Origin of the sequence: Streptococcus sp. NPS 308, assembly GCF_002355895.1 — a bacterium.
Taxonomy (GTDB): Bacteria; Bacillota; Bacilli; order Lactobacillales; family Streptococcaceae; genus Streptococcus.
Window position 1 is genome coordinate 115,344 of sequence record NZ_AP017652.1, and the last position, 56,790, is coordinate 172,133.

The 56,790-nt window shown below is 40.8% G+C and carries 63 protein-coding genes (1 of these 63 cut by a window edge); 48 read left to right on the forward strand and 15 right to left on the reverse strand.

Annotated elements, in window-relative coordinates; genetic code table 11:
- From SNAG_RS00660 to rpsD, 7 genes are all read left to right on the forward strand, one after another.
- On the forward strand, window positions 1-469 hold the 3' portion of the coding sequence (locus SNAG_RS00660; protein ID WP_096405807.1) for a nucleoside phosphorylase. It extends 296 nt beyond the left edge of the window; only the last 469 of its 765 coding nucleotides appear in the window; the start codon falls outside the window, past its left edge; its stop codon occupies window positions 467-469.
- A 33-nt stretch (window positions 470-502) separates the two neighbouring features.
- Window positions 503-1,882 (forward strand): TrkH family potassium uptake protein, encoded by a 1,380-nt coding sequence (locus SNAG_RS00665; protein ID WP_096405808.1) that lies wholly within the window; start codon window positions 503-505, stop codon window positions 1,880-1,882.
- Between the two features lie 13 nt (window positions 1,883-1,895).
- A complete protein-coding gene (locus tag SNAG_RS00670; protein ID WP_001283884.1) occupies window positions 1,896-2,561 on the forward strand; it encodes a potassium channel family protein in 666 nt (221 codons plus the stop codon).
- A gap of 156 nt (window positions 2,562-2,717) precedes the next feature.
- Complete coding sequence (locus SNAG_RS00675; protein WP_096405810.1) at window positions 2,718-4,838, forward strand: SSURE domain-containing protein; 2,121 nt, start codon at window positions 2,718-2,720, stop codon at window positions 4,836-4,838.
- A gap of 80 nt (window positions 4,839-4,918) precedes the next feature.
- Entirely contained in the window at window positions 4,919-5,617 is a 699-nt protein-coding gene (locus SNAG_RS00680) for a response regulator transcription factor (protein ID WP_096405812.1), read from the forward strand.
- Window positions 5,614-6,648, forward strand: a complete 1,035-nt coding sequence (locus SNAG_RS00685; RefSeq protein WP_096405813.1) for a sensor histidine kinase — start codon at window positions 5,614-5,616, stop codon at window positions 6,646-6,648. The genes SNAG_RS00680 and SNAG_RS00685 overlap by 4 nt, the downstream gene beginning before the upstream one ends.
- Window positions 6,649-6,850: 202 nt before the next feature.
- Window positions 6,851-7,462 (forward strand): 30S ribosomal protein S4, encoded by a 612-nt coding sequence (gene rpsD / locus SNAG_RS00690; protein WP_000092756.1) that lies wholly within the window; start codon window positions 6,851-6,853, stop codon window positions 7,460-7,462.
- A gap of 88 nt (window positions 7,463-7,550) precedes the next feature.
- Here rpsD and SNAG_RS00695 read toward each other — a convergent pair whose 3' ends face one another.
- The 3 genes from SNAG_RS00695 to SNAG_RS00705 all read right to left on the reverse strand — a co-directional run bounded on the left by SNAG_RS00695 (window position 7,551) and on the right by SNAG_RS00705 (window position 10,787).
- A complete protein-coding gene (locus SNAG_RS00695; protein WP_096405815.1) occupies window positions 7,551-8,717 on the reverse strand; it encodes a tyrosine-type recombinase/integrase in 1,167 nt (388 codons plus the stop codon).
- A 279-nt stretch (window positions 8,718-8,996) separates the two neighbouring features.
- A complete protein-coding gene (locus tag SNAG_RS00700) occupies window positions 8,997-9,896 on the reverse strand; it encodes an Abi family protein (RefSeq protein WP_096405816.1) in 900 nt (299 codons plus the stop codon).
- 300 nt (window positions 9,897-10,196) lie between these two features.
- A complete protein-coding gene (locus SNAG_RS00705; protein ID WP_096405818.1) occupies window positions 10,197-10,787 on the reverse strand; it encodes a helix-turn-helix domain-containing protein in 591 nt (196 codons plus the stop codon).
- A 160-nt stretch (window positions 10,788-10,947) separates the two neighbouring features.
- On the opposite strand from SNAG_RS00705, the gene SNAG_RS00710 reads away from it, so the two are divergent.
- Window positions 10,948-11,145 (forward strand): helix-turn-helix domain-containing protein, encoded by a 198-nt coding sequence (locus tag SNAG_RS00710; protein WP_096405819.1) that lies wholly within the window; start codon window positions 10,948-10,950, stop codon window positions 11,143-11,145.
- Window positions 11,146-11,263: 118 nt separating this feature from the next.
- On the opposite strand, the gene SNAG_RS00715 is transcribed toward SNAG_RS00710, so the two are convergent.
- Window positions 11,264-11,923 carry a hypothetical protein gene (locus SNAG_RS00715; protein WP_096405821.1) on the reverse strand — a complete coding sequence of 220 codons (660 nt, stop codon included), beginning with the start codon at window positions 11,921-11,923 and terminating at the stop codon, window positions 11,264-11,266.
- A gap of 56 nt (window positions 11,924-11,979) precedes the next feature.
- Between SNAG_RS00715 and SNAG_RS00720 the strand changes: the two genes are divergently transcribed.
- From SNAG_RS00720 to SNAG_RS00780, 15 genes are all read left to right on the forward strand, one after another.
- A complete protein-coding gene (locus tag SNAG_RS00720; RefSeq protein WP_096405822.1) occupies window positions 11,980-12,606 on the forward strand; it encodes a Rha family transcriptional regulator in 627 nt (208 codons plus the stop codon).
- A 279-nt stretch (window positions 12,607-12,885) separates the two neighbouring features.
- Window positions 12,886-13,086: a hypothetical protein gene (locus SNAG_RS00725; protein ID WP_096405824.1), complete on the forward strand. Its 201-nt coding sequence runs from the start codon at window positions 12,886-12,888 to the stop codon at window positions 13,084-13,086.
- Between the two features lies 1 nt (window position 13,087).
- Window positions 13,088-13,303 (forward strand): hypothetical protein, encoded by a 216-nt coding sequence (locus tag SNAG_RS00730; RefSeq protein WP_096405825.1) that lies wholly within the window; start codon window positions 13,088-13,090, stop codon window positions 13,301-13,303.
- Window positions 13,300-13,641 carry a DNA-binding protein gene (locus SNAG_RS00735; RefSeq protein WP_096405827.1) on the forward strand — a complete coding sequence of 114 codons (342 nt, stop codon included), beginning with the start codon at window positions 13,300-13,302 and terminating at the stop codon, window positions 13,639-13,641. Before SNAG_RS00730 ends, SNAG_RS00735 begins: the two co-directional genes overlap by 4 nt.
- The gene (locus SNAG_RS00740; protein ID WP_096405828.1) at window positions 13,634-13,906 is read left to right on the forward strand and encodes a transcriptional regulator; all 273 of its coding nucleotides are present in this window, start codon (window positions 13,634-13,636) and stop codon (window positions 13,904-13,906) included. The genes SNAG_RS00735 and SNAG_RS00740 overlap by 8 nt, the downstream gene beginning before the upstream one ends.
- Entirely contained in the window at window positions 13,903-14,049 is a 147-nt protein-coding gene (locus SNAG_RS09795; protein WP_172842368.1) for a hypothetical protein, read from the forward strand. The genes SNAG_RS00740 and SNAG_RS09795 overlap by 4 nt, the downstream gene beginning before the upstream one ends.
- A gap of 5 nt (window positions 14,050-14,054) precedes the next feature.
- Window positions 14,055-15,647, forward strand: coding sequence for a phage/plasmid primase, P4 family (locus SNAG_RS00745; protein ID WP_096405830.1), 1,593 nt, complete (start codon window positions 14,055-14,057; stop codon window positions 15,645-15,647).
- Window positions 15,648-15,967: 320 nt separating this feature from the next.
- Complete coding sequence (locus SNAG_RS00750; RefSeq protein WP_096405831.1) at window positions 15,968-16,144, forward strand: hypothetical protein; 177 nt, start codon at window positions 15,968-15,970, stop codon at window positions 16,142-16,144.
- A 13-nt stretch (window positions 16,145-16,157) separates the two neighbouring features.
- Window positions 16,158-16,682, forward strand: a complete 525-nt coding sequence (locus tag SNAG_RS00755) for a hypothetical protein (RefSeq protein WP_096405833.1) — start codon at window positions 16,158-16,160, stop codon at window positions 16,680-16,682.
- Between the two features lie 89 nt (window positions 16,683-16,771).
- On the forward strand, window positions 16,772-17,281 hold the full coding sequence (locus SNAG_RS00760; protein WP_172842412.1) for a hypothetical protein: 510 nt from the start codon (window positions 16,772-16,774) through the stop codon (window positions 17,279-17,281).
- Between the two features lie 696 nt (window positions 17,282-17,977).
- A complete protein-coding gene (locus SNAG_RS00765; RefSeq protein ID WP_096405836.1) occupies window positions 17,978-18,397 on the forward strand; it encodes a DUF1492 domain-containing protein in 420 nt (139 codons plus the stop codon).
- A gap of 170 nt (window positions 18,398-18,567) precedes the next feature.
- Entirely contained in the window at window positions 18,568-18,723 is a 156-nt protein-coding gene (locus tag SNAG_RS09800; RefSeq protein ID WP_172842369.1) for a hypothetical protein, read from the forward strand.
- Between the two features lie 2 nt (window positions 18,724-18,725).
- Window positions 18,726-18,881, forward strand: a complete 156-nt coding sequence (locus SNAG_RS09735) for a hypothetical protein (RefSeq protein ID WP_004245873.1) — start codon at window positions 18,726-18,728, stop codon at window positions 18,879-18,881.
- Between the two features lie 757 nt (window positions 18,882-19,638).
- Window positions 19,639-20,445: a hypothetical protein gene (locus SNAG_RS00775; RefSeq protein ID WP_096405839.1), complete on the forward strand. Its 807-nt coding sequence runs from the start codon at window positions 19,639-19,641 to the stop codon at window positions 20,443-20,445.
- 21 nt (window positions 20,446-20,466) lie between these two features.
- Window positions 20,467-21,714, forward strand: coding sequence for a toxic anion resistance protein (locus SNAG_RS00780; protein WP_096405841.1), 1,248 nt, complete (start codon window positions 20,467-20,469; stop codon window positions 21,712-21,714).
- Window positions 21,715-21,750: 36 nt separating this feature from the next.
- On the opposite strand, the gene SNAG_RS00785 is transcribed toward SNAG_RS00780, so the two are convergent.
- The 3 genes from SNAG_RS00785 to rpmF form a co-directional block, all read right to left on the reverse strand.
- Window positions 21,751-22,272 carry an HXXEE domain-containing protein gene (locus SNAG_RS00785; protein ID WP_096405842.1) on the reverse strand — a complete coding sequence of 174 codons (522 nt, stop codon included), beginning with the start codon at window positions 22,270-22,272 and terminating at the stop codon, window positions 21,751-21,753.
- Between the two features lie 78 nt (window positions 22,273-22,350).
- On the reverse strand, window positions 22,351-22,500 hold the full coding sequence (gene rpmG, locus SNAG_RS00790) for a 50S ribosomal protein L33 (RefSeq protein WP_001265622.1): 150 nt from the start codon (window positions 22,498-22,500) through the stop codon (window positions 22,351-22,353).
- A 15-nt stretch (window positions 22,501-22,515) separates the two neighbouring features.
- The gene (gene rpmF, locus SNAG_RS00795; protein WP_000290417.1) at window positions 22,516-22,698 is read right to left on the reverse strand and encodes a 50S ribosomal protein L32; all 183 of its coding nucleotides are present in this window, start codon (window positions 22,696-22,698) and stop codon (window positions 22,516-22,518) included.
- Between the two features lie 221 nt (window positions 22,699-22,919).
- On the opposite strand from rpmF, the gene ilvD reads away from it, so the two are divergent.
- On the forward strand, window positions 22,920-24,623 hold the full coding sequence (gene ilvD / locus SNAG_RS00800) for a dihydroxy-acid dehydratase (protein ID WP_096405844.1): 1,704 nt from the start codon (window positions 22,920-22,922) through the stop codon (window positions 24,621-24,623).
- A 166-nt stretch (window positions 24,624-24,789) separates the two neighbouring features.
- On the opposite strand, the gene SNAG_RS00805 is transcribed toward ilvD, so the two are convergent.
- Entirely contained in the window at window positions 24,790-25,131 is a 342-nt protein-coding gene (locus tag SNAG_RS00805; protein WP_001204052.1) for a metal-sulfur cluster assembly factor, read from the reverse strand.
- Between the two features lie 124 nt (window positions 25,132-25,255).
- On the opposite strand from SNAG_RS00805, the gene SNAG_RS00810 reads away from it, so the two are divergent.
- The 11 genes from SNAG_RS00810 to SNAG_RS00865 all read left to right on the forward strand — a co-directional run bounded on the left by SNAG_RS00810 (window position 25,256) and on the right by SNAG_RS00865 (window position 34,293).
- Window positions 25,256-26,107 carry a helix-turn-helix domain-containing protein gene (locus tag SNAG_RS00810; RefSeq protein ID WP_096405845.1) on the forward strand — a complete coding sequence of 284 codons (852 nt, stop codon included), beginning with the start codon at window positions 25,256-25,258 and terminating at the stop codon, window positions 26,105-26,107.
- Between the two features lie 187 nt (window positions 26,108-26,294).
- The gene (locus SNAG_RS00815; protein WP_096405847.1) at window positions 26,295-27,542 is read left to right on the forward strand and encodes a transporter; all 1,248 of its coding nucleotides are present in this window, start codon (window positions 26,295-26,297) and stop codon (window positions 27,540-27,542) included.
- Between the two features lie 77 nt (window positions 27,543-27,619).
- Complete coding sequence (gene hisS / locus SNAG_RS00820; protein WP_096405848.1) at window positions 27,620-28,900, forward strand: histidine--tRNA ligase; 1,281 nt, start codon at window positions 27,620-27,622, stop codon at window positions 28,898-28,900.
- Between the two features lie 146 nt (window positions 28,901-29,046).
- Window positions 29,047-29,250, forward strand: a complete 204-nt coding sequence (locus SNAG_RS00830) for a helix-turn-helix transcriptional regulator (protein WP_000916944.1) — start codon at window positions 29,047-29,049, stop codon at window positions 29,248-29,250.
- On the forward strand, window positions 29,250-29,447 hold the full coding sequence (locus tag SNAG_RS00835) for a hypothetical protein (protein WP_096405850.1): 198 nt from the start codon (window positions 29,250-29,252) through the stop codon (window positions 29,445-29,447). The genes SNAG_RS00830 and SNAG_RS00835 overlap by 1 nt, the downstream gene beginning before the upstream one ends.
- Window positions 29,448-29,449: 2 nt before the next feature.
- Window positions 29,450-29,800, forward strand: coding sequence for a PspC domain-containing protein (locus SNAG_RS00840; protein ID WP_096405851.1), 351 nt, complete (start codon window positions 29,450-29,452; stop codon window positions 29,798-29,800).
- Window positions 29,801-29,818: 18 nt separating this feature from the next.
- Complete coding sequence (locus SNAG_RS00845; protein ID WP_096405853.1) at window positions 29,819-30,553, forward strand: DUF3169 family protein; 735 nt, start codon at window positions 29,819-29,821, stop codon at window positions 30,551-30,553.
- A gap of 9 nt (window positions 30,554-30,562) precedes the next feature.
- Window positions 30,563-31,204: a CPBP family intramembrane glutamic endopeptidase gene (locus SNAG_RS00850; RefSeq protein WP_096405854.1), complete on the forward strand. Its 642-nt coding sequence runs from the start codon at window positions 30,563-30,565 to the stop codon at window positions 31,202-31,204.
- A 17-nt stretch (window positions 31,205-31,221) separates the two neighbouring features.
- The gene (locus SNAG_RS00855; RefSeq protein WP_096405856.1) at window positions 31,222-31,452 is read left to right on the forward strand and encodes a hypothetical protein; all 231 of its coding nucleotides are present in this window, start codon (window positions 31,222-31,224) and stop codon (window positions 31,450-31,452) included.
- A gap of 158 nt (window positions 31,453-31,610) precedes the next feature.
- Window positions 31,611-33,374: an aspartate--tRNA ligase gene (aspS, locus tag SNAG_RS00860; protein ID WP_096405858.1), complete on the forward strand. Its 1,764-nt coding sequence runs from the start codon at window positions 31,611-31,613 to the stop codon at window positions 33,372-33,374.
- Window positions 33,352-34,293, forward strand: coding sequence for a YitT family protein (locus tag SNAG_RS00865; protein ID WP_096405859.1), 942 nt, complete (start codon window positions 33,352-33,354; stop codon window positions 34,291-34,293). The genes aspS and SNAG_RS00865 overlap by 23 nt, the downstream gene beginning before the upstream one ends.
- Before the next feature lie 30 nt (window positions 34,294-34,323).
- Here SNAG_RS00865 and SNAG_RS00870 read toward each other — a convergent pair whose 3' ends face one another.
- The 5 genes from SNAG_RS00870 to SNAG_RS00890 form a co-directional block, all read right to left on the reverse strand.
- Window positions 34,324-35,310 carry a LacI family DNA-binding transcriptional regulator gene (locus tag SNAG_RS00870; protein ID WP_096405861.1) on the reverse strand — a complete coding sequence of 329 codons (987 nt, stop codon included), beginning with the start codon at window positions 35,308-35,310 and terminating at the stop codon, window positions 34,324-34,326.
- A 9-nt stretch (window positions 35,311-35,319) separates the two neighbouring features.
- A complete protein-coding gene (locus SNAG_RS00875; RefSeq protein ID WP_096405862.1) occupies window positions 35,320-36,120 on the reverse strand; it encodes a DUF1189 domain-containing protein in 801 nt (266 codons plus the stop codon).
- 180 nt (window positions 36,121-36,300) lie between these two features.
- Window positions 36,301-37,143, reverse strand: a complete 843-nt coding sequence (locus SNAG_RS00880; RefSeq protein ID WP_096405864.1) for a sugar ABC transporter permease — start codon at window positions 37,141-37,143, stop codon at window positions 36,301-36,303.
- 1 nt (window position 37,144) lies between these two features.
- A complete protein-coding gene (locus tag SNAG_RS00885) occupies window positions 37,145-38,437 on the reverse strand; it encodes a carbohydrate ABC transporter permease (RefSeq protein WP_172842370.1) in 1,293 nt (430 codons plus the stop codon).
- A gap of 127 nt (window positions 38,438-38,564) precedes the next feature.
- Complete coding sequence (locus SNAG_RS00890) at window positions 38,565-39,836, reverse strand: extracellular solute-binding protein (RefSeq protein WP_096405867.1); 1,272 nt, start codon at window positions 39,834-39,836, stop codon at window positions 38,565-38,567.
- Window positions 39,837-40,314: 478 nt separating this feature from the next.
- On the opposite strand from SNAG_RS00890, the gene malQ reads away from it, so the two are divergent.
- The 7 genes from malQ (at window position 40,315) to SNAG_RS09865 (ending at window position 47,624) form a co-directional block, all read left to right on the forward strand.
- Window positions 40,315-41,832: a 4-alpha-glucanotransferase gene (malQ, locus tag SNAG_RS00895; protein ID WP_096405869.1), complete on the forward strand. Its 1,518-nt coding sequence runs from the start codon at window positions 40,315-40,317 to the stop codon at window positions 41,830-41,832.
- Window positions 41,833-41,854: 22 nt separating this feature from the next.
- A complete protein-coding gene (gene glgP, locus SNAG_RS00900) occupies window positions 41,855-44,113 on the forward strand; it encodes a glycogen/starch/alpha-glucan family phosphorylase (RefSeq protein ID WP_096405870.1) in 2,259 nt (752 codons plus the stop codon).
- Window positions 44,114-44,354: 241 nt separating this feature from the next.
- The gene (locus tag SNAG_RS00905; RefSeq protein WP_096405872.1) at window positions 44,355-45,251 is read left to right on the forward strand and encodes a helix-turn-helix domain-containing protein; all 897 of its coding nucleotides are present in this window, start codon (window positions 44,355-44,357) and stop codon (window positions 45,249-45,251) included.
- Between the two features lie 157 nt (window positions 45,252-45,408).
- On the forward strand, window positions 45,409-45,630 hold the full coding sequence (locus tag SNAG_RS00910) for a hypothetical protein (protein WP_070657026.1): 222 nt from the start codon (window positions 45,409-45,411) through the stop codon (window positions 45,628-45,630).
- A 41-nt stretch (window positions 45,631-45,671) separates the two neighbouring features.
- Window positions 45,672-46,496 carry an ABC transporter ATP-binding protein gene (locus SNAG_RS00915; protein ID WP_096405873.1) on the forward strand — a complete coding sequence of 275 codons (825 nt, stop codon included), beginning with the start codon at window positions 45,672-45,674 and terminating at the stop codon, window positions 46,494-46,496.
- Complete coding sequence (locus tag SNAG_RS00920) at window positions 46,489-47,238, forward strand: ABC transporter permease (protein WP_096405875.1); 750 nt, start codon at window positions 46,489-46,491, stop codon at window positions 47,236-47,238. The genes SNAG_RS00915 and SNAG_RS00920 overlap by 8 nt, the downstream gene beginning before the upstream one ends.
- Before the next feature lie 179 nt (window positions 47,239-47,417).
- Window positions 47,418-47,624: a hypothetical protein gene (locus SNAG_RS09865; RefSeq protein WP_096405877.1), complete on the forward strand. Its 207-nt coding sequence runs from the start codon at window positions 47,418-47,420 to the stop codon at window positions 47,622-47,624.
- 108 nt (window positions 47,625-47,732) lie between these two features.
- Here the strand turns inward: SNAG_RS09865 and SNAG_RS00930 are convergent, their stop codons facing one another.
- A complete protein-coding gene (locus SNAG_RS00930; protein WP_096405878.1) occupies window positions 47,733-48,581 on the reverse strand; it encodes a putative RNA methyltransferase in 849 nt (282 codons plus the stop codon).
- Window positions 48,582-48,635: 54 nt separating this feature from the next.
- On the reverse strand, window positions 48,636-49,892 hold the full coding sequence (gene tyrS / locus SNAG_RS00935) for a tyrosine--tRNA ligase (protein WP_000546902.1): 1,257 nt from the start codon (window positions 49,890-49,892) through the stop codon (window positions 48,636-48,638).
- A gap of 140 nt (window positions 49,893-50,032) precedes the next feature.
- Here tyrS and pbp1b point away from each other — a divergent pair, with 140 nt between their 5' ends.
- From pbp1b to SNAG_RS00965, 6 genes are all read left to right on the forward strand, one after another.
- On the forward strand, window positions 50,033-52,528 hold the full coding sequence (gene pbp1b, locus SNAG_RS00940; protein ID WP_096405880.1) for a penicillin-binding protein PBP1B: 2,496 nt from the start codon (window positions 50,033-50,035) through the stop codon (window positions 52,526-52,528).
- 76 nt (window positions 52,529-52,604) lie between these two features.
- Entirely contained in the window at window positions 52,605-53,516 is a 912-nt protein-coding gene (locus SNAG_RS00945) for a DMT family transporter (RefSeq protein WP_096405881.1), read from the forward strand.
- An 85-nt stretch (window positions 53,517-53,601) separates the two neighbouring features.
- The gene (dapD, locus tag SNAG_RS00950; RefSeq protein WP_096405883.1) at window positions 53,602-54,300 is read left to right on the forward strand and encodes a 2,3,4,5-tetrahydropyridine-2,6-dicarboxylate N-acetyltransferase; all 699 of its coding nucleotides are present in this window, start codon (window positions 53,602-53,604) and stop codon (window positions 54,298-54,300) included.
- 69 nt (window positions 54,301-54,369) lie between these two features.
- Entirely contained in the window at window positions 54,370-55,500 is a 1,131-nt protein-coding gene (locus SNAG_RS00955) for an N-acetyldiaminopimelate deacetylase (protein ID WP_096405884.1), read from the forward strand.
- 11 nt (window positions 55,501-55,511) lie between these two features.
- Entirely contained in the window at window positions 55,512-56,051 is a 540-nt protein-coding gene (locus SNAG_RS00960; protein ID WP_096405886.1) for a 5-formyltetrahydrofolate cyclo-ligase, read from the forward strand.
- Entirely contained in the window at window positions 56,035-56,715 is a 681-nt protein-coding gene (locus SNAG_RS00965) for a rhomboid family intramembrane serine protease (protein ID WP_096405887.1), read from the forward strand. The genes SNAG_RS00960 and SNAG_RS00965 overlap by 17 nt, the downstream gene beginning before the upstream one ends.
- Window positions 56,716-56,790 lie beyond the last annotated feature (75 nt).

Sequence of the window (56,790 nt, forward strand, 5' to 3'; positions counted from 1 at the left end):
CTATGGTGTGGAGCAAATCATCTCCACTGGAACCTGTGGCGTCCTAGCCGATATAGAAGAGAATGCTTTTCTCATCCCTATTCGCGCTCTGCGAGATGAGGGGACCAGCTACCACTATGTAGCACCTTCTCGTTATGTGGAGATACAGATTGAGGCTGTTTCTGCCATTGAGCAAGTTTTGGAGCAAAGAGGCATTCCTTATGAGGAAGTTATGACCTGGACGACAGATGGTTTTTATCGAGAGACAGCTGAAAAGGTTGCCTATCGCAAGGAAGAAGGCTGTGCTGTTGTGGAGATGGAGTGCTCTGCTCTTGCGGCAGTTGCCCAACTACGTGGGGTTGTCTGGGGAGAACTGCTCTTTACCGCAGATTCCTTGGCAGATCTGGACAACTACGACAGTCGTGACTGGGGCTCAGAAGCTTTTGATAAGGCACTCGAACTCTGTCTTGCCATTGTGCACCACATGTGAGTGTTCTGACTGTTTTTATGGTAGAATGTAGTTATGTTATTCAAATCTTTTTTGGAAAAAATCAAGACGATACTGGGACGCTTGTCGCCAGCCCGTCGCATCTTTTTAAGTTTTGCACTAGTGATCTTCTTAGGTTCGCTTCTTTTAAGTCTCCCCATTGTGCAAGCAGAAACGTCACAAGCGACCTACTTTGACCATCTCTTTACGACTGTGTCCATGGTCTGTGTGACAGGGCTCTTCACCCAGCCGGTAGCCTCTACTTACAATATCTGGGGCCAGTTAATCTGCATGATCTTGATCCAGATAGGTGGTTTGGGGCTCATGACCTTTATCGGAATCTTTTATATTCAAGGCAAGCAAAAGCTCAGTCTTCGTGGCCGTGAGACCATTCAAGAAAGTTTTAGTTATGGGGAAACTCAGTCTCTAAAGGACTTCATCCGCTCCATCTTTCTGACGACTTTTCTGGTGGAAGGGCTCGGTGCCTTTCTCTTGAGTTTCCGCTTTATTCCTGAATTTGGCTGGGGGCGAGGGATTTTAACCTCTATCTTTTTGGCTGTTTCCGCTTTCTGTAATGCTGGATTTGATAATTTTGGAAGTACGAGTTTGGTAGCCTTTCAAACGGATCCCTTGATCAATCTAGTCATTGCAGGATTGATTATCACGGGTGGTCTAGGATTTATGGTCTGGTTTGACCTAGCGACCCAGTTTGGGAAAAAGAAAAAACGCCGCCTGCGTTTCCATACCAAGTTAGTTCTCTTTTTAACGGTAGGAATTTTACTCTTTGGAACCGTATCGACTTTGTTCATCGAGTGGAACAATCCTGGAACGATTGGAAATCTCAGCGCTCCAGAGAAATTGCTGGTTAGTTTCTTCCAGACCGTCAGCATGAGAACGGCAGGCTTTGCTTCAATTGACTACACCCAGGCTCGACCAGTTACCTTACTGATCTTCATCCTGCAGATGTTTCTGGGCGGGGCACCTGGAGGGACAGCAGGGGGGCTCAAGATTACGACCTTCTTTGTCTTGTTGGTCTTTGCTCGTAGTGAACTATTGGGCTTGCCTCATGCCAATGTTGCTCGGAGGACCATTGAACCCCGAACCGTGCAAAAATCTTTCAGTGTCTTTATTATTTTCTTGCTAACCTTCTTGCTGGGCTTGATCCTACTAGGGATAACAGCAGAGGGAAATCCGCGTTTTATTTACCTCATGTTTGAGACCATTTCAGCCCTTGCGACAGTTGGAGTGACGGCAAATTTAACGCCGGAGTTAGGTAAGTTGGCCCTCAGTATCGTTATGTTGTTGATGTTTATCGGCCGTATTGGTCCCTTGACACTACTGGTCAGTGTAGCGGAATACCAGCCAGACAAGAAAGATACGATTCACTATATGAAAGCAGATATCACTATCGGATAAGAAAGGAAGAACGATGTCAGATCGGACAATTGGAATTTTAGGCTTGGGAATTTTTGGGAGCAGTGTTTTGGCTGCCCTAGCCAAGCATGACATGAATATCATCGCTATTGATGACCACGAGGAACGCATTAATCAATTTGAACCTGTGCTGGCGCGTGGAGTAGTTGGAGATATCACGGATGAAGAACTCCTTCTATCAGCGGGGATTGACACCTGTGATACCGTAGTCGTCGCAACAGGTGAAAATCTAGAGTCCAGTGTTCTTGCGGTTATGCACTGCAAGAGTCTAGGAGTGCCGACCGTCATTGCCAAGGTCAAAAGTCATACAGCTAAAAAGGTTCTAGAAAAAATTGGGGCAGACGCAGTCATCTCACCAGAGTTTGAAATGGGGCGCTCATTGGCACAGACCATCCTCTTTCATAACAGTGTAGACGTCTTTCAGCTGGACAAGAATGTATCGATTGTTGAGATGAAAATCCCCCAATCATGGGTAGGTAAAAGCCTCAGTCAGTTGGATTTGCGTGGGCGATACAACCTCAACGTACTTGGCTTTCGTTCCTACGAAAATGCTCCTCTGGATGTCCAATTCGGACCCAATGACCTCTTGCAGGCAGATGCCTACATCATGGCCGTCATTAATAACCAACATTTGGACACCCTAGCTGAACTGAGTGAGTAGGAGAGGAAGGGTACTCTCTTTCCAAATAATTAACGAGTCAATATAAGTATTTTATAAGAGGGATTTAAGAAAAATTTTAACTTTTTCTTAATCCTTTTTAATTTTAGGAGATTATACTAGAGTCATCAAAAAAAAGAAAACTCTAAGGAGAATCCTATGAAATTCAATCCAAATCAGAGATATACTCGTTGGTCAATTCGCCGTCTCAGTGTCGGTGTTGCTTCAGTTGTTGTAGCTAGTGGCTTCTTTGTCCTAGTTGGTCAACCAAGTTCTGCACGCGCTGATATCGTCAATCCGACTCCTGCCCAAGTCGTGCCAGACGCAACTTCGGTGAGTGAAAAGAGCGACTTACCAGCAGAGGTTCTCAAAAAAGCAGTCGATGTAGCTCTTCCTTCAGAACAAGCAGACTCAGCACCTAAAGCAAGCTTGGATACTACAAGCTCTTCAGAAAAAGCGGACGCAACTGCTAAAGAGCCTGCAGTAGCGCCAAAAGAAGAAGTACAAGCACAACCTGACTCTAAGAAACAAACAGAAGATGCAGTTAAACCTGTGGAAAGTCCTGCGCCTACAGTTTCTGGACAAGACCGTGAAGCCAGTGAAGCGCAAGCAGCGACCACCCCAGCTGAAGTCCAAAAAGGTGTGGCTCACAATACCAAAGATACAGTAGATGTCCCAGCTAGCTACCTTGAAAAAGCAAATGTTCCAGGTCCATTCTTGGCCGGTGTCAACCAAGTTATTCCATACGAAGCTTTCGCCGGTGACGGCATGCTGACTCGCCTGATCTTGAAAGCCTCTGATAAGGCTCCATGGTCAGACAACGGTTCAGCTAAAAATCCCGCTCTCCCACCAGTAGAGAAATTGGGCAAAGGCCTTTACTTCTACGAAGTAGACTTGGCTGGCACCCAAGGAAAATCAGATAAAGAGCTGCTTGACCTCTTGAAACAAAATGGCACTCAAAGCTATAAGGCTACCATCAAGGTGTACGGTGCAAAAGACGGCAAACCTGACTTAACTAACCTCGTAGCGACTAAAGATTTGACTGTTAATTTGAATGGTTTGACCACACCAAATCAGGTTAAAGAGTCTGCTTCAACCACACCAAATCAGGTTAAAGACTCTGTTGTTAACAATGTCAAAGACATGATTGATGTCCCAGCTAGCTACCTTGAAAAAGCAAATGTTCCAGGTCCATTCTTGGCCGGTGTCAACCAAGTTATTCCATACGAAGCTTTCGGTGGTGATGGTATGTTGACTCGCCTCTTGTTAAAAGCCTCAGACAAAGCCCCATGGTCAGACAATGGAACAGCTAAAAATCCCGCCCTCCAACCAGTAGAAAAATTGGGCAAAGGCCTCTACTTCTATGAAGTGGATTTGGCCGGAACTCAAGGAAAATCTGATAAAGAGCTTCTTGACCTCTTAAAACAAAACGGCACTCAAAGTTATAAGGCCACCATCAAGGTGTACGGTGCAAAAGACGGCAAGCCTGACTTAACTAATCTGGTAGCGACTAAAGATTTGACTGTTAATTTGAACGCTTCAACCACACCAAATCAGGTTAAAGACTCTGTTGTTAACAATGTCAAAGACATGATTGATGTCCCAGCTAGCTACCTTGAAAAAGCAAATGTTCCAGGTCCATTCTTGGCCGGTGTCAACCAAGTTATTCCATACGAAGCTTTCGGTGGTGATGGTATGTTGACTCGCCTCTTGTTAAAAGCCTCCGACAAAGCCCCATGGTCAGACAACGGAACAGCTAAAAATCCTGCTCTATTGCCGCTTGAAGGCTTGGCTAAAGGCCAATATTTCTACGAAGTGGATTTGAATGGCAACACGACAGGCAAAGAAGGACAAGCCCTTCTAGACCAACTTCGTGCCAATGGCACTCACACTTACCAAGCTACTGTCAAAGTGTATGGTTCTAAAGACGGCAAACCTGATTTGACCAATCTGATTGCTACTCGTCAAGTAACGATTCGACTTCGTGGAAAAGAAATGGCGACAATACCATCTCAACAAGGTCAGATGAATACGAAGCCTTCTGAAACAGGCTCTACAGGTATGACTGAGGGTATGATGGGTACAAATCACCATATGTCAGATATGAAAGTAGATCAACCAGCTTCTAGCCCAATGGCTAATATGATGAAAAAAGATGATAAAGCGATGTTACCAAATACTGGGGAAGCTAAAACAGCTACAGCTGGGCTTGGTATCTTTGGTCTAGCCTTGGCAGGTCTTGTTGGACTTTTAGGTTTGACAACCAAACGAGAAGATTAAGATTCAAATCACTTAAACATTAGGGAAAATAGTGTTATACTAAAGCAAGTATAACACTGTTTTTATCGAAGGAGTGTCAGATGAAAAAGACAATTTTGCTGGTTGATGATGAGATAGATATTCTAGATATTCAAAACCGCTATCTTATACAGGCAGGTTACGATGTTTTGGTCGCCCATGATGGTAAGGAGGGATTAGAACTTTTCAGAAAAAAATCTATCGACCTCATTATCACAGATATCATGATGCCCAATATGGATGGCTATGATTTTATCAGTGAAGTTCAATATATCGCTCCGGATCAACCCTTCCTCTTTACAACTGCTAAGACAAGCGAACAGGATAAGATTTATGGATTAAGTTTGGGGGCAGATGATTTTATAGTCAAACCCTTTAGCCCACGCGAATTGGTTTTAAGAGTGAATAATATCTTGCGTCGCCTTAGCCGTGGAGGAGAGACAGAACAGATCGAGTTTGGTGACTTAGTGATCAACCATGTGACTCATGAGGTTCGCATTGGGGGTCAACCTTTGGAATTGACAGTAAAATCCTTTGAACTTCTATGGGTATTAGCCAGCAATCCTGAGAGAGTCTTTTCAAAGACGGAACTTTACGAGAAGGTATGGCAAGAGGACTATGTGGATGATACCAATACACTCAATGTTCATATCCATGCTTTGAGGCAAGAGTTGACCAAGTATACAAATTCAAATGCTCCTGCTATCAAAACTGTCTGGGGTTTGGGATATAAGATGGAAAGACCAAGAGGTAGAAAATGAAATTAAAAAACTATATTTTAGTGGGGTATCTAGTGTCGACTCTACTAACGATTTTGGTCGTTTTCTGGGCAGTCCAACGAATGTTGATTGAGAAAAGTGAAGTTTACTTTCTAGTTGGAATGACCTTGATTGCTAGTTTCATTGGCGCTGCAGTGAGCATCTTTCTTTTGTCGCCTGTGTTCTCTTCTCTGAAACATTTGAAAAAACAAGCTCAGGATATAGCAAGCAAGGATTTCAGCACAGAAATCGAAACCAAAGGCCCATTAGAATTTCAAGAGCTGGGCCAGGCTTTTAATGATATGTCTCACAATTTGCAGGCTACCTTTCAATCACTTGATGAGAGCGAGCAAGAAAAGAGAATGATGATTGCGCAACTCTCTCACGATATTAAAACTCCCATTACCTCCATTCAGGTTACTGTGGAGGGAATTCTAGATGGAGTGATTAAGGAAGAGGAGCGGCTCCACTACTTAGCCACGATTGGCCGGCAAACTGAGCGTCTAAACAAGCTAGTGGAGGAATTGGATGTTTTGACTCTTAACACACAACCTCAAGAAACTGCTGATGAAGAAGTCGAAGAGGTCTTTTTAGATCAATTGCTGATTGAGTCAATGAGTGAATTTCAACTCCAGATTGAACAAGAGGAGCGGGATGTTTACATTCAAGTATCACCTGAGTCAGCGAAAATCAAGAGCCATTCTGACAAACTTTCTCGCATTCTGGTTAATTTGTTAAACAATGCCTTTAAATATTCAGAACCAGGAACCAGAATCGAGGTTCTTGCCCAATTAACAGAACAAGAGCTGACAATCAGTGTGAAAGACGAGGGTCAGGGGATCCTTCCTGAGGATTTGGAAAAGATCTTTAAACGGCTTTATCGTGTAGAAACTTCGCGCAATATGAAGACAGGTGGGCATGGATTAGGACTTGCGATTGCACGAGAACTAGCTCATCAGCTTGGTGGCGAAATCACAGCAGAAAGTCAATATGGCTTAGGAAGCAAGTTTACATTCTGTCTCAATTTGAAATAAAGCCGTAAAATCCCTTTACAAATCTAGCTTTTCATGGTACAATATCCTTTGTGTGAAATAGCAGCAGGAAAGCATGAAGCTCGTCAACAGGTGTCTTATGACAAGTAACCTTGGCTGTTTAGGCGAAGGGCATCTGCACGAATCAGGGCTTTCTAAGTGACTATTTCCACCGAAATATTATTTATATCAGGAGGACATACACATGTCACGTTATACAGGACCATCTTGGAAACAAGCTCGTCGCCTTGGCCTTTCACTTACAGGTACAGGTAAAGAATTGGCACGTCGTAACTACGTACCAGGACAACACGGACCAAACAACCGTTCTAAATTGTCAGAATACGGTTTGCAATTGGCTGAAAAACAAAAACTTCGTTTCACTTACGGTGTAGGTGAAAAGCAATTCCGTAACTTGTTCGTACAAGCTACAAAAATCAAAGGCGGAATCCTAGGTTTCAACTTCATGCTTCTTTTGGAACGTCGTTTGGATAACGTTGTTTACCGTCTTGGTCTTGCGACTACTCGTCGTCAAGCTCGTCAATTCGTAAACCACGGTCACATCCTTGTTGACGGAAAACGCGTTGATATCCCATCATACCGCGTAACTCCAGGTCAAGTGATCTCAGTTCGTGAAAAATCATTGAAAGTTCCTGCAATCCTTGAAGCTGTTGAAGCTACTCTTGGACGTCCAGCATTCGTATCATTCGACGCTGAAAAATTGGAAGGTTCATTGACTCGCTTGCCAGAACGCGACGAAATCAACCCAGAAATCAACGAAGCACTTGTCGTTGAATTCTACAACAAAATGCTTTAATTTTAAGAAATATCTTACAGAAAGCCTACAACAGTGGGCTTTTTGCTTTGTCTTAAAACGTTAATTTCTGGGTTTGCTTAGATATTTGCTAGATTGATTTCATAGCCGTTTCAAAGAATGAGACGGCTTTTTTGGCGTTCTCTTTTGAGAGGTGGCTATATATATCCATGGTCATACTGATTTGTGAATGACCTAGGCGGTGCTGAAGCTCCTTGTAAGGTATGCCAGAGTTAAGCAGTAAACTAGCGTGGGTATGACGGAAACCGTGAAACCCAATGTTAGGAACGCCAGCACGTTTGAAGTGGGTTCTTAACCTGGTTTGTAAGGTTCGATTATTGGGGTACTCATGGATGAAGTCAGAAAAGACCACAGTTTCAGAGCGTCCGAGTTGCCAAGCCTCTTGTATTTGCCTACGTTTATATTGCTTTAGCATAGCGACTGTTTGGCGGTCTATATCTATATCCCGATAGCTAGACTTTGATTTTGGGCTATTGATCTCTTGCTTATAGTTTAGCGTCTTCGTGACGTGGACAAGTTTACCGTCTAAGTCAATATCAGACCAGGATAGGGCTAAAGCCTCATTGATGCGGCAACCAGTGGCCAGTAGAAACTTGTAAAGTGTAACCTCGTAAAAATGGCGGTACTTGTTACTGTCTAAACTATCGAGATAGCCAAGAAACTTTTTAAGCTCCTGATTGTCAAAATATTTGATCTTGTGGCGGTTTGCTTTTTGATTGTTTCGAGGTAGCAAGACCTCACGGGCTGGATTGAATGGGATAGCTTGCATAACTACGCCATACTGTAATATACGCTTGTTTAGCGCGTGGATTTTGTCATAATGCAGATACGCCCCAGGCTCTCCTTTATTAGTCTTTTCTGCTAGTTTGTTGACAATGGACTGAATGAGTGGAGTTGTCAGCTTATCGAGCTTGTAGGAGCCAAAGAGAGGCAAAATATGACCTTCTAGGAGCCTTCTAGTAGCGTCCTGACTATTTGGCTTTACCGTATGCTTGTGGTTATCCCACCATAGGATAGCCAGCTCCTCATAGGTGGATATAGTAGAGGCTTGAAACCTGGTCGATCCGTTTACCTTAAAGTCTATAATTGCGTCTTGGGCTTTTTGCTTGACTTCTTTTTTAGTGCGTCCCGTGACTTTCGTTGTGACTTGTTTACCCGTTACCTGGTCAATGCCCAGATAGACACTAGAGCGGTAGACTATTGACCCGTCTTTTTTACTATGTTGCGTTATTTTCATGATGATAAACCTTTCTAAAATACATCAGCAGGCAAGCTATTATTAAAAGGGTTTTAGATTGTGGTTCATATCATGCTAGGGCTTCACAGATTGCCCTATATTCAACGTTAATGCCTCGGGGAAAATATTAAGGTAGGAAAAAAAGAGTAATTTAGGAGTGATTAGGAAGTAAGATGTTAAAAAAGAAAAAGCCAACAATAGTAAATAATGTTGACTTTTTCTATAAACCCAATTATGTGAGCCAAGGGCTAACCTTGTTTCTGTATAATGATAATAACATTATTCTTTTAAAAAGTCAACGCACTTTATAAAGATTGAATTAAAAAATTTTTTAATTCTAGATTCAGATTTATCAAACGTAGAAATATTTTGATTATATTTATTAATAATTATGGAAGCCTCATCTGCTCGCCTTTTATGTAGATTATTAGAACATAATTTTTTATGAAGATAAAATAAATTAATTATATCAATAATTTTTGGATAGTGGACTAAGCCTAAATTTATCTTCATATTACTCGCGTAAGATTTTGTTTGAGCATCGGGCTGAGGTATATGATAACTAGGGTCAAATAAATTTATTAAAAACACATTGTTATGAGCACAGGAATTCCTAATATTTTTAATTAGTTTGTGTTGTTTAGTATAGAGAGGGTCTGGATCAAGTTTGTACTTATCTATATATAACTTAGCAAGAGAAGAGAAAGTCCCATAACTCGCAATTTCTAGAAAAACCCAAACAGATAAAGCTGTTCTTTTTTCAAACATATCTTTTTTGTACTTATTAGTACGAAATTCAGCGATTACTTTTGTAAATTTTTCAGTATAATTATCTTCAAATTCTTCAATGATAGAGTAACCATCTTCCCTTTCGTCTTCTGTAAGTATTGCCATAAATTTAGTTTTTAAGGAATGTTCCACATCTAGACACATTAATAAGAGTAATTCTCTTAACCTAACATCTAAAGAAGCACAATTAGTTAAGTCGACGAAATTTAAATTTATATATTTCCCTTTAGAATCTTTAGGGAAGTTTTTTCTGTAGCTTGAAATTTTGTAGTAGTAACTTCGATCTTTAAGATAATCAATAACTTGTTCTTTTGAATAGTTATCAAGTGTTATATTTTTATCGATTAACTTGTTGTGTAAATCGTCAAAAGATGATTTAGGTTTTTCCATTTTGGGCCCTCTGTATTACATATTATTAATAGTAAATTAGATATAAAAGTAGAATAGACGTGTATGGGACTTATATTAGATGATTTTTTCGAATACCATTTTATATATTATCAAAAACTCCCACTATGTTATATCCTTTTTATAACTTGTTGTTTTTTGTTAGGGAAATGTTAACTAATGCTTACATATTTAATCTTATAGAGAAAACACGCTTTTTGTTTAAATCGGACTCTTTGGACTCCCTAAAGAAAAATATTAGTGCTGAGGTTTGCTATGCTCTGGTATATATAATCTTTGAATTTAAAATAGTCCTTTTAGAGTTTGGAAGTCAATATTTTTAATAGTATTAGAAAATGGCATAACATCAAAAGTTTTTGATAATTCTTTTTTTACTTCTTCAACCAATTCATTTTGGAATTGAACAGGCATATCATCTAATACATTTTTATCAGTAAAGTCGGAAGCGTTTATAAGAATAATATTATCTAAAAAACCATTATCATAGGGACAACTTGGCTCAAATTCTTGTACATAGTTAAATTTATATTCAAGTATGATTTGTGTATTTTTACCTCTAGTAAATTCAATCAACATAAAAGCAGGCTCTTTAAAATCAGGTATTGGACTCCATTCCTCTTTTACTTCACTTAGAGAGTCATAATTAATAAATCCACACTGAATTTTTACATCATAAGGCCAAAAATCAAAAAACTCAGCTGGACTGACCTCCAAATAATTACAAAGTTTGTCTATGGTTTGAGAACTGATTTTGTCAGTATTATTGTTTGAAATTTTGGAGATTGTAGAACGAGCAATCCCTGTATCCATAAAAAGTTGAGTGGCTGAAATCCCTCTATCAATCATTAATTTAGCTAAATTATTTCTAAGCATGAGTAATCCTCCTTTTTACTATTTTAGCTTATGCGCTATTATTTTTCAAGTTTTTATATTTTTTTTATTGACACGATATAAAAATAGTGTATAATTAAGTTATAGGTGTAGCGCTAACGCTTCATTTTTTCAAAATAAGAAAAAAAGGAGGATTGAAACTATGAAAAATAATTTTCGTGTTATTTTGGCAAAGCAACGTAAGAAAACATCTGAAGTTGCAGAAGCGACAGGAATTTCAAAAAGTACCTTAATTGGTTTGTACTATGAGCGTACAAAAAATCCTGAAGTAGAAACCTTACTAAAGATTGCTGACTACCTAGGAGTTACTCTAGATGAATTATTAAAGACTGAAAATTAGAAAGGAGTGAACATGAATGAACTAGAAAGAACAGCCCTCAACGAAATATTGAGGACAATTATACTTATAAACGAGAAGATTGAAGAAATTGCTGAAGTTCAAAAGCAGCAGGAAATACTTATTTCTTATCTTCGTGGGATGATAGCAGGTTCTGAATCTGAGCAAACCTATCTTCAGAACGTTTAATTACTGACTGATAGTCAAATTGTGGTTGTTTAGAATCCAAACTATGCGTATGCAAGAGAGAAGAATAAGGCTGTTGCTTTTCTAATAGATCAAGTATCTTGTTTAGCTTTTTGGTCAAATTGTCATTGAGATCCTCAAGTGTAAGATCTCTTTCGGCACGATTCTCAGGCATTTCGAAGTTTTCAAAGCTTTTCATTTTAGCTTTAAGATTACTTTTAGATTCTTCTATTTTTGATACGTCTGTATCGTAGAAAACGGTACGGGTCGTCATAACATCGAAAGGAAGTCTTTCTCCTACCTTTATGATTGGTACAAGGGGGAGTTCTCGGGCTTGCCTGAAACCTAATTCATAAAACGCGTTAGGATTATGTTCAGTCATATCTGCTACAACCATGGGGGCAGTTCTGAGGTAGTTAATAACTGTTTCGTTGATGTTATCAACTGCGTTGACGTGATCAACACGAACAGGTTTATAACCGAGTTCTTCACAAACAGGGGCGATAAGATACTTATATACATTGTCAGCTCGCTCTCTGGTAGGTGTTCCAGATTCTCCAATGGCAGTTACGATAAAACAGATCTTTTCAGTCATATTTTCTCTCCAATCGTTTTTATTTTATTATACCAAATTTAGAAAGGAACAAACCAATGGAGCTAGTCTACATGGACGGCAAGAAAGAGCCGTATACATTAAGTAGTATTGTTGCAGAGTGTGCTGAAGTTAAGCACAGACATTTGAAGATTTTGCTGAATAAGCACCGAGAGGACTTTGAAAGCTTCGGAAAGGTGCAATTTAAAATTTCACCTTCAGAGAGTGGGCAAAATGTTCGGGACTATATTTTAAATGAACAACAAGCAACATTGCTGATCACTTACTTACGAAATACAGAACCCGTAAAAGAGTTTAAGAAGAACCTAGTCAAAGCATTCTTTGAAATTCGTGAGGAACTTTCTAAGTTTCGTATTCAGAGAGCGCTAGAAAAGCCAAAAAGAAAAACACTGCATGACAGTATTGAGAACTGGGAACAAGCCCCAAAGTACCCGCATAGCACCATGAACAACTTACTACTAAAGGCAGCAACTGACAGGAACGCTAAGCAGTTAAGGGAAGAGCGTGGGGGCTATAATGGCATCGATAGCTTGACCAGTGACGAGCTGGAACAATACCAGGCATTTGAGGACATGGTCATAGCCATGATTGGCTTGAATATGAGTTATCAGGAAATCAAAGCTATGGTATTCAGAAATAAAAAAACACGCCTAGAAAGCGCGTGAGAGCAACAAAAAAGGCTTACCGAGACCAATCAGCAAAGCCTTTCACACTAACACTAAAACAAATTTAACAACGCAGGCAAGCTATTATTAAAGAGGTTTTAGTAAAGATTTATACCTAGATTATAGCATATTTAGGGCATTTTGACCATACAGAGAGCGCTAACTCTTTAAACTGGTCATCACTACAAGCGTCCGCCAACTTGGGGCAATCGCCCAGCGTTTGTAGTGGTGCTAATCATGTATAGGAAACGACAATTAAAAGGCCAATGGAGGAATAACATGACAACAGACCTAAACAACATGACACAAGCAGAATTTGATAAACAAATGGCTGAAATCAAGGCAAAACACCCAAAACTCTTTCAGTTTATCGCTGATTTTGTAGATCGAAAAGTAAGCACCGAAGAGGTGGACGACTTCCTGAAGATGGGACGAAGCGACCAAGTGGACTACATCAAGAACTATAAAGCGAGGGCATAACATGAATGAACTAGATTTAACCAATACACAGGCGGTTATCTTCATGATGGTATTGATTGGCTTACTGCTTTATTTAAACCACCGAGACCGCAAAAAAAGCGCCCAATTTGAGCGAGAAAACAAACAGACGATAGAAACACCTAGCGAGGATTTAAAACCCGATTATGGGCGTTATATTCAGCTTGCAGGGGTCAATGTGTGGGGAGGGATTGAATGAGTCTAACACTGAATGACAAACGAGTATTAAGACTAATCAAGGTAGGGGCTGAGAACTCCATAACAGGGGCAGAAATCAGCTTAATGACCAAGTTAGCAGAAAGAACCGTACAGGACATTATCAGCCGTCTGATCACGCGCTACGGAGTTCCTATCGTTGGAGTACGTCACGGATCTTTTAGAGGCTACTTTATCCCAGCTAACAAAGAGGAGTTACTGGACGGAGCAAAGGCATTCTATAACCAAGTACAAGAGGAGCAGAAGCGTCTGACTGTTCTTTTGAATGCCGATTTAGAGAGCTACAAGCTACTACTGAAAGGGGCGGAAGACTATGTTTAGTTTAAGCAAAGAAAGTGAAAACGAGTTAGCCCATGGTGTTTTAAACCTTGTAGAAAAATACCTGGAGGTGCGTGATATACTTAAACCGCGTTTGACAGGTTTAATCTCAGCTCAGGAGGCCATGGCTGAGTTAGATATAAAGTATAAGACACTCCAAAAGTGGGAAGATGCAGGGCTAAGACGATACCAGCCCCCACTAGAAGATACCAGGAAAATCTATTATAGAGTTTCGGACGTGCTGAAGTTTTTGGGGGTTGAAGAATGACCAACTTTGATTTACACCCTGCAAATACTAAAGGCTTAAGGGTTGGAGAAATGGACGTTTACAAGGACAGACGACCAACAGTAGAGCAGTTGAAAGAACAAAAGCAACTTAAGAAGTTAAGAAAAAAACGTAGAAAGGGATAATATAGATTTTGGCAAATGAAGAAACTTATTTTTTATCACTCAGAGGGGCAAAAGGGCAACTAGGCTATGAGTGTGACACTATAAAGAACCAAGCCTATAAACAGACTTATGAAGCAGTTAAGAGCGACCCAAAGCAACTTGAAAAGATTGATAAAGGTTTAATAACAGATATAGAACTTGAAGCAATCGCCAAAGAACAAGCACAAAGGGCAAGAAAGAAAGCCCTACCTAGTTCACCATTAGGGGTTGCTATGATGTTACAAGAATGCTTGCGATTTATTAGAATTAGGCCAGAGGTACAGGGGCAGAAAGCCCCCTTGTATTATTATGATCCAGATAAAGGAATATGGCTAGAAGATAATGAGTTTTTACAAGATTTGATTTCTGTTATCTTTCCTGAAGTAACCGAGAAACAAGCACTTGATATTCTCTATAAAATTGCACGACAAAGCCCAATACTGAGGATGGACAGTGATTATACGGTTATTGGAGATAAGTTATATAATTCCAAAACTGAACAGTTTGAAGAACTGACTTATCGTGTGATTGTAACTAGAAAAATCAATACTGGATATAACCCTGAAGCCAATGAACCAACTATAAAAGGTTGGAAACCAAGTAAGTGGCTTGCTGAGTTATTTGACAATGACCCAGAACTATATGATTTAGCTATTCAGATTATTAAAGCAAGTATCACAGGAAGAACCTTAAAAAATATCTTTTGGCTTTATGGAGAGGGTGGAACTGGTAAAGGTACATTCCAGCAGTTGCTTATTAACTTGGTAGGTATGGAAAACGTTGCAAGTCTCAAGATGACGGAATTTGATAAAAGCCGTTTTTCTACCTCCATTCTGTTAGGTAAGAGTTTGGTTATCGGAGACGACGTACAAAAGGACGCAGTTATTAAAGATACCTCTAATATGTTTAGTCTTGCAACAGGGGACATCATGACCATAGAGGATAAAGGGAAACGCCCCTACAGTCTACGTTTAAATATGACTATTGTACAATCGTCTAATGGTTTACCAAGAATGAACGGGGACAGGGAAGCGATTGATAGGCGGTTTAAGATTTTACCATTTACTAAAGTCTTTAAAGGGAAGCCAAACAAGGCAATCAAAGAGGACTATATTAACAGGAAAGAGGTATTGGAGTATCTCACACGCCTAGCCCTTGAGACACCAACAAAGGACATCACACCAGAGAAATCAAAAGAGATTTTAAGAGAATACCATGAAGATAACAATCCAGTTATCGCTTTTGTGACTTCATTCTTTACTGATAATCTAGTGAGTGAGTTTTTACCTAATAGCTTTGTATTCCAAAATTGGAAAGGATTTACAGAGTATTACGGAGTCAAGTTACACAAGACAGAAATGGGATTACATAGGGAAATAAAGAATAATTTACCTAGTTGGATCACGACAGGGCAGAAAACAATCCCAGCAGGTAGACAAATACATACTGGTTTCTATCCACACGAGGATAAATTACCTTATGCAGGAACATATTTTAATGGCAGGGAGAAGCCAGAGAAACAGAAAAGGCCTAGAAATGAACGGGGTTATTTTAATGGCAGAGCGAAAAGGAAGAAATAATTTTATACACTTTATACACTAGGAAAAAAAGTGTGTGAGTTGTAACCCTTAGAGCGCCAAAGGCTTTAGACACTTATACACTTTATACACTAGGTTTTTTCTTTTACAGCATATTAGTTGCTATAAAAGTACCTTATAATGCCCCATATATTTTTTAATTAAGTGTATTAAGTGTATAAAGTGTATAAAATAGGACTTAAACCCTTGGTATGACAGGCTTTTAATTTTATACACTTCAAAAATAAAGTGTCTAAAATTTGCGCTAAGTGTATAAAAAAGGGGACAGAAAAATCAATTTAAGTACAAAAGGAGTAAAAAACATGAAAACTAAACTATTTTTTTATTATAAATGGCAACAACCGCTTGAAGAATTTGAGCAGGAAGTAAATGATTTTATGGCGACCGTGCAGGTAATTGATGTAAGACATTCAACCGCGACCGTGGGAGATAGTGACGGCATGAGTGCGATTGCTAGTTTGCTAGTATTATACAAGTAACAGGAGAAACAACATGACACTAAAAACATTTTCAGACAAAGCAAAAACATTTACTTTCACTTACTATTTTTGTGATCAAGCGACCGCTCAAGTAGCAGGTCACGCGCTACTGGGATACATGACTGGAACATATTGCCAGCCTGTAATCTCATTGACTTACAAGGATAAAGGAACGCTTGTCGCTGAGTATGTAGAAGATCACAAGCTAAACAAGACTTTCAAGCGTATTTGTGACAGCTTCAAAGACTACCACAAACAACCAGGAGAGACTGAAGCATTCGAAGAACGCTACAAACGGGAGCGCGTGGCTCAACTCAAAGAGTCAGAGGACTTTGAGAGTTTGCTGAATAAGGTCACAGACTACGAGCTGGAGCTATTAGACTATGCTGATCGCTTGCTTTCTGATAAGCCTATCCCTATGGACTCTATGACAGCTTTTGGTACATTGGAAACGCTGGGCAATGAAAGTATTAGCCTACTCCAAAAATTGGATGTAGAGGGCGAATATAAAGGCCTTGCTGGTTATTCTGGTCAATAAAACACAGAGAGGGGAGCAATCCCCTTTTAGCATTTAGGCAATAGATTTGGGTTTTTCTATATAGGGGGATTTTTGAACGAATGGAAGTTATAAAATCAATAACCATAGAGACATTTATAAAGTCAATGAAAAACAAGAACATTAGTCATGGTATAGCTGAGTTGGACGGTAGAAAACTAGAAATAGACTTAGATAACCTGTATATCACCTTTGAAAGTAATCATTTTGATTTAGCAAGCATACCAGGAACTAAGGGAGGAAATCGCTACTTCTTTCTCTGTCCTATTTGTGGTAATCGATGCAGAAAACTCTATAAGAGACTTTTGCTATATGGTTGTGGATCATGCCAGAAAATACACAAGTCAACACTAAACCGAAGTAAGACAGATTGCCAATACTACTGGGAGAGAGCACTGAGGGAAGCTAGAAAGGTGGAACCAGGTTGGAGCCCAAAACGTGGCGGATATATGTTTGATAGTTTTCCTGAAAGACCAAAATACATGAGACAGAAACGATATTACAAGCATTATCAAAAGTTTGTTAACTACACCAGAAAAGGGGATAGATTTTGGCTGAATGGATTGAGTAATTTGAAGTAGTTTTTTGGAGCATTTCCAAACAAATCTTAATCAAGATCAAGGGAAAAAATAGTTATATAAATATTGTTTAGCTTTAATCAATTACAAGATACTAAGCAGGTATGAAGGCGAGATATGAGGCAGAGATACCCCCTTTATTTTTAGACGGGGGTAGGTGTTGTTCGGATATAAGAACGCTGCCCTCTTTTGTGCAGAAAACTCCCTTTTTGAAATGTTTAAAAGTATTAGGGAATGTAGTGCTATCAGGAAGTTAGCTTGATTTTTTGATCTATAAAGCTACCCATTAACTAATTAGTTTAAGAGGCTTTAGATAATTTGTAGTAGTGTGCAATTTACCAAACGAACACCGTAGAAAGGTGCAATATGGAACGAGATAGCCGAGGGAGCTCTTTGGGTAGATTATAACGCCTGTCAGTACTTAATTTCAGTTTGTGGCTTACCTGAAGTTATGTTTAGCGAATCAGAGGAATGATTAGGTTTTGATTAGGTTTTTACAAGGTTTTGCATTTAAAAATAGCAAGGTACAGGACTTTATTCTAGAGATAAAACACTAAGATTTCCTAAGATATAGATACTTTTAGAGACAAAGAACGTTAAGGGAGATATAATAGAACTCCGAGAAAACGCAAAAAAGCCAAGGCTCTCCACCTCGGCAATAATTTCAACATTATTATTATACCAAAAAGGAGTAACAGCGTGAACGTTGAACAGATTGAGAAAAAACTGAAAAATTGTAAAAAGTCAGATATGATCATAAAAAAATTGCAATTAAAACTAGAGAGTTTAAACCATGGACTATTAGCTGGATCTAACCAAACTAACACAAGAGTAACAACCAGCAAAACAAACACTACTGAAAATAAGCTACTTGAAACCTTGCAACTAAAAGACGAGGTAATAGAGCAACTCAACGCTATTGTGAATGAGCGTATAGAAGTCATGGATTTAATAGACCAGTTAGATGAAATTGAGGAATGGTTAGTATTGACAATGTTATATGTGAATAACCTCCCTTTGACTCAGATTTGTAGGGAGATGAAGATAAGCAAGGTTAACGTATATAGAATTAGAAAGCAAGCTTTAGACCACTTGGCAGGTATGGTAAATGCAGATTGATAACAAAGAGGCTGCTAAGTAAGCAAACAGATTTCTAAAAAGTTAACATGACGAGATTATGTTTGTTGTAAAATATTATGGAATTTTCTATAATGGAGTTAAAGCAAAAGAGAAAGTGCTTGAAATGTTTTCTAAGACGTTTGATCTTAAATTTGGAAGGATTGAATGATATGGCAAAACAAGATATTTACACTTGGCCAGAAGGCGAAGATGACAACATTGATTTTGATGCCATCCAGGAACAAAATAAGAATAAAACTGTTGAGGACTTGGATCACGAATGGGAAGAGTTCGTAAGAACACTTAAACTGGAGAGGATTGATTAGTTATGCCTTATACTTTAACCAAGGAAGAAGAGAAGTTTTGGCTTTCTCAACCTGATGAGATTACTATTCTTCCTATTGAGGAAATAGAAAAGAAATACGCAGGATTAAGTAACGAAGAACTATGGCAGAGTATCAAGGATACTATTGATAACCTTTAAAATTGAGAAAAATGTGATATAATCAAAACATAGAGGATAGAGGTTGAAAAGTATCCGCCTCCAACGCGCCACTTAGCTAGTGGGTCGAGAAATGCGGGCGACATTCGGCGGTCCCGCCTATCCTTCTGTATAGCCAAGCCCTTAGAAGCAAATCTGAGGGCTTTTGTGAGGTGCTAGAAGTTCCTACAATTATGTTTGAAGATGAAGGCAAAGAGTTACAGGTATAACATCATAAAGCACGCGCTTCATGGTATAATTTACCTATCAGCAATCAGAAACTAAGGTATGGAAAAGTATGTACATATTTCATCAGAAAACAAAAAAGCACGTTTGACCGTGCTAGTTTCTTGCCTGCTGAACTCATCGATTGGTAGAGCTGAAAAAGCTCTTTTTTGCTTAGTTTTTTGCTTAGATAGAAAGAAAACCTAAGAATACAGAATAAAACTAAATTCCCTGTAAAACCTTATGTATCAATGGTTAGAGCTATCTAAAGAAGCCTAGCATTATCAACTTTCGGCAATACAACAAAATGCTTTAATTTTAAGAAATATCTTACGAAAAGCCCATGGTTATGGGCTTTTTGCTTTGTCTTAAACCGTTGAATTCTGGGTTTGGGCATTGTCGGAAGGAGTGCTTTTAGTCATCGAGAATCTTTCTAGTTATAGTGTAAAGAAATCCGTGTTTTAGTTGACTTTTCCGCCCTCATTTTCAGCTTTTGTGCTAAAATAGATTTATAAACTTAAGATAAGGAATGTTTATGAAATCGGGTAATGTATTATTGAAAGGATGCCTTTATTTCTGGGGTGGCTTGTTTTTACTAGGTCTCTTGGTTCAGGTAGCTCTGCCTTTGGCAATTTGTGGCTTGATAGGTTTCGGGGCTTATCTAGTCTATAAGCGTTGGCGTTATCCTCTCTTGAAGGATCGTTCTTTGGAAGATCAGATTGAGCTTTTAAAAGCGCGGATTCGTCAGACCGATAAAGATATCCAGCAGTTAGAAGAGACCTTGTCTGAAAAAGGATCAGCAGCCTATAAAAGCCTAGCTAATCAGGTCTTGATTGAACTTCAAGAAATTCATCAAGAGGCCAATCGTTTAAAATCTTATATTGACGAAGCTGTTTATAGTCGCATTGATAAAAAGGTTCGCTCAGTAAGGGCGACCATAGACGTCCAGCTAGAGCGACTAGAAAGAGAGAGTCTTGTAGACATCGAAAATAAGGAGCCCGAAGAATTGGCGCCTGAATTGTCTCAGACCTTGGCAAATATTGCTGCGGACCATCAAGCGATTCTCGACAAAATCGAGTCATCGGATGTTGGAGCCAAAGAAGAGCTGACGGCCATCCATAGTTTAAAAATGGAGAAATTCCAAACAATTTTAGAGGGCTATTTAAAGATTAAGGCAAATCCCAAAAATTATAATCGGGCGGAAGAACGCTTGGAACAAGCTAAAGCAGCCATCGAACAATTTGACCTTGAGCTAGACCAAGTTTTGAGAGAGCTCAATGAAACAGATATGCGCGATTTTGATATTAGCCTGCGTATCTTAGGAAAAGATCGCAAAGAATAGGGTAGACACAAAGGAGTAACCATGACAGAATTTAATTTTGATATTGATCAGATTGCTAATAATACAGTGGCCAAAGTGGACAAGACAACCGAAATCATCGAGACCAATACAGGCTCAGCCCAGACGATCACCTTTCTTGAAAAGCTAAGTCCTGAGCAACAAGAGCAGATTGAGGGGCGCGTGCCTCAGTTGGTAGATCAGTTTGTCACAGACCAAAATACTCTCTTGGACTTTGGTCAATCAGCGGTGGAAGGTGTCAATGGTACCGTTAACCGTATCTTGACCGAGCAGAAGAAACTGCAAATTCCGCAGGTGGATGACTTGCTGAAAAATACCAACCGTGAACTCCAAGGTTTTGTAGCCAAATACAAGAATGCTGAAATTGCAGAATTGGAAGAAAAGCCAAACTTTTTGCAAAAATTATTTAAAAAAAGTCAGAACAGTCTGCAAGAATTTTATTTTGACTCAAAAACAGTTGAGCAAAAGCTAGATGGTATGGCTGCTGCTGTGGTCAAGCAAGAAGATGTGCTGGCGCGAAATATTGTTTCTGCTGAAATGCTGATTGAGGACAATACCAAATCCATTGAAAATCTAGTGGGAGTTATTTCCTTTATCGAGGCCAGTCAGGCAGAAGCTGGGAATCGCGCTGCAGAATTGAAGGCTCAAGTTGATCAACTAGATACAAGTACGGTAGAATATCAAACCAAGGCCCAAGAATTAGCTCGTATGGCAGAAGTGGTCAATACCCTTGAACAACAACATACAGAGTATGTTGGCCGCCTTTACGTAGCTTGGACGACGACTCCACAAATGCGTAATCTCGTCAAAGTTTCATCGGACATGCGTCAAAAATTAGGCATGCTTCGTCGCAATACCATTCCAACCATGAAGCTTTCGATTGCTCAACTTGGTATTTTGCAACAATCGATGAAATCGGGTGTCGTGGCAGATGCCATTGTCAATGCCAACAATGCTGCTCTTCAGATGCTAGCTGAAACCAGCAAGGAAGTGATTCCGCAGATGGAACGAATTGCCCAAAGTCCAACAGTAGCTGTTGAATCGGTTACCAAACTTGCTGAAAGTCTAGTCGCTCAAAACCAAGGTATCGTTGCTGCCATTGAGTTGGGACGCCAGAAACGTGCTCAACTAGAAACAACCATCGTCAAATCTGCAGAAATGATCAACGACTCTGTTAAACTCCGCGATGAGAAAATCGTCCAAGCCCTTCTAGACCAAGGAAAGGCTGCTCAGAAAGAAGTACAAGAATAAAAATAAATCCTCTGCAATGTAGATTTGCAGGGGATTTTATTCGTTTTTATGAACAAGCCAGGTGGAATACATTCTCCCAAGCCAGAGAGCAAAGAGGAGATTGATGACGACAATGCCTGAACCGACCAGTGAAAATAGGAAAAATTCGCTGGTCGAAACTTGCCACAAATGTACGATGTCTGTAATCAAATAATCACTGACAGGAAAACAAATGGTAGAAGTAATCAGAGCAGGAATATACTTGCGAAGAAGGATTGATTGTCCGATATGGAGCAAGAGATGGAGTGCAAAGGCCACAAATCCTCCTAACCAAACTAATTTGAGCGCTCTAGATTGAGTAACATATGCTAAGAAAGTGATGGATAAGACAAGGATGAATTCCTCAAAAACAGCGAGGGCAAATCCCTCTGTTGTCATTTCCTTGTGGATTTTGAGAATAGTTGGCGCCTTTTGGGCAAGCAAGGTTTCGTTGAGACGGATCCAAGGGACAAGACCGATAATTTCTTCCATATCGTGAAAGATAAAAAGTAGAGGAAACATCCAAAGATAATACGCCATAAATCTCTCCTGAAAAGCTAAAGACTGCCAGTAAATAAAGCAAAAAACGCCCAGTAAGGCGTTTTGAGTTAGGTATGCTTACTTCACTTCTGTAAACACAACGTGTTTGCGAAGTTTTGGTGAGTATTTCTTCAATTGAAGACGGTCTGGAGTGTTACGTTTGTTTTTAGAAGTAAGGTACAAGCGTTCACCAGATTCTTTGTGTTCAAGTGTAATATTTACGCGCATGGTATCTCCCTTCTATTATTCAGCTGATGCAGCTTTAGCGATTTTACGTCCTTTGTAGTATCCTTTAAGTGATACACGGTGAGAACGTGAGTAATCTCCAGTAGTTTCGTCAAAGTTTACAGATGGAGCTGTTACTTTGTAGTGTGTACGACGTTTGTTTTTCTTCGCTTTTGACGTGCGACGTGCAGGTACTGCCATTTTCTTTTCTCCTTTAGGTATTTAAATTCGATTCAATCTACTGATTTTCATCAACCATACTAGGATAACACATTTTTTTTGTAAAGTAAAGTTACTTGACAAAAAAAGATGAAAAAATTAGAAGCTAGTAATCGAAATTTTCTGAAAATTCAAGAATTTTCTTCTGTTCATTGCCTTTAAAATGTGCTATAATGGTAAAAACTGAAATGGGAGGGAACATAATGACAGAATTAGAGAAACGTCACCGCAGTAGTATCTATGACAGCATGGTGAAATCACCAAACCGTGCTATGCTTCGGGCGACTGGTATGACAGATAAGGACTTTGAAACACCGATTGTGGGAGTGATTTCGACTTGGGCGGAAAATACGCCATGTAACATCCACTTGCATGATTTTGGGAAATTGGCTAAAGAAGGTGTCAAATCTGCAGGCGCTTGGCCGGTACAGTTTGGAACCATTACCGTAGCGGACGGGATTGCCATGGGAACGCCTGGTATGCGTTTTTCTCTAACATCTCGTGATATCATTGCGGACTCTATCGAGGCGGCGATGGGTGGTCACAACGTCGATGCCTTCGTTGCTATCGGTGGCTGTGACAAGAACATGCCTGGTTCTATGATTGCTATTGCCAACATGGATATTCCAGCTATTTTCGCCTATGGTGGGACTATTGCACCGGGAAATCTTGATGGCAAAGACATTGACTTGGTTTCTGTCTTTGAGGGAATCGGAAAATGGAACCACGGTGACATGACAGCTGAGGACGTGAAACGTCTCGAATGTAATGCCTGCCCTGGCCCTGGTGGCTGTGGTGGTATGTATACAGCTAATACCATGGCGACTGCTATCGAGGTTCTAGGGATGAGTTTGCCAGGATCTTCATCTCACCCGGCTGAATCAGCTGACAAGAAAGAAGACATCCAAGCAGCAGGACGAGCTGTTGTCAAGATGCTGGAGCTTGGTCTCAAGCCATCAGATATCTTGACTCGTGAAGCCTTTGAAGATGCCATTACTGTAACGATGGCTCTCGGTGGTTCTACAAATGCCACTCTTCACTTACTTGCCATTGCCCATGCGGCTAATGTTGATTTGTCACTTGAGGACTTCAATACGATCCAAGAACGTGTGCCTCACTTGGCCGACTTGAAACCTTCTGGTCAGTATGTCTTCCAAGATCTCTACGAAGTCGGTGGTGTACCTGCGGTTATGAAATATCTCTTGGCAAATGGATTCCTTCATGGGGACCGTATCACATGTACTGGTAAGACCGTCGCTGAAAACTTAGCTGACTTTGCAGACCTTACACCAGGTCAAAAAGTCATTATGCCACTTGAAAATCCAAAACGTGCAGACGGTCCGCTTATCATCTTGAACGGGAACCTTGCCCCTGATGGAGCAGTTGCCAAGGTGTCAGGTGTTAAAGTGCGTCGTCACGTTGGACCAGCTAAAGTATTTGACTCAGAAGAAGATGCTATTCAGGCCGTTCTGACAGATGAAATCGTTGATGGCGATGTTGTCGTTGTTCGTTTCGTTGGACCTAAGGGTGGTCCTGGTATGCCTGAGATGCTGTCCCTTTCATCCATGATTGTTGGTAAAGGTCAGGGAGACAAGGTTGCCCTCTTGACGGATGGCCGTTTCTCAGGTGGTACTTATGGTCTCGTTGTTGGACATATCGCCCCAGAAGCTCAGGATGGTGGACCGATTGCTTACCTTCGTACAGGTGATATCGTTACGGTTGACCAAGATACCAAAGAAATTTCTATGGCCGTATCCGAAGAAGAACTTGAAAAACGCAAGGCAGAAACAACCTTGCCACCACTTTACAGCCGTGGTGTCCTCGGTAAATACGCCCATATCGTATCATCTGCTTCACGCGGAGCCGTGACAGACTTCTGGAATATGGACAAGTCAGGTAAAAAATAAACTCATACTCTTCGAAAATCAAATTCAAACCACGTCAACGTCGCCTTGCCGTACTCAAGTACAGCCTGCGGCTAGTTTCCTAGTTTGCTCTTTGATTTTCATTGAGTATCAAAAAGCAAGCCATCTTCGGCTTGCTTCTTTTTATCTTCAAAAGTGATTTGCCTGCTTAACGAGGTGGCAGTCCAAGGGCAATACGTCCGTAGCGACTAATTCGTGTAATCTTCCAGGCAGGCGACCAGGTAACTTCAACCTTGACATCTTCGATACCCTCGATTTGTTTCAGACCTGCGACGATTTCGATAGGCAAACTTTCGGCGCAATCACAGGCAGTATCGGTGAAGGTCATGACAATCTTACAGAGACCCGTTTCATCCAGATTGATTTCATAAATCAGCCCTAGATTGTAAACATCCAATTCCACATCTGTATCAAAAACCTTCTCTAGTTTTTCGATAATTTGGTCTTGCAAGGCTAAAGCGCGGTCATTGATTTTGATATCGTCTCTCATAACAGTCCCTCCACTTGATAAATATCCTCTATTTTCTCATAATTCTGACAATTTGGCAAGTTTTTGATGAATTTTCTGAAAAAATATGATAACATAAATAAAACACCGAATTAAGGAGAAGTCTATGGAGCAGATTGGAAAGGTCTTTAGACAATTACGAGAGTCAAGAAATATCTCGCTGAGACAAGCAACTGGGGGACAATTTTCTCCGTCTATGTTGTCCCGATTTGAAACAGGTCAGAGTGAGCTTTCGGTGGAAAAGTTTCTGTTTGCCCTAGAAAATATATCTGCCAGTGTAGAGGAAATCCTCTTTCTGGCGAGAGGTTTTCAGTATGATGCAGATTCTGAGTTGAGAAAAGAAATCACAGATATCTTGGATCCAAAGAACATAGCACCTCTCGAGGACTTGTATCGCAAGGAGTATCAAAAGTATGCTAATTCTCAAAACAAACAGAAACATATTCTAAATGCCATTATGATCAAGTCTTATATGAAGAGCATGGATGAAACGGTAGAGTTAACAACAGAGGAAGGGGAAGTCCTTCATGATTACCTATTTTCTACCGAGATTTGGGGGAACTATGAACTCAATTTGTTCTCAGTTAGTTCCCCACTCTTATCTGTCTCTCTTTTTACTAGATATGTACGAGAAATGGTCCGAAAATCTGATTTTCTAACGGAAATGAAGGGAAATCGGCACCTATTTCACACCATGCTACTGAATGGTTTTTTAGCCAGCATTGAATGTGAAGAATTTACCAATGCCTATTATTTTAAACGTGTTATCGAAGAGCATTTCTACAAGGAAAACGAGACCTATTTCCGAATTGTCTATTTGTGGGCAGAAGGTCTCCTTGATAGCAAGCAGGGCAGAGTCAAGGAAGGTCAGAAAAAGATGGAGGATGCTGTCCATATTTTTGAGATGCTTGGCTGTAACAAATCTGCCGAATACTATAGAAAAACGACTGATGCTTGAATATCTGCAAGGTAAGAAAATAATTTAAAATTTGAAGCGATAGAACTCTTGATCTCTCTCAGGCCATTAAAGAAGTTCTATCGTTTTTTATTTGTTGCATATATTCAAAAGTTTTCCCTTTCAATTTCTAAGTGCTATACTATAGTCATACTTCATATAGGGATTAGAACAAGAAGGGAGATTACCTATGAAACTATTGTTTAGAAATCAAGCTTATCGACTCTTGACTTTGTCGCGCTTCTTCAATGCCTTTGGTGCTTCGATTTTTAACCTGGTATTTATCGTTTATGCATCGACCTTGCCACAAGCCTCTTTTGCTGTTGCTATGGCGAATATTGTCATGATTCTTCCGACTCTCTTTACAGTTTTTGTAGGGATTCGGGCAGATTATACGAGGGACAAGGTCAAATGGATGGTCTATAGCGGTTTGTTTCAGGCGGTTTTATTTTTTCTAGCAGCCCTAGTTGTTCAGCAAGCTAGTCTCTTTGCCTTTTCTAGCCTGTGTTTGATCAATGTCATCAGTGATGTGATCAGTGATTTTGCTGGTGGTTTGCGCATGCCTCTCGTTAAGGAAAAAGTAGCTGAAGAGGATCTGATGGAAGCTTATTCTTTTTCCCAGTTTATCACATATATTTCAGCTATTGGTGGTCAAGCTTTTGGAGTTTGGCTCTTAGGTCTATCGGTCAACAATTTTTCCCTTGTTGCGGGAATCAATGCCTGCTTTTTCCTAGTATCAGCCTTTATTCTCTTTTTAGGAAAAAGCAAATTGAGTCTGTCAATGTCATCTGCTGATGGTGAAAACCTAAAAAATGAGAAGCTTTCTATCAAAGACCAGTTCCTAACAATTTACCGAAATTTACGTCTCGTTTTTCTTAAAGGTGGACAGAAAAACTTTGGTTTCATGATCTTTGCTGTCTTGCTTATTAATGCCTTGGGTGGGGCTTTAGGAAGCATCTATAACATCTTCTTTTTGAGCCATTCTCTCTTGAATTTTTCTTACACAGAGGCACTATTTATCAATCAATTCTGTGTTTTAGTAGCAATCATCATCAGTAGCCTTACGGGCAATGATTATTTTGGGAAGCAGTCTTTGCCTAGATTGATGATGTGGGCGACCGTAGGACTCAGTCTAATTGGTCTAGCTAATGTATTCAATCAAGTCGTACTTGCTTTACTATTTCTCTTTTCAACTCTGTATGTGTCTGGTAAAGTTCAACCAAAGATTAGTGCCATGCTCATGAAAAATCTAGCTCCAGATGTTCTAGCTCGTACCAGTAATTTTTTAGGTTTATTGTTTACCTTATCCATACCTGTGGGAACAGCTTGTTTTTCACTTATAGCTGTATGGAATATACAGTTGACTTGGATGCTATTTGTTGGTCTTTCCTTGCTAGCTATTCTTTTGACAGTTATTAATCTCAAAAATGATATCTAAATCCTAATTTTTTTCTCACTGTTTTAATCCCTCTATTTATGGTAAAATAATACTATTAAGTTAAAAGAGGATACCCTATGAAATTACAAAAACCAAAAGGAACGCAGGATATTTTGCCTGCTGAGTCTGCCAAATGGCAGTACGTTGAGGGCTTTGCCCGTGAGATTTTCAAGCGCTACAACTATGCAGAAGTGCGCACGCCTATTTTTGAGCATTACGAGGTTATCAGTCGCTCTGTCGGAGATACAACCGATATCGTAACCAAGGAAATGTACGATTTTTACGACAAAGGTGACCGCCATATCACCCTCCGTCCAGAAGGAACTGCGCCCGTTGTCCGTTCCTATGTGGAAAATAAACTCTTTGCTCCTGAAGTGCAAAAGCCAAGTAAGTTCTATTACATGGGACCTATGTTCCGTTATGAGCGTCCGCAAGCAGGTCGTTTGCGCCAGTTCCACCAGATCGGTGTTGAGTGTTTTGGCTCTAGCAATCCAGCTACCGATGTGGAAACCATCGCTATGGCAGCTCATTTCTTGAAAGAAATCGGCATCCAAGGTGTCAAACTACACCTCAACACTCTTGGAAATCCTGAGAGCCGTGCGGCTTACCGTCAAGCCTTGATTGATTATTTAACACCGCTCAAGGAGACCTTGTCTAAGGATAGCCAACGTCGCTTGGAGGAAAATCCTCTTCGTGTCTTGGACTCTAAGGAGAAAGAAGACAAGGTAGCTGTGGAGAATGCGCCGTCTATCTTGGACTTCCTTGATGAAGAAAGTCAAGCTCATTTTGATGCTGTGCGTCAGATGTTGGAAAATCTGGGTGTAGACTATATCATCGATACCAATATGGTTCGTGGTCTGGACTACTACAACCACACGATTTTCGAGTTCATCACAGAAATCGAGGGCAATGACTTGACGGTCTGTGCGGGTGGTCGCTACGATGGTCTGGTTGCCTACTTTGGTGGTCCTGAAACTGCTGGATTTGGTTTTGGACTTGGTGTAGAGCGCCTGCTTCTCATCCTTGAAAAGCAAGGGGTTGCCCTTCCTATCGAGAACTCTCTAGATGTCTATATCGCAGTCTTGGGTGACGGAGCAAATGTCAAGGCATTGGAATTGGTACAAGCCCTTCGCCAACAAGGTTTCAAAGCAGAGCGTGATTACCTCAATCGTAAACTCAAAGCTCAATTTAAGTCAGCCGACGTCTTTGAGGCTAAGGCGCTCATTACTCTAGGTGAAACTGAAGTCGAAAGCGGACAAGTCAAGGTCAAGAATAACCAAACTCGAGAAGAAGTTCAAGTGTCACTCGATGCTATCAATCAAAATTTCTCAGAAATCTTTGAAAAATTAGGCTTTTAATAGTAGAAAAACTGGTCAGGACCTTATTCCTGACCTTTTTCTTTTACAAAATGACAAAAATCATAAACTTTTTGACAAATATGCTTGTCAAAAATAAAAAGATGTGTTACAATGAAATCAAGATAAGAACAAAGGAGAAAAAAGACATGCTAAAAAATCGTCTAAAAGAGCTTCGGGCTCGCGATGGCCTCAATCAGACCGAACTTGCCAAACTAGCTGGCGTGTCCAGGCAAACTATCAGCTTGCTTGAGCGGGATGAGTACACGCCATCCATCGTCATTGCCCTGAAGATTGCTCAGATATTCCATGAGCCAGTTGAATCGGTCTTTCGCTTAGAGGAGGATGAGTGATGAACAAGTATAAAGTAATCTATTATGTAGTTGCCATAGTTCTATTAGTCAGTGTGTTTTTACTGATTGGGATAGAATTAGGCTGGTTTAGTTCCTATCAAAGTGACCAATTTATTTGGGTTTACTTTGCTCTCATCCCAGTAGTTGACTGGATTGAAAAGAAATCAAAAAATTTAGCAAGTGAAAAAGGAGAATGAATATGAAAGAGTTTTTAGCGGGTTTTCAAGTCGATACTGAGCACAAAGAACTTGCGGGTGTTTGTGCAGGTTTAGGAAATTATTTTAACATTCAAGCCAATATCGTTCGTTTGGTGACAGTCTTGTTGTTTCTCTCTTCTACGGAGATTGGGATTATAACAGTAACTCTCTATGCCTATCTAGCAGGTTGGCTTGGCAATGAACCCTTGGGGGATGGAGCAAAAAAAGCTAGAAACCAAGCTATTCTCTTACTTGCTGTTTGTTTGATTTTGGTGTCACTTGGAACAGAAGGCTTGACCGCTATCTTCGAATCAGGGAAAGCTTTTGGTCAATGGTTAGTTGGATTGGTTTAGTTTAGAAAGAGGTTGAATATGAAAAAGAAACGTGAATTGTTATTTTTAATGGCTTTGATCTTGGGAGGCTTCTTGGGCATGCTTGCAGGGATGTTTAAGGCCTATACCGAAAACTATGGAAGCATTTTAGATGTCAAAACCGTGATTCCATGGATATCATCTATTTGTTTACTGTTAGGTTTCATTAGTATGTTTTTGACTTTCGATTTCTTAAAGAAAAGCAGAAAATTTCACTCCTTGTATCAAGAGGAAATGGATGATGATCTGAATGAAACCTATTATGTACAAATGTATCGTAATCTCGAGTTTGGAACTATTGCTTTTAATAGTGCAAGCGTAGCGATTTTTTTGGCTCTATTCATTTCAGGAAGTGAAGTAATTGTACTAAATGTAAGCCACCTAACCTTATCTCTTTCTTTTTTGGCATTAGTGTTGGTTTTCAATGCTCAAAAATATCTCTATAAGACCATTGCAATCGTTCGTCAGTTTGATTTGGAATTCTTCTCTACACCAAAGGATGTCTTGGACTACGTAAACTCCTATGATGAAGGGGAGCGTCAGGCTAATTTGGAACAAAGTTTTCGAATTTTATTCCAATTAAATCAGTATGTCTTACCAGGTCTCTATTTTTTGATTGGTATCTTTTCTTTATTGACAGGAGAGATTCAGTTACTAGCCTTCTTGCTTGTAGGAGCGATCCATATTTATATCAATGTGATGCAATTACCTATGGTAAAACGTTATTTCAAATAGGAGATCTTTATGAAAATACTTAAAAATCTTGGCTGGTTTCTTCTAGCTGTTCTATCCTTTTTCTTTGGTTATGGTCTGGTTCAGAGTATGGCGTTGTCAGCTCTTGGACTAGGGGCTTCGATCTTTGGAGTCTTACCACTTTATGTCGCCCTGTCAGGGGCCTATGTTTATGGAGTTTACAGATGGTATCAGACAGAAAAGGTTAGCATCCAGACGACTGCTTTTAATCGTTATATCTGGTTGCCTACCCTGGTTTTGCTAGTGGCGATTACGGCCCAGTTCTTTTTGCCAGATGATCCGTCGGTCAATCAACAAATCGTATCTCAACTGACAGTCGCACAGCCTGTATTTGGATTCTTTATGGTGGTAGTCTTTGCTCCTCTGACGGAAGAACTGATTTTTAGAGGGATGTTAGCGCGCTATCTCTTTCCTAAGCAGACTAATAGTAAACAGACAGCTCTGTTTCTCCTTGTATCAAGTGTGCTCTTTGCCTTGATTCATTTTCCAGGGACTTTGCAACAGTTTTTCGTCTATGCTAGTCTGGGATTGAGTTTAGGACTGGCTTATGTGAGCCGAAAAGGACTTCTTTATAGCATTTCTTTACATGCTTTGAATAATTTAATCGGCTTTTTGATGATACTCATGCTATAATAGAGTCAGGAGGTCACATGAAACGAGTAATTTTATTAGCAGTGATACAGGCAGTCGTTCTCTTCTTTATTATCGGGGGGCTTGCCTATGCCTTTAAAGGCGATTTCTTCTACAACAATCTAGCAGTGATTTTTGCACCTATTGCAGGAATCATGCGCTTTGCGACGGCCTATGCAACAGCGATTGTTCTGCCTAAAAAAGCGGCTGAAATCGCAGAAAAACGCAAAGAAGGCCAAGAATCAAAATAAGAAAATCCGATGGCATCTTCATCGGATTTTTTGATGTTGTCACGATTTTTTAGCTCTTCGTTTTGATTTTTACAGACAATCAAACTTTTCTGCTGATTTTCATGAAGAGCCTGCGCTTTTATGGTAAAATAGTAACAGAATAAAAGAGGAGAGAAGAAATGAAACGTAGTATGTATGCTGGTCGTGTTCGTGAGGAACACATCGGACAAGAAATCACCTTGAAAGGCTGGGTTGCCCGTCGGCGTGACTTGGGCGGTTTGATCTTTATCGATCTTCGTGACCGTGAAGGAATCATGCAGTTGGTCATCAACCCCGAGAGGGTCTCAGCTGAAGTCATGGCAACAGCTGAAAGCCTTCGTAGTGAGTTTGTCATCGAGGTGACGGGTCAGGTTGCTGCGCGTGAACAGGCCAATGATAAATTGGCGACGGGAGCAGTTGAATTGAACGTGACAGCCCTTACTGTACTCAATACAGCTAAAACAACACCATTTGAGATTAAAGACGGGATTGAGGCAAACGATGATACACGTTTGCGTTATCGTTACCTTGACCTTCGTCGTCCAGAGATGTTGGAAAACCTTAAACTTCGTGCTAAGGTGACCCATTCTATCCGCAACTACTTGGATGAGTTAGAGTTCATCGATGTGGAAACACCCTTCCTTTCTAAGTCAACACCAGAAGGAGCGCGTGACTATTTGGTGCCATCTCGTGTCAATAAAGGGCATTTTTACGCCCTTCCTCAAAGTCCGCAGATTACAAAACAGCTCTTGATGAATGCTGGTTTTGACCGTTACTACCAAATCGTTAAATGTTTCCGTGATGAGGACTTGCGTGGAGACCGTCAGCCTGAGTTTACCCAGGTCGACTTGGAAACTTCCTTCCTTACGGAGCAAGAAATCCAAGATATTACAGAAGGCTTGATTGCGCGCGTGATGAGGGAAACAAAAGGAATTGAAGTGACGCTTCCATTCCCTCGTATGAAGTATGACGATGCTATGGCCCTTTATGGTTCTGACAAACCAGATACGCGTTTTGAGATGTTGCTTCAGGATTTGACAGCAGTGGTTAAGGATGTGGACTTCAAGGTCTTTTCAGAAGCTCCTGCAGTTAAAGCCATTGTAGTCAAAGGAGCTGCGGACAACTATTCACGTAAAGACATCGACAAGATGACCGAAGTAGCCAAGCAGTACGGTGCCAAAGGTCTTGCTTGGGTCAAGGTTGTGGATGGAGAATTGAACGGACCAGTTGCTAAGTTCTTGACGGACATTCAAGCAGAGTTGACAAATGCCCTTGGTTTAGAAGACAAGGATTTGGTTCTCTTTGTGGCGGATACACTTGAAGTGGCGAATGCAACCCTTGGTGCCCTTCGTGGTCGTATTGCTAAAGAGCTCAGCTTGATTGACAGCGACAAATTCAACTTCCTTTGGGTGGTTGATTGGCCAATGTTTGAATGGTCTGAAGAAGAAGGCCGTTATATGAGTGCCCACCATCCATTTACCCTTCCGCAGGATGAAACAGCTCACGAATTAGAAGGTGATTTGGCTAAGGTTCGTGCCATTGCTTACGATATCGTCTTGAACGGTTATGAGCTGGGTGGTGGTAGCCTTCGTATCAATCAAAAAGACCTTCAAGAACGCATGTTCCAGGCTCTTGGTTTCTCAGCTGAGGAAGCCAATGACCAGTTCGGTTTCCTTCTGGAAGCCATGGACTATGGTTTCCCACCACACGGTGGATTGGCTCTCGGGCTTGACCGCTTTGTCATGCTCTTAGCAGGCGAAGAAAACATCCGTGAAGTCATTGCCTTTCCTAAGAACAATAAGGCAACCGACCCAATGACACAAGCTCCATCAACAGTCGCTCTCAAACAACTAGAGGAACTCAGCTTACAAGTAGAAGAAGATGAAACAAGCAAAACAAATTAAGCGGTGGCGCTATTATCTGCGCCGCTTTGCTTATCAGATAAAGATGTTACGAGTGTTGCAGGGCATCTCTAAGGAAAAATATGATGAGAAGATTTCTGCTTCTCTAGTATACGGTTTTCTATCAGCAGTTGCGGTCAATTTCTTTTTCCAACCAGGGCATGTTTATTCGAGTGGTGCGACAGGTTTGGCGCAAATTATCTCCAGTTTGAGTACGCATTGGTTTGGTTTCCAACTACCCGTATCCGCAACCTTTTATGCCATTAATATCCCACTGATGATTTTGGCTTGGTATCAGATTGGACATAAATTTACGGTTTTTACCTTTATCACGGTATCCATGAGTTCCCTTTTTATCCAGTTTGTGCCAGTGGTAACTCTAACAGAGGATCCCATTATCAATGCTCTCTTTGGGGGTGTTGTCATGGGCTTGGGAATCGGCTTTGCTTTGCGCAATAGTATTTCCAGTGGAGGTACAGATATTGTCAGCCTGACCATTCGCAAGAAAACGGGGAGGAATGTCGGTAGTATTTCCTTCTTGGTCAATGGGACCATCATGTTGATTGCTGGGTTGACCTTTGGTTGGAAATACGCCCTCTACTCCATGATTACCATTTTTGTCTCCAGTCGTGTGACAGATGCGGTCTTTACCAAGCAAAAACGGATGCAAGCCATGATTGTGACCAGTAATCCTGACAAGGTAATCGAAAAAATCCATAAAAAATTGCACCGAGGCGCAACCATGATCCACGATGCAGAAGGAACCTATAATCATGAGAGAAAGGCAGTCTTGATTACCGTTATCACACGAGCAGAGTTTAATGATTTTAAACACATCATGAAACAAGTAGACCCGACAGCCTTCGTCTCTGTATCCGAAAATGTCCACATCCTAGGACGATTTGTAGAAACAGACAATTAGACATGAAAAAACCAGCTCTGGAGCTGGTTTTTATTTTTCGATAATTGTGTGGGCAATCAACTGCCGGTAACAAATCTGTCTATTATTTTTCGCGTCATTGATAATCTGCAAAATCGTTTCAAATGATGTTCGTCCAAGTTCAAGACTATTGATGTCAACATAAGCTACTAGGTCGAGTCGAGGATTAACAGAGTCAAAACTCAAGACGGGAACATTTAATTGGTGTTTACTGATGTAGTCGCAAACCCCTTCAGCTAGAAGGCTGTCGGTTGTGATGATGGCATCAATCTGCGGATCGTGTTTGAAGAGGCGCTTACTAAATTGATACCCCTTTTCTTCTAGAAATTCATTTGCAAAGTAGGTCAGGTTCGTATCAATCGAAAGTTGGTGTTGTTTGAGTGCCAATTCGTAGCCTTTTAGACGGTCTTGTGTAACGAAAAGTTTCTTGGTTCCTCCGATAAAGGCGATTCGTCTGCAACCCTTTTTGATGAAATACTCAGTTGCATCAAAACCAGCTTGGACATTATCATTGTCGACAAGTGGGATAAAGGGCGAGAGGGATTTTCCGAGGATGAGGAAAGGAAACTGTTCTTCCGCTACGAGCTTCACCAGTGGATCTTCTTCTTGAGCGTAGAGGAAGATCAGGCCATCGACACGTTTCCCGTAGACCATTTGAGAAATGGCATTGAGACGCTCCTTTTCATCTTTACCAGTTGCGATCTGAATAGCATAGTGGTTTTCAGATGCGACTTGGGCGATCCCTCGTAGGACAGATGGGAAGAAAGGATTTTGGTAGAAGGCATCCGAGTCGTCAGGCAATACCAAACCAATAACTTGAGTATAGCTGCTAACTAGGCTACGAGCATTGAGGTTGGGATGGTAGTTGAGCTCCTTCATAGCCTTGCGAACTCGTTTTTTGGTTTCATCACTAATCGTTGATTTATTTTGAATGACGCGGGTAACAGTTGAAGGTGATACACCTGCTGCTTTAGCCACATCTTTAATCGTCACGGGCATAAAAATCTCCTATTTATGATAATCTGGATCACGGAAATGTGTCTTGTAAAAGATAGTGACCAGATAAAGAACAAAAAGAATGTTTTGTACAGTGATAAGGGTTGACATATTTTGGCCAAAAAGTCCCAAAATAAGCGTAATCAGAGTGGGTAATCCTAAACAGTTCAAGATAAAATGGTAGCACTCTTTAAAAGTCCTAAATGAAAAGAGGCGTGATTTTTTGGTGATATAAAGGAGGAGACTAGCTCCAAGAGAGACAATGAAGAAATTCAATCCAAAGAGGAAGCTTGCACCAAGAACGAGAAAGAGACTGATATAGACCCGATTTTGTTGGTACCAATCTTTAGAAATGGCCTGGGTCAGATCTTCCTTACTCTGGAAACTCTCAGTTTGAATCGCGTGGTAGCGAATACGGGTCAGTTCCTTATTTTCCTTACTGATGACGAGTTCTTCCGTATCAAAATGAAGTTGCAAGTCCTTTGGCAATTCCTTACTTGGACTTGGACCAATCAGAAGAGAAGCTTGCTGATTTTTAGTGCCAGCATAGCTCAGTTTTCCATCTATTATCTGCGCATTCTCCGACAAATCCATGATTGCTTCATCTGTCAGGGGTGTGTAGACATTATCGATAAAGGTATCCAGTGGATACGTTTCCTGCGAGCTGTTTTGAATGGCAATTGGAACCATGGACAAGCTGATGAGGAAAATGCTAGTAAAGAGGAGTTGAAACCAGTTAAGTCCGAAACGTTTTGACAGGGGCTTACGAAATCCCCAGATACTAGTAAAATACGAGAATGGATATGGAAGCATAGGCATCTTTCTAAAAGTGTTTTCTATATGAGTATTATTATATAGAGAAATGTGCTTTATTTCAAGTCTAGTAGATAAATTGCTTATTGAAAAGCTGATTTTGCTACTATTTGCGGTCTTCTGTCTAATCTTTTAACTTTAGAAACAAGATCCAAAATGAAAAAGGGTGGCGGGGATAAATTATCCCTTGTCGCCACCACTTGTAAGTCCTGAAACAAAGTTCTTTTGTAGGAAGAAGAAGAGAATACAGATTGGAAGGGCGATGAGGATAGCACCTGCTGAGAAGTAGGCAATCTTCATATTTTTCACGTTGTTAACGAAGGTTTGGAGACCAACGGCAACAGTAAAGTATTCTTTCTCACGAAGCAAGAAACTAGAGAGGATATAGTCCCCGAAAGGTCCCATGAAGGCCCAGAGAGCTTGTACAGCGATCATTGGGCGAACAAGTGGGAGAACAATTTGCCAGAAGCGGCGGAAGTGTCCTGCACCATCTAGTTTTGCAGATTCGTCTAGAGACATTGGTACTGTGTCGAAGTAGCCTTTCATCAACCAAGCGTTCATCGGGATACCTCCACCAACGTAGAGGAAGATGAGGAACCAGTTTTGGTTAAGGGCGTTCAACATAAGGGCCATAACGAAGAAGGCTGTCAAAGCGGCCATAGTTGGCACCATTTGGATAATCAAGAAGAAGACTAAACTTTGTTTACGAGCCAAGAAATTGTAACGGCTGTAGGCATAACCAGCAAGGACGATGATACTTGTTTGAACAGCCATGGTAATAAAGGCGATGATCAACGTATTGAGGTACCAAGTGCCGTACAAGGTTTCTGTGAAGAGTCCTTGGAAGTTGGCAAAGCTAAAGTCAATGTTACTATCTAATTTAAAGGCTACAACGTTACCAGTCTTGAAGGCTGACATAATGGTAATCAAAAGTGGATAGATAATCACGATTGAAAGGCCGATCAAGTAGAGGTAAGTGAGAGTTTGAGTCAGTCTACGTTTGAGTTTGATTGAGTTATTCATCTTAGACGTCCTCCATATCAAATGCGTGTAGTTTCTTGAATGCAATCATAGAGATAGAGATGACAATGATAGAGATAATCAAGGTAACAGCTGCCGCCATAGAGTATTGAGGAGATGTACCTGTAGTCAAACGGTAAATCCATGAGATCAAGATATCAGTTGAACCGGCTCCACCACCAACACTACCAGGTCCTCCAGCATTGAAGAGGTACATGATAGAGAAGTTGTTAAAGTTAAAGGTGTATTGGCTGATCAATGTTGGTGCTGCAACAGCCAAAATCATAGGGAAAGTGATGTTGCGGAATTTTTGCCAAGCATTGGCACCATCGATGTAAGCCGCTTCGTAGAGGTCGTTAGGGATAGACTGCAAGATACCCAAAGTCAAAACGTAGATGTATGGGAATCCTAGCCAACCTTGCATCATAATCAAGGCAATCTTCGTCCAAGTTGGGTCTGTTTTCCAAGGGATAAGTGCTCCGTCAAGGAAAGGAAGGACTTTAGCCAAGATAGGCAATACTTGAGTGTTGATCGCTCCGACACTATCGTTAAACATGTTTGAGAAGGTCAAGATAGTGATGAAGGCTGGAACAGCCCAAGGAAGAAGGAAAATAACACCAAAGATACGTTTTCCTTTGATAAATGGTTGGTTAGCAATGATCGCTGTGAAGATACCAATCACAATCTGCAAAGTAGAAGCAGACAAGGCCCAGATGATGGTCCAAGAAAGAACGGCACCGAAGGCTGAACGGAAGGTGCTTAAGCTCCAGATATTTGTAAAGTTCGTCAAACCAACCCAGTCCAACAATTTGTTTGGTGGCAAGTGTTGGAAGTCATAGTTGGTAAAGGCGATCATCAATGTTACCACAACAGGGAAGATAATCGCAAATGTCATAGCGACGTAAGATGGGATGATCAAGAGGTAAGGGAAACCATTCTCATAAATACCTTTGATCATATCTTTAAAAGTACGTGGGACAGGAATTCCGTTGTTGATGCGTTTAGCAATTGTATGTGCGTCTTTAATATTGTAGAAGTAGAAGAGCACATAAACAGCAACAAGAATTGAGTGGAAGGCACCACGAATCAGCATGAAGAGTGAATTGTCGCGACCGGGTTTGTCACCAAGAGTGATCAAATTGTGCAATTCAGGCGCAGCAAGGGCTAGAAAATAAAGGACAAAAACGAGCGTTACAGCAAGAAAAATAAAACCTTTGACCTTTTGTTTGTTGTAAATTTGCCCTAACCCAGGAATCACTGAAAGCAAGGCTGCTTTGCTAGGTTGTTGGTTTTCCATGAATACTCCTTTCATAGGATACGAGATTGAAGTTTGTCTCCAATCACTAGATAGGCAACTGCAATCATTCGTAAATTTATAAAATCAAAGGGGGACTTGTATTCTCCCCCCCTTGTAACGAATTCAATTATTCACCAAATTTTTGTTTGATTGTTTCTTTGATCAATGTAACAGCATCGTTAGCAGCTGTCTTAGCATCTTTCTTACCACTTACAGCGTCAAAGAGCATGTTTGCAGCTGGTTCCCAAACTGCTGACATTTGTGAGATGTTTGGCATTGGTTGAGCATTCTTGAACTGTTTGATAACAGCTGTAGTCAACTCATCGTTTTTGCCTTCAGCATATGCACGTGCTTCAGTGTTAGCTGGGATTTCGTTAGTTGCTTCGTAGAATGCTTTTTGTTGTTCAGTTGATACAAGGTAGTCTACAAATTTTTGTGCGCCTTCAAGGTTCTTAGTGCTTGATGGGATGATCCAAGCTTTACCACCACCGAATGCTGAGTATTCTTTTCCGTTTGGAAGAGTTGGGATAGTAGCAACACCGTAGTTTACTTTAGCATCTTTGAATGCTTGAGCTTTCCAAGGACCATCGATGATAGCAGCTGTTTTACCTTCTTGGAATGAAGTTTGGATCAAGTTTCCAGCAGCTGTTCCATCTTGCATACCTTTAGGCCATTTTTCGTACCAAGACTTAGCGTATTCGATACCTTTGATTGCTCCATCGTTAGCAAGACCGATGTCTTTAGGATTTTTACCGTTATCACCAAATACGTAAGCTCCGTTACCAGAAAGAAGTCCGTATGCGTAGTAGAAGTTTGTCCAGTCAGCTAAGAATGCTGAAGTTTTGCCATCTTCTCCAGCGAAAGCGTATTTGCTATCTTTTGCAAGTTCTTCCAATTCAGCAAATGTTTTTGGAGCTTCTTTGAGCAAGTCTTTGTTGTAGTACATAACAAGTGACTCAATAACTGCAGGAGCACCGTAAACTTTTCCGTCAGCAGCTGTTACAAGAGACTTAGTAGCATTGTCTGTTTTAGCACCGTCGCTCAATGTAACTTCTGAAAGTTGTCCGTCAGTACCAAGGCTACCTACGCGGTCGTATGGTGCCATCATAACGTCAGCAGCTTGACCTGATTGGTTATCAAGTGAAAGTTTGTCAAGTCCACCAAGTTGGTCACCAGATTTGATGTTAACTTTTGTACCTGATTCTTTTTCATAAGCTGCAGCAACTTTTTCAGCGTAGGCTTTATACTGGTCTTCAACGTAAAGAGTGATTTCTTTTGCTTCAGATGAGCTAGTATCAGCTGGTTTATCAGCAGTTTTGCTTCCGCAAGCTACCAAAAGTAAGCTAGCAAGAGTAGCAGTTCCAAGCACAGCAGCGCTCTTCATGAATTTAGATGACATAGTGTATTCCTCCTAAAGAATAACAAAAATAATTTGATGAGAAAACGCAAACGTTTTCTTTTACGAACCTAGTATAACACAAATAGAAAACGGTTGCAAGCTTTTTTAGAAAAAAATTTAAAAAAATTTTAAGGTTTCAAACATTTTTCAATGCTTTTATATAGGAAGAAACTGAAAGGTTTTCTTTTTCTTGATTTGAAAACGTACAAGGGAAACGATTGCATTGATTAGGCTGATTTCTTAGAAAAAATGAGGATATTTTTATTTTCAACTATCTTAAATTAGAAAAACTTTATAAGAAAAGTCTTCGTTTCATAAAATAACAGTGGAACCAAGATTCATTCAAAGAAAAAGAAATCAAAAAAAGTTTCTAGAACCGCTTGCATTTGTTTTTGAAATACGTTATACTTAAACCGACGCAAACGTTTGCGCCTTGATTTGCGCAACGTTTTATTACAAAAATACATGAGGTGCTATTATGAAAAAACGTCAGAGTGGTGTGTTGATGCACATCTCTTCTCTTCCAGGAGCTCACGGGATTGGATCATTTGGCCAAAGCGCCTATGATTTCGTTGATTTCTTGGTTCGTACCAAGCAACGTTACTGGCAAATCCTCCCTCTTGGGACAACAAGCTATGGAGATTCTCCATACCAATCATTCTCAGCCTTTGCTGGAAATACGCATTTTATCGACCTTGATATCTTGGTAGAGCAAGGCTTGTTGGAAGCTAGTGATCTTGAAGGAGTTGACTTTGGTAACAATCCTGCAGAAGTTGACTATGCTAAGATTTATTATGCACGTCGCCCTCTTTTGGAGAAGGCGGTCAAACGTTTCTTGGAAGTGGGAGATGTCAAAGCGTTTGAGAAATTTGCTCAAGACAACCAAGCCTGGCTTGAACTCTTTGCTGAGTATATGGCGATTAAAGAGCATTTTGACAATCTAGCATGGACAGAATGGCCAGATGCAGATGCTCGTGAGCGTAAAGCTTCAGCGCTTGAAAGCTACCGTGAGAAATTGGCAGACAAGTTGGTTTACCACCGTGTAACTCAATACTTCTTCTTCCAACAATGGTTGAAATTGAAAGCATACGCTAACGACAACCACATCGAGATCGTTGGGGACATGCCTATCTACGTTGCGGAAGATTCAAGCGACATGTGGGCAAATCCACACCTCTTCAAGACAGATGCCAGCGGCAAGGCGACTTGCATCGCTGGATGTCCACCGGATGAGTTTTCTGCAACTGGTCAACTTTGGGGTAACCCAATCTATGACTGGGAAGCAATGGACAAAGACGGTTACAAATGGTGGGTTGAACGCTTGCGTGAAAGCTTCAAAATCTACGATATTGTTCGTATCGACCACTTCCGTGGCTTTGAATCTTACTGGGAAATTCCTGCTGGTTCCGATACAGCGGCCCCTGGTAAATGGGTGAAAGGTCCAGGCTACAAACTCTTCGCAGCCGTTAAGGAAGAACTTGGTGAGCTGAACATCATCGCAGAAGACCTTGGCTTCATGACAGATGAGGTTATCGAGTTGCGCGAACGTACTGGCTTCCCAGGGATGAAGATTCTTCAATTTGCCTTCAATCCAGAAGATGAAAGTATCGATAGCCCACACTTGGCACCTGCCAACTCTGTTATGTACACAGGAACACACGATAACAATACGGTTCTTGGTTGGTACCGTAATGAAATCGATGATCCAACTCGTGAGTACATGGCTCGTTACACGAACCGTAAAGAGTATGAAACAGTGCCACACGCAATGCTTCGCACAGTATTTTCATCAGTGAGCTTCATGGCTATTGCCACTATGCAAGATTTACTAGAATTGGATGAGGCAGCTCGCATGAACTACCCATCTACTCTTGGCGGAAACTGGTCTTGGCGTATGACTGAAGATCAATTGACACCAGCTGTCGAGGACAATTTGCTTGACTTGACTACAATTTATCGCCGAATCAATGAGAATTTGGTAGAATTAAAGAAATAAGACATTATCAGGAGACACAAAAATGTTACCACTAAAAGAATTTGTACAAAAACGTTACAATAAAACCATTGCAGAATGTAGTAACGAAGAGCTTTACCTTGCTCTTCTCAACTACAGCAAGCTTGCTAGTAGCCAAAAACCAGTCAACACTGGCAAGAAGAAAGTTTACTACATCTCAGCTGAGTTTTTGATTGGTAAACTCTTGTCAAACAACTTGATCAACCTTGGTCTTTACGACGATGTGAAAAAAGAACTTGCTGATGCCGGTAAAGAGTTGATCGAAATCGAAGAAGTAGAATTGGAACCTTCTCTAGGGAACGGTGGATTGGGACGTTTGGCAGCCTGCTTTATCGACTCAATCGCTACTCTTGGTTTGAACGGTGACGGTGTTGGTTTGAACTACCACTACGGTCTTTTCCAACAAGTTCTTAAAAACAACCAACAAGAAACCATTCCTAACGCTTGGTTGACAGAGCAAAACTGGTTGGTTCGTTCAAGCCGTAGCTACCAAGTGCCATTTGCACACTTTACCTTGACATCAACTCTTTACGACCTTGATGTTCCTGGTTACAAGACTGCTACTAAGAACCGCTTGCGTTTGTTTGACTTGGATTCAGTTGATTCTTCTATCATCGAAGATGGTATCAGCTTTGACAAGACAGACATCGCTCGCAACTTGACACTTTTCCTTTACCCAGATGATAGTGACCGTCAAGGTGAATTGCTCCGTATCTTCCAACAATACTTCATGGTTTCAAACGGTGCGCAATTGATCATCGATGAAGCAATCGAAAAAGGAAGCAACTTGCATGACCTTGCGGACTACGCAGTTGTACAAATCAACGATACTCATCCATCAATGGTGATCCCTGAATTGATCCGTCTTTTGACTGAACGTGGTATCGAACTTGATGAAGCAATCTCTATCGTTCGTAGCATGACTGCCTACACGAACCACACCATCCTTGCTGAAGCCCTTGAAAAATGGCCTCTTGAATTTTTGGAAGAAGTGGTTCCTCACTTGGTACCAATCATCAAAGAATTGGACCGTCGTGTTAAAGCAGAATACAAAGACCCAGCTGTTCAAATCATCGATGAGAGCGGACGTGTTCACATGGCTCACATGGATATCCACTACGGATACAGTGTTAACGGGGTAGCAGCACTCCACACTGAAATCTTGAAGAACTCTGAGTTGAAAGCTTTCTACGACATCTACCCAGAAAAATTCAACAACAAAACAAACGGTATTACTTTCCGTCGTTGGCTCATGCATGCTAACCCACGCTTGTCTCACTACTTGGATGAAATTATTGGACGTGGTTGGCACCATGAAGCGGATGAACTTGAAAAACTCTTGTCTTACGAAGATAAAGCAGCCCTTAAAGCAAAACTTGAAGAAATCAAGGCTCACAACAAACGTAAATTGGCTCGACACTTGAAAGAACATCAAGGTGTGGAAATCAATACAAACTCTATCTTTGATATCCAAATCAAACGTCTTCACGAGTACAAACGCCAACAAATGAACGCTTTGTATGTGATTCACAAATACTTGGACATCAAGGCTGGTAACATCCCTGCTCGTCCAATCACAGTATTCTTTGGTGGTAAAGCAGCTCCTGCCTACACAATCGCTCAAGACATCATCCACTTGATCCTGTGCTTGTCAGAAGTCATTGCAAATGACCCAGCAGTAGCACCACACTTGCAAGTAGTGATGGTTGAAAACTACAACGTTACTGCAGCAAGCTTCCTTATCCCAGCATGTGATATCTCAGAACAAATCTCACTTGCTTCTAAAGAAGCTTCAGGTACTGGTAACATGAAATTCATGTTGAACGGAGCTTTGACTCTCGGTACTATGGACGGTGCTAACGTAGAAATTGCTGAGTTGGTTGGCGACGACAACATCTACATCTTTGGTGAAGATTCAGAAACTGTTATCGACCTTTATGCAAAGGCAGCTTACAAATCAAGCGAATTCTACGCTCGTGAAGCCATCAAACCATTGGTTGACTTCATCGTCAGCGACGCTGTTCTTGCAGTAGGTAAGAAAGAACGCTTGGAACGTCTTTACAACGAATTGATCAACAAAGACTGGTTCATGACTCTCTTAGACTTGGAAGACTACATCAAAGTCAAAGAGCAAATGCTTGCTGACTACGAAGACCGTGACGCATGGTTGGATAAAGTCATCGTTAACATTTCTAAAGCAGGATTCTTCTCATCTGACCGTACAATCGCTCAGTACAACGAAGATATCTGGCACTTGAACTAAGATACAAATTCATACTAATACATTTTGTAAAAAGCGAATTTCAATTGAAACTCGCTTTTTTGAATACTTGAGTAGAGATAGACCTCAGATACTATATTAAAATGGGTCAGTTATATAGAGTGGTGGCTTAAAACTATTAGTTATCATTATTTTTATCTGAAAATTGTAAGAAAGTATGTTAAAATAGGAATGTATACAAGTAGTTGTTTGAATATCAAATTAGAATTTGAAGAGGCTTATTATGAGTAATTTAGAAATTGGGAAACGGATTCGTACCTTACGGACTGAAAAGGGATTGAGTAGGGAAGCCTTTTGTGGAGATGAAAAAGAACTGACTGTTCGTCAGTTGGGCCGAATTGAAATAGGAAATAACTTGCCCAGTTTAGCGAAACTAGACTATATAGCCAAAGTATTGGGAGTTTCAATATCTCAGCTAATTGACGAGGGCTTGTTAATTGTTCCTAAAGAGTATTTAAAACTAAAAACGAAATTGATTCGTCAATCTATTCATGGAGATGAAGAAAAAATTCGTCAACGTGAGGAAATCTTTGAGGAAATTCAGGAACGCTTTTATGACCAACTACCTGAAGATGAGCAAGTAGCAGTTGAAGTCCTACAAGCCATTGATGATGTATATGTTTCTGAAAACGCTGAATTTGGGGAAGGTTTAATTGAGGAGTATTTTGAGCAAACAATGCTGCGAACAGAATATTCGACAAATGATCTACTACTATTGTACTTGTATTTTTTATCTTTAGCGGTTAATGCAGAACGAGATGAAATAACTTTAAAAAAAGTTTGTCTAAATATTGTATCTCAAACAAATTATGATGATACAAACTATATTCACTTGCTTCAAAGGGTGCTAATAGGTTTAGTCCTTTATCAGCTTGACATCGATTATCATGAATTTATACCTGAAATATTGAGCATTTTAAGAGAAATTATGATTGACATCGAAGATACTAGTTTAAAACCAACTGTAGACTTCATTGAAGCAAAATATTACTTATACGGAGAAAAAGATAAAGAAAAAGCCCTACAATACTATGAAAAAGCTATTAACGGAGCAGAATTTTTGAATGACATGAATTTTAAAAATCGAGTGATAGAGGAAAAAAATAAGGATTTTTCATAATTTCAATATAAAACAGGACATAAATGTCAGTGGACATAAATGTCCTGTTTTTTTACTCTCGTAAGGTATATACTGTTATTGTAAATAAGTTAAGAAGAGCGCAATGCTAGAAACATTCCTATTTAATGGGATGGAGATTAGCAGGCGGGAGGAAAATATGGTAAAAACAATTGACTATTATATGGATGAAAAGTTTGTCAAGAAGAATTATCTGATTATAAAAAATAGTCTAGATAGCAGACGCCTATGTAAAGTAACACTTGATGAGAAGTTGCTAAAATTAGTTCTCTTGCTTCCAAATGAAATGAGGGAAATCAAACTGGACTCCAACTTAAAGCCTAGAATTAGAGTTGTTGACATAACCGATGGGAGTGAGTGAAGTTTCTAAAATACAATTTATCATTAGAAAGAGGTAATAAAATGATTAAGGTAGAAAGAGTTACAAAGCGATTTGGAGATAATATTGCTTTAAATCAAATTAGTTTTTCAATAAACGAAGGAGAAATTTTTGGATTCCTAGGTCCATCTGGTTCAGGGAAGACAACAATGATCAATATTCTGACAGGACAGCTACAGGCTAACAGCGGAAAGACAGAATTATTAGGGAAAGATTCTCAAAAATTACTTCCGTCAGATTTTGAAGAGTTAGGTTTAGTAGGTGACACAAGTGGTTATTACGAAAAATTAAGTTTGTACAATAACTTGTTACTGTTTGCAAGACTATACGGAGTTTCAAAATCTCGAATTGAAGAAATTCTAAAACAAGTTGGTCTGTATGATAGTAAAGACACTCCAGCTGAGAAACTTTCTACAGGAATGCGTCAACGAATGCTTTTAGCTCGTGCTTTAATCAATTATCCTAAAGTTCTATTTTTAGATGAACCTACAAGTGGGTTAGATCCCACCACCTCAAAGAAGATTCACAAATTACTAAAGGAGTTAAAGGAAAGAGGAACAACCATTTTCTTAACTACTCATGATATGAATGAGGCGACTTTATTATGTGATAACCTAGCTCTTTTGAATAAAGGTGATCTTATTGAACAAGGAAGCCCAAGCGAAATTATCCAAAAATACAACACGGAAAAAAAGGTTGCAGTAACCTATAGTGACTCTACTAAAAAAGTAGTGCGCTTCGAAGACTTGCAGAAAGAAGATTATAAAAAAATGATGACGCTTCACTCATGTGAACCAACTTTAGAAGATATTTTTATTAAATTGACAGGAGAAAAATTAGATGTTTAAGAGAATTTTAGCCCTTATCTGGTTGAGGACACAAGTATTATTAACAAACAAAAACACTTTGGTACAAGTAGTATTCCCATTCTTTCTTGTTCTACTCTTCCAAAATTTTATGAATACAGATGGCACTCAAGGGAAAACACTATTGTTTAGTTCTTTAACAATGGCATTCTCATTTTCTTCTGGGTCAATGATTTCAAACTCTATTGCAGAGGAAAAAGAAAAAAGAATTTTTAAAACTCTTATCTTAAGCGGAGTTCGCCGTGGAGAATATCTTGTTTCCGTGTTGTTTTATCCTGTAATCTTTGCCTTGGCTTCAGTTATTTCTTTCCCTATTATGGTTGAAGTGGATTTCGCAAAAGATTATCCTGTATACCTTGTAGTAGCTTCTCTGGTAGCATTATGTACAATTCTCTTAAATTTAGTGATCGGAGTTATTTCAGAGACACAAACTCAGGCTCAGGTTTATGGTTTGATTCCAATGCTTGGACTCTCGTTCTTGCCGATGTTTTCTCAAGTTAGCTCAGAAATTAAGAAATTTATGGATACAACCTTCTTAGGAGTTTATGTAGATTTCTTTAATGAACCAGATTTCAAGTTGAATTTTGACAGTTTGGGGATCACTTTTGCTTGGGTTGTAGCATTACTTGCCCTTAGTTATTGGGGATTAAAAAATAAAAATAGAGTACAGTTTGGGAAACTAACAATCGCTAAACTTCATAAACTAGCTTTTTTTAAAGCTTAGTGTTCAGTCCCTATAACCTAGTCTTATGGATGGGGTATAGCGTCAGACAAAAAACCAGCACTTAATAATGCTGATTTTACTACCTTTAAGCCTCAGAATCTACTTAGAAATTACCTCAAATTCCTTGTATTCGCTTACACAAAGTGTTATAATACGATTATAGGAAAGAAGGTGTTTATATGTGGAAAAAATATTTTTCAAAATATAAATGGACTGATTTATTCTGGATACTATTTGTGATTGTGACATGCCTCTTGACGGGCAATAATACTCTTTTTCCCCTTACCCATCAAGATATCTCTTATCATGGCTGCTATTTGGGGATTACACTTGCCTCATTTCACTTGCTTTTTATTGATAAATTTGTTATTTCGAATCGAAAATAAATGGTGAGGTTAAAATTTTCCCCCTTTTCCGATAGATACTTGAAAAATGGTGATTTAAACCCGCATCTCAAGAAGAGCTGCGGGCTTTATCTTATCTCAAAAATTTATTTACAGTGCTTTCCCAACTAGAATCTCTGCTTCAATGGTAATCTCTATCAGTTGACTCCAATCAATCTTGGTCTGGTCAATGTTAAAGAGTAGGGGTGTCATGCTAAGCAGAGCTTGGCGTTGCTCGGGTGTGATAGGCTTGGTTAAGGAAGCTATCTGACTAGATTGGATGGTGAAGTGTTCTTGGAAATGTTCCTTGATATCTTGGTTGGAATAGTCCTTCTTTGTCAGATGGTCTTGCACCATATGACGGATTTCTTTGAGGTGATTTTCAGTAGGAACGACCTTAATTAAGATACCGTTTTGGGATAAAACGCGGCGAAATTCACCATAGTTGGCAGGGGAAAAGATATCAAGCAGAATATCCATGCTGGCGTTTTTTATAGGAAGACGAGCCAGGTCACCGACAAACCAGTTGACCGCCCAGTTGGGTTCACTCTTGGCAGCGATTTGAACGGAATCTTTGGAAATATCAAAGGCGTAGAAGGTTTTGTCAGGATGACTTTCTTGGAGTTTACGAGAGTAAAATCCTTCGCCACAACCGATATCCAAGATAGTTTTGGCAGTTTCTAGTCTTGCAAGCAGGTCTGAGATGGTTTCTAAGATAGCCTGATAAAAACCAGCTTCTAGGATTTCTTGGCGGTTTTGGAAGCTTTCCTTGTCGTAGTTGGCAGATTGCTTGATTTGCGGTGCTAGATTGACATAGCCGAATTTTGCCAAGTCAAAAGAATGGCGATTGCTACACTTGAGACTGGTTTCTACCAAGGTCAGATTTTCTTGGCAGATAGGGCAGGCAAAGGCAGTTGCGGCAGCAAAGCGCTGGAGTTTTGGTTTGAGGTTTGTATTCATAGTTTTAGTCTAGCAAAAAAAGGACTGGATGGCAAATGCCTCCAGTCTGCTTTTTTAGTATGTAAGAACGAAGTATTTTTTCTTCCCGCGGCGAATAACAGTTAGTTCGTTTTCTAACTTATCTGTGTCACTCAAGACATAGTCAAGGTCTTGGATACGGTCGCCGTTGACGTAAATAGCTCCATTTTGAACATCTTCACGGGCTTGGCGTTTGGAATTCACCACACCAGATGACACGAGGAGTTCCACGATATTGTGGTTTTCGTCTGCCTGTACTTGGTAGTTTGGCACACCACGAAGTCCTTGTTTGAGTTCTTTAACAGAAAGGTTTTTGATGTTTCCAGCAAAGAGTTGCTCTGTGATGTTAAGAGCTTCTTTGTAGGCTTCTTCTCCGTGGACAAGAGTCACGACTTCACGAGCGAGGACTTTTTGAGCCAAGCGTTCGTGTGGCGCCGCTTCAAACTGTTTGCGGATGTCTTCAATCTCATCGAGTGACAAGAAAGTAAAGATTTTCAAGAAGCGAACAGCGTCAGCGTCCATGACGTTCATCCAGAATTGGTACATTTCGTATGGGGAAGTCTTTTCAGGATTGAGCCATACTGCGTTTCCTTCTGATTTACCAAATTTCTTACCAGTTGCATCTGTGATGAGTGGCACAGTGATCACGTGACCAGTCTTGTCAGCCTTGCGACGAAGCAATTCAGTACCAGCTGTCATATTGCCCCATTGGTCAGAACCACCGATTTGAAGGGTTACATTGTGCTCTTGGTTAAGGACGTAGAAGTCATATCCTTGCATGATTTGGTAGGCAAACTCTGTGTAAGAAATCCCTGTCTCGATCCGTTTTTTCACAGACTCCTTACTCATCATGTAGTTGACAGTGAAGTATTTTCCGATATCACGGAGGAAGTCAATGAAGCTGATACTGCCAAACCAGTCGTAATTGTTGACCATGACAGCTTTATTTTCCCCATTTTCAAAGTCAAGAAAACGAGAAAGTTGTCCTTGGATAGACTTGACCCAGCCCTCTACTGTGTCTTTTGTTTGGAGACTACGCTCAGCATCTTTGAAGGACGGATCTCCGATGAGACCTGTAGCACCGCCAACGAGCGCATAAGGTTTGTGACCTGCTAATTGCAAACGACGACTGGTCAAGATTGCGACAAGGTGGCCTAGGTGAAGGCTGTCAGCAGTTGGATCGTAGCCAGTATAATAAGAAACTTGACCTTCTTCTAGGGCTTTACGCAAAGCTTCTTCATCAGTCGTTTGAAAAATCAAACCACGCTCTTTTAGCTCATCAAAAATGTGCATGTGTCTTTTCTCCTTTATAAAATATTGTTTCTACCTATTGTATCACAAACTTGATTAATAGCCTAGTGGAATAGGGAAGAAAGTGGCTATTTTATTGAAAGTTTCCCTTTTATGGTATAATAGAGAAAGCGAGGACATTCATGAAAGAAAGAATTAATGAATTAAAAACAAAAATGCTGCATTTTTTCCAGCAACTAACTGCCAAATGGAAGAAAAAACAAGCAAGTAAAAAGACTGATAAGAAAGTAGCTTCTTCTAACAAACTCAAAAGGGTAGGGTCCATTTTTGCTAAGATTTTGAGTGCTTTTAAAGTGACCTTCAACACTCTCTTCATTCTAGCCTTTATCGGAGGTCTTTTGGGAGCGGGTGTGGCCATGGGCTATGGGGTTGCTCTATTTGACAAAGTCAAGGTGCCTCAAACAGAGGAATTGGTCAAACAAGTGAAGGATATTGCCTCTATCTCAGAAATTACCTATGCTGACGGAAGTACCATCGCTTCAATTGAAGGAGATTTATTGCGCACATCAGTCGCTTCGGAGGCTATCTCAGATAATCTCAAGAAGGCTATCATTGCGACAGAGGACGAGCATTTCAATGAGCATAAGGGAGTTGTGCCTAAGGCCGTTATTCGTGCGACTCTGGGAACCTTTGTCGGTTTGGGATCGTCTAGTGGTGGTTCGACCTTGACGCAGCAGGTCATCAAGCAGCAAGTGGTGGGGGATGCTCCCACTCTGGCTCGTAAGGCCAAAGAAATTATTGATGCCTTGGCTTTAGAACGAGCCATGGGCAAGGATGAGATTTTAACAACCTACCTTAATATTGCTCCTTTTGGACGCAATCACAAGGGCCAAAATATTGCAGGTGCCCAGCAGGCTGCAGAGGGAATTTTTGGAGTTAATGCATCGGATTTGACAATACCTCAAGCTGCCTTTATCGCAGGTTTGCCCCAGAGTCCTATTAGTTATTCTCCTTATGAATCTGACGGCAGTATGAAGAGCGATGAGGATATGGCCTTGGGAATCAAGCGTGCCAAGGATGTCCTCTACAATATGTATCGGACAGGAGCTCTGAGTCAGGAAGACTACGACAAGTACAAGGATTATGACTTCAAGCAAGACTTTCTACCATCAGGTAGTGTCAGTGGTACTTCGCGTGACTATCTCTACTATGCAACCTTGGCAGAAGCAACGGATCGGATGTACGACTACCTCATCCAGAGAGATAATGTTTCTGCGCAAGAGCAAAAAAATGAATCGATCCAAAAAGCTTACCGCGATCTAGCGACGAAGGAAATCGAGAATGGTGGCTATAAGATCACCACGACTATTAATAAAAACGTCCACACTGCTATGCAAAATGCAGTTGCTAACTACGGCAGTTTGGTAGATGATTCGACAGGCCAGCCTGAAGTAGGGAATGTCCTCATGGACAACCAAACGGGAGCCATCCTTGGATTTGTTGGTGGTCGTAATTATCAAGAAAATCAGAACAATCATGCTATCGATACCAAACGTTCTCCAGCTTCAACCACGAAACCTATATTGGCCTATGGTATCGCGATTGACCAAGGTTTGATGGGGAGTGCAAGTATCTTATCAAACTATCCAACCAACTTCTCAAACGGGAATCCCATCATGTATGTCAATAGTCCTGGTACAGGCATGATGACATTGGGAGAAGCCCTTAACTACTCATGGAATATCCCAGCCTACTGGACTTATCGTACGCTTCGAGAGAAGGGCGTTGATGTCAAGGGCTATATGGAAAAAATGGGTTATGAAATCCCAGAATATGGGATTGAAAGTTTGCCGATGGGTGGGGGGATTGAGGTTACAGTTGCCCAACATACCAACGGATACCAAACGATAGCCAACAACGGAGTTTACCACAAGAAACACATGATTGCCAAGATCGAATCAACGGATGGTCGAGTGGTCTATGAGCATAAGGATGAGCCTGTGCAGGTTTATTCAAAAGCGACAGCAACCATCATGCAAAGTTTGCTCCGTGACGTCATTTCTTCTCGGATTACTTCTAGCTTCCAGACCGACTTGGCTTCGATCAATCCAGGCCTAGCTCGTGCTGACTGGATCGGAAAAACTGGTACGACTAATGAAGATGAAAACATGTGGCTCATGCTTTCTACTCCTCGATTGACTCTAGGTGGCTGGTTAGGTCATGATGATAACCGACCACTAGCCAAGGGTGCAGGTCACTACCGCAATGCCAAATACATGGCTTACTTGGTCAATGCTATCCAGCAAGCTGAACCTGGAATATGGGGAAATGATCGCTTTAATCTTGACCCAAGTGTGACTAAGTCCCAAGTTCTCCGATCAACAGGCCAAAAGCCCGGCAAAGTTTCCATCAATGGTAAGGAAATCGAACTTTCTGGTTCTACAGTGACAAGCTACTGGGCTAGCAAAGAAGGGGCGCCAGTAACCACTTACCGCTTTGCCATCGGAGGTAGCGACGCAGACTATCTGAACGCTTGGAAAACCATTCTTGGAAGCCTACCTGCAGTGACTCCTCCAAGTTCAAGCAGTGGCTCAAGTTCAAGCAGTAGTTCAGGGGCAAATTCGAACAACAACACTCAAAGTGGTTCGTCAGGTCGTTTCCGTCTATTTAATCGATAATAAAAAAAGTAGCAAGAGGCAATTTTTCTTCTCTTAGCTACTTTTTTCTTTTTCTATTTCGTGTTACAATAAGGGAATGAATAAGTATCAAAAGAAGATTTTTAAGGGAACCTTGTATTCACTGTTCTCAGGTCTGATTTGGGGGATTTGCGGGATTTTAGGAGAGTATTTTTTCACTCATTATCCAGTATCGTCTGGTTGGATTACCTCTATGCGTTTGCTGGTGGCGGGGAGTTTGGTTTTAGCTTTATCTGCCTTTCAGTTGCGTAGTCGCTTGTTGGATATCTGGAAAGATAAGAAAAATTATCTACCTTTTTTAGCCTATGCTATTCTAGGTATTTTTTCTGTGCAGTTTTTCTTCTATCTCTGTGTTGAGTATTCCAATGCGACGACGGCAACCATTTTACAATTTATCAGCCCTGTTTTTATTTTGTTGTACAATCGCATTGTCTACCAGAAGAAGGCTTCGATTACAGCGATTCTCTATGTTTTGATTGCCATGCTAGGTGTTTTTTTGATGGCCACAAAAGGGGACTTGTCCCAGTTGTCCATGACACCCTTGGCTCTAGTGACAGGCTTGCTCAGTGCAGTAGGCGTCATGTTTAATGTCATCTTGCCTCAACGATTTGCCCGCCACTATGGTTTTGTACCCACTGTTGGTTGGGGGATGATTTTCGCAGGGCTCTTTAGCAATCTGCTCTATCCAGTCCATCATGTCACCTTCCAGTTGGATGCTACCAGTCTGTTGATTTGTTTGATTATTGCCGTATTTGGAACAGCTTTTGCCTTCTTCCTATCTATGAAGGCCGTCTCTCTTGTTTCCCCTCTGGTTGTCTCTGTAGTGAGCGCTAGCGAACCTCTCTCTTCAGCGCTATTGAGCGTCCTCTTTCTCGGTCTCGTCCTAGATGGATTTCTAGTTTTGGCCATGATTTTGATCATCGTTCCTATGGTCTTCTTGTCTATCGAAGAAGCCAAAGAAGGGAAGTAAAGACGACTATTTTGATAGTTTAGGCTTCAAATTTGAAGTCTTTTTTGGTAGAATAGGTATCATTATAATGAACCAGGAGGCGCCTATGACTGCCACAAAAATGACTGCCCAAGAAATCATCCAATTTATCGCCAATGCAGAGAAGAAAACCAGTGTCAAAGTAACCTTTGAAGGACAACTAGCGTCTGCTGTTCCTAATTCCATTGTCAAACTAGGCAATGTTCTTTTTGGAGATTGGAAGGATATCGCTCCGCTTCTCGAAGGCTTGGTAGAAAATCAAGATTATGTTGTCGAGCAAGATGCTCGTAATTCGGCAGTTCCCTTGCTAGACAAGCGTACTATCAACGCTCGTATCGAGCCAGGTGCTATTATCCGCGATCAAGTGGAAATTGGTGACAATGCTGTTATCATGATGGGAGCTGTCATCAATATCGGAGCAGAAATCGGTGCAGGAACCATGATTGATATGGGTGCTATCCTTGGTGGTCGTGCCATCGTTGGGAAGAACAGCCACGTTGGTGCAGGGGCAGTTTTGGCAGGTGTGATTGAGCCAGCTAGTGCCGATCCAGTCCGTGTCGGGGACAATGTTCTTATCGGAGCTAATGCAGTGGTCATCGAAGGTGTCCAAATCGGTAGTGGTTCAGTTGTCGCTGCAGGAGCTATTGTGACTCAAGATGTCCCAGAAAACGTGGTAGTAGCAGGTGTTCCAGCTCGTATCATCAAAGAGATTGATGCCCAAACCCAACAAAAAACAGCGCTAGAAGATGCGCTTCGTACCTTGTAATTGTAAAAGTAAAAAAGAGGCGGAATCCTTCTTCCAGCCTCTTTCTTCTATCAAAAGGAGGATCGATAGATGTTAGATTTGATTCAGACTCGACGAGATTTGCACCAGATTCCAGAGATTGGCTTAGAAGAGTTCAAGACTCATGCTTATTTGCTGGATGTGATTGAAAAATTGACTGCGGACAAGGACTTTGTTCAAGTTCGTACTTGGCGAACAGGAATTTTGGTCTACCTGCAGGGAAGTCAGCCGGAGCGAACCATTGGTTGGCGGACAGATATTGATGGCCTGCCTATCGTCGAACAAACAGGTCTACCTTTTGCTTCTCAACACCAAGGTCGCATGCATGCCTGTGGCCATGATTTTCATATGACCATTGCCTTGGGCTGTTTAGAGCGTGCTCTTGAGGAGCAACCTAAGAATAATCTGCTCTTCCTATTTCAGCCTGCTGAAGAAAATGAAGCTGGTGGTATGCTCATGTATGAGGATGGTGCTTTTGGAGATTGGTTGCCAGACCAGTTTTATGGACTCCATGTTCGTCCAGATCTAAAGGTTGGACAGATTGCGACCAATACCCATACACTCTTTGCAGGGACTTGTGAGGTGAAGATTCGTTTCAAAGGAAAAGGAGGACACGCAGCTTTTCCGCATGAAGCCAATGACGCCTTGGTGGCTGCTAGTTACTTTGTAACCCAAGTACAGTCAGTGGTTAGCCGCAATGTTAATCCAATCGAGGGAGCAGTGGTGACCTTTGGCCTTTTCCAAGCTGGTGTTGCGAATAATGTCATCACAGATACAGCCTTTTTACATGGTACCATTCGCGCCTTGACTCAGGACATGAGCCTCTTGGTGCAAAAAAGAGTCAAGACAGTCGCAGAAGGTGTCGCGGCAGCCTTTGGGATGGAAGTCGAAGTAGAACTCAAGCAAGGAGGCTACCTACCTGTTGAGAACAATCCAGCCTTGGCGCGTGAACTGATGGACTTCTTTGGAGAAAAAGATGGAATCGACTTGATTGATATCGAGCCTGCTATGACAGGTGAGGACTTTGGTTACCTCCTTTCAAAGGTAGATGGCGTTATGTTCTGGCTAGGTATCGATAGTCCCTACGCCCTGCACCATCCTCAGATGAGCCCCAAGGAAGAAGCCTTGGCTATTGGAGTGGATGCGGTCTCTAGCTTTCTTCAAAAGAAGGCAGCAGAGTAGAGGGCTTGTCTATGAAATCGAAATTACGCAAGCAAGTCTTGCAAGAAATGAAGGCTGTTCCTCAGAAGCAAAAAATTGCTATGGATCAAGCTTTAACCGAACGATTCTTGAATCATCCTGTTTACCACGAGGCTAAGGTCGTCGCAACCTACCTCTCTTTTCCGCATGAGTTTCAAACGCAGGGACTGATTGACCAGGCGCTGAAGGACGGCAAAAAAGTTTTGATACCCAAAACCTATCCCAAGGGGCGTATGGAGTTTGTGGTCTACGATCCGCAGCAGTTGAAAAAAACTTCCTTTGGTTTACTGGAGCCCCAAGGGGACTTGGAAGTGGTGGATGCCTCTCAGATTGATTTGATTCATGTTCCAGGCTTGGCTTTTACAAGAGAGGGGTATCGGATTGGATATGGCGGAGGCTATTACGACCGTTATTTGGAGAATTTTGCTGGTCAGACCATGAGTACAATCTATCCTTGTCAGGTTCAGGAGTTTAACTTGGAAGACCACGATATTCCCGTTCAGGAGGTATTGATCTATGAAGGAAATCTTTGACAAACGTCACCCTGTGACTAGTTTTTTCCTCCTAGTGACTGGCTTTGTATTTTTACTGATGCTGATTACTACGGGTATCAACTTTGATCGGGTCAAAACTCTGTTTCAGTTTGGAGCTATGTATGGACCGATCATTCGCCTGTTCCCTGAGCAGCTATGGCGCCTTTTTTCGGCTATATTTGTGCATATTGGTTGGGAACATTTTATCGTCAATATGCTTTCTCTCTACTTTCTTGGAGGACAGGTGGAGGAGATTTTCGGCTCTAAGCAGTTCCTTTTTCTCTATCTCTTATCAGGAATGATGGGCAATCTCTTTGTGTTTGCTTTCACACCGAAAGTCCTAGCAGCAGGAGCATCCACCTCCCTCTATGGACTATTTGCTGCGATTATCGTCTTGCGTTACGCAACTCGCAGCCCCTATATCCAGCAGTTGGGGCAATCCTATCTGACACTTTTCGTGATAAATATCATTGGAAGTGTTCTGATTCCAGGAATCAGCCTAGCTGGACATATCGGTGGTGCGGTAGGTGGGGCTTTTCTGGCAGTAGTCTTTCCTGTTAGAAGTGAGAGACGGATCTATAGTTTCGGTCAGCGACTCGGAGCAACCGTTCTTTTTATTGCACTAGCCGTTTTCCTTTTCTACAAAGGAATGAGTTATGTGTAAGGGGGAATAGTTAAAAAGCTACTTAAAAAATGAGTAGCTTTTAATGTGTTTTGGAACCATTCGAAACAACACAGC

Coding starts and splice junctions, on each gene's coding strand:
- SNAG_RS00665 (WP_096405808.1), top strand. CDS start 503: ATGTTATTCAAATCTTTTTTGGAAAAAATCAAGACGATACTGGGACGC.
- SNAG_RS00670 (WP_001283884.1), top strand. CDS start 1,896: ATGTCAGATCGGACAATTGGAATTTTAGGCTTGGGAATTTTTGGGAGC.
- SNAG_RS00675 (WP_096405810.1), top strand. CDS start 2,718: ATGAAATTCAATCCAAATCAGAGATATACTCGTTGGTCAATTCGCCGT.
- SNAG_RS00680 (WP_096405812.1), top strand. CDS start 4,919: ATGAAAAAGACAATTTTGCTGGTTGATGATGAGATAGATATTCTAGAT.
- SNAG_RS00685 (WP_096405813.1), top strand. CDS start 5,614: ATGAAATTAAAAAACTATATTTTAGTGGGGTATCTAGTGTCGACTCTA.
- rpsD (WP_000092756.1), top strand. CDS start 6,851: ATGTCACGTTATACAGGACCATCTTGGAAACAAGCTCGTCGCCTTGGC.
- SNAG_RS00695 (WP_096405815.1), bottom strand. CDS start 8,717: ATGAAAATAACGCAACATAGTAAAAAAGACGGGTCAATAGTCTACCGC.
- SNAG_RS00700 (WP_096405816.1), bottom strand. CDS start 9,896: ATGGAAAAACCTAAATCATCTTTTGACGATTTACACAACAAGTTAATC.
- SNAG_RS00705 (WP_096405818.1), bottom strand. CDS start 10,787: ATGCTTAGAAATAATTTAGCTAAATTAATGATTGATAGAGGGATTTCA.
- SNAG_RS00710 (WP_096405819.1), top strand. CDS start 10,948: ATGAAAAATAATTTTCGTGTTATTTTGGCAAAGCAACGTAAGAAAACA.
- SNAG_RS00715 (WP_096405821.1), bottom strand. CDS start 11,923: ATGACTGAAAAGATCTGTTTTATCGTAACTGCCATTGGAGAATCTGGA.
- SNAG_RS00720 (WP_096405822.1), top strand. CDS start 11,980: ATGGAGCTAGTCTACATGGACGGCAAGAAAGAGCCGTATACATTAAGT.
- SNAG_RS00725 (WP_096405824.1), top strand. CDS start 12,886: ATGACAACAGACCTAAACAACATGACACAAGCAGAATTTGATAAACAA.
- SNAG_RS00730 (WP_096405825.1), top strand. CDS start 13,088: ATGAATGAACTAGATTTAACCAATACACAGGCGGTTATCTTCATGATG.
- SNAG_RS00735 (WP_096405827.1), top strand. CDS start 13,300: ATGAGTCTAACACTGAATGACAAACGAGTATTAAGACTAATCAAGGTA.
- SNAG_RS00740 (WP_096405828.1), top strand. CDS start 13,634: ATGTTTAGTTTAAGCAAAGAAAGTGAAAACGAGTTAGCCCATGGTGTT.
- SNAG_RS09795 (WP_172842368.1), top strand. CDS start 13,903: ATGACCAACTTTGATTTACACCCTGCAAATACTAAAGGCTTAAGGGTT.
- SNAG_RS00750 (WP_096405831.1), top strand. CDS start 15,968: ATGAAAACTAAACTATTTTTTTATTATAAATGGCAACAACCGCTTGAA.
- SNAG_RS00755 (WP_096405833.1), top strand. CDS start 16,158: ATGACACTAAAAACATTTTCAGACAAAGCAAAAACATTTACTTTCACT.
- SNAG_RS09800 (WP_172842369.1), top strand. CDS start 18,568: ATGGCAAAACAAGATATTTACACTTGGCCAGAAGGCGAAGATGACAAC.
- SNAG_RS09735 (WP_004245873.1), top strand. CDS start 18,726: ATGCCTTATACTTTAACCAAGGAAGAAGAGAAGTTTTGGCTTTCTCAA.
- SNAG_RS00775 (WP_096405839.1), top strand. CDS start 19,639: ATGAAATCGGGTAATGTATTATTGAAAGGATGCCTTTATTTCTGGGGT.
- SNAG_RS00780 (WP_096405841.1), top strand. CDS start 20,467: ATGACAGAATTTAATTTTGATATTGATCAGATTGCTAATAATACAGTG.
- SNAG_RS00785 (WP_096405842.1), bottom strand. CDS start 22,272: ATGGCGTATTATCTTTGGATGTTTCCTCTACTTTTTATCTTTCACGAT.
- rpmG (WP_001265622.1), bottom strand. CDS start 22,500: ATGCGCGTAAATATTACACTTGAACACAAAGAATCTGGTGAACGCTTG.
- rpmF (WP_000290417.1), bottom strand. CDS start 22,698: ATGGCAGTACCTGCACGTCGCACGTCAAAAGCGAAGAAAAACAAACGT.
- ilvD (WP_096405844.1), top strand. CDS start 22,920: ATGACAGAATTAGAGAAACGTCACCGCAGTAGTATCTATGACAGCATG.
- SNAG_RS00805 (WP_001204052.1), bottom strand. CDS start 25,131: ATGAGAGACGATATCAAAATCAATGACCGCGCTTTAGCCTTGCAAGAC.
- SNAG_RS00810 (WP_096405845.1), top strand. CDS start 25,256: ATGGAGCAGATTGGAAAGGTCTTTAGACAATTACGAGAGTCAAGAAAT.
- SNAG_RS00815 (WP_096405847.1), top strand. CDS start 26,295: ATGAAACTATTGTTTAGAAATCAAGCTTATCGACTCTTGACTTTGTCG.
- hisS (WP_096405848.1), top strand. CDS start 27,620: ATGAAATTACAAAAACCAAAAGGAACGCAGGATATTTTGCCTGCTGAG.
- SNAG_RS00830 (WP_000916944.1), top strand. CDS start 29,047: ATGCTAAAAAATCGTCTAAAAGAGCTTCGGGCTCGCGATGGCCTCAAT.
- SNAG_RS00835 (WP_096405850.1), top strand. CDS start 29,250: ATGAACAAGTATAAAGTAATCTATTATGTAGTTGCCATAGTTCTATTA.
- SNAG_RS00840 (WP_096405851.1), top strand. CDS start 29,450: ATGAAAGAGTTTTTAGCGGGTTTTCAAGTCGATACTGAGCACAAAGAA.
- SNAG_RS00845 (WP_096405853.1), top strand. CDS start 29,819: ATGAAAAAGAAACGTGAATTGTTATTTTTAATGGCTTTGATCTTGGGA.
- SNAG_RS00850 (WP_096405854.1), top strand. CDS start 30,563: ATGAAAATACTTAAAAATCTTGGCTGGTTTCTTCTAGCTGTTCTATCC.
- SNAG_RS00855 (WP_096405856.1), top strand. CDS start 31,222: ATGAAACGAGTAATTTTATTAGCAGTGATACAGGCAGTCGTTCTCTTC.
- aspS (WP_096405858.1), top strand. CDS start 31,611: ATGAAACGTAGTATGTATGCTGGTCGTGTTCGTGAGGAACACATCGGA.
- SNAG_RS00865 (WP_096405859.1), top strand. CDS start 33,352: ATGAAACAAGCAAAACAAATTAAGCGGTGGCGCTATTATCTGCGCCGC.
- SNAG_RS00870 (WP_096405861.1), bottom strand. CDS start 35,310: ATGCCCGTGACGATTAAAGATGTGGCTAAAGCAGCAGGTGTATCACCT.
- SNAG_RS00875 (WP_096405862.1), bottom strand. CDS start 36,120: ATGCTTCCATATCCATTCTCGTATTTTACTAGTATCTGGGGATTTCGT.
- SNAG_RS00880 (WP_096405864.1), bottom strand. CDS start 37,143: ATGAATAACTCAATCAAACTCAAACGTAGACTGACTCAAACTCTCACT.
- SNAG_RS00885 (WP_172842370.1), bottom strand. CDS start 38,437: ATGGAAAACCAACAACCTAGCAAAGCAGCCTTGCTTTCAGTGATTCCT.
- SNAG_RS00890 (WP_096405867.1), bottom strand. CDS start 39,836: ATGTCATCTAAATTCATGAAGAGCGCTGCTGTGCTTGGAACTGCTACT.
- malQ (WP_096405869.1), top strand. CDS start 40,315: ATGAAAAAACGTCAGAGTGGTGTGTTGATGCACATCTCTTCTCTTCCA.
- glgP (WP_096405870.1), top strand. CDS start 41,855: ATGTTACCACTAAAAGAATTTGTACAAAAACGTTACAATAAAACCATT.
- SNAG_RS00905 (WP_096405872.1), top strand. CDS start 44,355: ATGAGTAATTTAGAAATTGGGAAACGGATTCGTACCTTACGGACTGAA.
- SNAG_RS00910 (WP_070657026.1), top strand. CDS start 45,409: ATGGTAAAAACAATTGACTATTATATGGATGAAAAGTTTGTCAAGAAG.
- SNAG_RS00915 (WP_096405873.1), top strand. CDS start 45,672: ATGATTAAGGTAGAAAGAGTTACAAAGCGATTTGGAGATAATATTGCT.
- SNAG_RS00920 (WP_096405875.1), top strand. CDS start 46,489: ATGTTTAAGAGAATTTTAGCCCTTATCTGGTTGAGGACACAAGTATTA.
- SNAG_RS09865 (WP_096405877.1), top strand. CDS start 47,418: ATGTGGAAAAAATATTTTTCAAAATATAAATGGACTGATTTATTCTGG.
- SNAG_RS00930 (WP_096405878.1), bottom strand. CDS start 48,581: ATGAATACAAACCTCAAACCAAAACTCCAGCGCTTTGCTGCCGCAACT.
- tyrS (WP_000546902.1), bottom strand. CDS start 49,892: ATGCACATTTTTGATGAGCTAAAAGAGCGTGGTTTGATTTTTCAAACG.
- pbp1b (WP_096405880.1), top strand. CDS start 50,033: ATGAAAGAAAGAATTAATGAATTAAAAACAAAAATGCTGCATTTTTTC.
- SNAG_RS00945 (WP_096405881.1), top strand. CDS start 52,605: ATGAATAAGTATCAAAAGAAGATTTTTAAGGGAACCTTGTATTCACTG.
- dapD (WP_096405883.1), top strand. CDS start 53,602: ATGACTGCCACAAAAATGACTGCCCAAGAAATCATCCAATTTATCGCC.
- SNAG_RS00955 (WP_096405884.1), top strand. CDS start 54,370: ATGTTAGATTTGATTCAGACTCGACGAGATTTGCACCAGATTCCAGAG.
- SNAG_RS00960 (WP_096405886.1), top strand. CDS start 55,512: ATGAAATCGAAATTACGCAAGCAAGTCTTGCAAGAAATGAAGGCTGTT.
- SNAG_RS00965 (WP_096405887.1), top strand. CDS start 56,035: ATGAAGGAAATCTTTGACAAACGTCACCCTGTGACTAGTTTTTTCCTC.